This window comes from Streptococcus sp. 27098_8_99 (assembly GCF_041431935.1).
GTDB classification, from domain to species: Bacteria; Bacillota; Bacilli; order Lactobacillales; family Streptococcaceae; genus Streptococcus; species Streptococcus parasanguinis_D.
Window position 1 is genome coordinate 1 of the sequence record NZ_JAPVYQ010000002.1, and the last position, 57,671, is coordinate 57,671.

59 protein-coding genes and 1 other annotated feature (1 of these 60 running past the window's edge) are annotated in these 57,671 nt (G+C 40.6%); of the genes, 7 read left to right on the forward strand and 52 right to left on the reverse strand.

What is annotated here, in order from left to right:
- The 13 genes from O3605_RS01370 to O3605_RS01430 all read right to left on the reverse strand — a co-directional run bounded on the left by O3605_RS01370 (window position 1) and on the right by O3605_RS01430 (window position 10,479).
- Window positions 1–972 carry a YihY/virulence factor BrkB family protein gene (locus O3605_RS01370; RefSeq protein ID WP_371585113.1) on the reverse strand — a complete coding sequence of 324 codons (972 nt, stop codon included), beginning with the start codon at window positions 970–972 and terminating at the stop codon, window positions 1–3.
- Window positions 973–1,055: 83 nt separating this feature from the next.
- A complete protein-coding gene (locus O3605_RS01375) occupies window positions 1,056–1,916 on the reverse strand; it encodes a methionyl aminopeptidase (RefSeq protein WP_003003694.1) in 861 nt (286 codons plus the stop codon).
- A 20-nt stretch (window positions 1,917–1,936) separates the two neighbouring features.
- A complete protein-coding gene (gene spxR, locus O3605_RS01380; RefSeq protein WP_371585114.1) occupies window positions 1,937–3,214 on the reverse strand; it encodes a CBS-HotDog domain-containing transcription factor SpxR in 1,278 nt (425 codons plus the stop codon).
- Window positions 3,207–3,758 (reverse strand): GNAT family N-acetyltransferase, encoded by a 552-nt coding sequence (locus O3605_RS01385; RefSeq protein WP_003003737.1) that lies wholly within the window; start codon window positions 3,756–3,758, stop codon window positions 3,207–3,209. The genes spxR and O3605_RS01385 overlap by 8 nt, the downstream gene beginning before the upstream one ends.
- Window positions 3,759–3,814: 56 nt before the next feature.
- Window positions 3,815–5,074, reverse strand: coding sequence for a UDP-N-acetylglucosamine 1-carboxyvinyltransferase (gene murA / locus O3605_RS01390; protein ID WP_070589247.1), 1,260 nt, complete (start codon window positions 5,072–5,074; stop codon window positions 3,815–3,817).
- A 192-nt stretch (window positions 5,075–5,266) separates the two neighbouring features.
- Window positions 5,267–6,457 carry a methionine adenosyltransferase gene (metK, locus tag O3605_RS01395; RefSeq protein ID WP_371585115.1) on the reverse strand — a complete coding sequence of 397 codons (1,191 nt, stop codon included), beginning with the start codon at window positions 6,455–6,457 and terminating at the stop codon, window positions 5,267–5,269.
- A gap of 399 nt (window positions 6,458–6,856) precedes the next feature.
- Complete coding sequence (locus O3605_RS01400) at window positions 6,857–7,288, reverse strand: hypothetical protein (RefSeq protein WP_371585116.1); 432 nt, start codon at window positions 7,286–7,288, stop codon at window positions 6,857–6,859.
- Between the two features lie 127 nt (window positions 7,289–7,415).
- A complete protein-coding gene (locus tag O3605_RS01405; RefSeq protein ID WP_049490930.1) occupies window positions 7,416–7,883 on the reverse strand; it encodes a deoxycytidylate deaminase in 468 nt (155 codons plus the stop codon).
- Between the two features lie 103 nt (window positions 7,884–7,986).
- Window positions 7,987–8,346 (reverse strand): 50S ribosomal protein L20, encoded by a 360-nt coding sequence (gene rplT / locus O3605_RS01410; protein ID WP_000124834.1) that lies wholly within the window; start codon window positions 8,344–8,346, stop codon window positions 7,987–7,989.
- Window positions 8,347–8,395: 49 nt separating this feature from the next.
- Window positions 8,396–8,596 carry a 50S ribosomal protein L35 gene (rpmI, locus tag O3605_RS01415; RefSeq protein WP_003003453.1) on the reverse strand — a complete coding sequence of 67 codons (201 nt, stop codon included), beginning with the start codon at window positions 8,594–8,596 and terminating at the stop codon, window positions 8,396–8,398.
- Window positions 8,597–8,629: 33 nt separating this feature from the next.
- The gene (gene infC, locus O3605_RS01420) at window positions 8,630–9,160 is read right to left on the reverse strand and encodes a translation initiation factor IF-3 (protein WP_003003721.1); all 531 of its coding nucleotides are present in this window, start codon (window positions 9,158–9,160) and stop codon (window positions 8,630–8,632) included.
- Window positions 9,161–9,176: 16 nt separating this feature from the next.
- Window positions 9,177–9,305 (reverse strand) — a sequence feature (ribosomal protein L20 leader region).
- A gap of 23 nt (window positions 9,306–9,328) precedes the next feature.
- Window positions 9,329–10,009 (reverse strand): (d)CMP kinase, encoded by a 681-nt coding sequence (gene cmk / locus O3605_RS01425; RefSeq protein WP_371585117.1) that lies wholly within the window; start codon window positions 10,007–10,009, stop codon window positions 9,329–9,331.
- Between the two features lie 14 nt (window positions 10,010–10,023).
- Entirely contained in the window at window positions 10,024–10,479 is a 456-nt protein-coding gene (locus O3605_RS01430; RefSeq protein ID WP_223325727.1) for an SAG1386/EF1546 family surface-associated protein, read from the reverse strand.
- A gap of 45 nt (window positions 10,480–10,524) precedes the next feature.
- Here O3605_RS01430 and O3605_RS01435 point away from each other — a divergent pair, with 45 nt between their 5' ends.
- On the forward strand, window positions 10,525–10,725 hold the full coding sequence (locus tag O3605_RS01435) for a ferredoxin (RefSeq protein ID WP_371585118.1): 201 nt from the start codon (window positions 10,525–10,527) through the stop codon (window positions 10,723–10,725).
- A 9-nt stretch (window positions 10,726–10,734) separates the two neighbouring features.
- On the opposite strand, the gene O3605_RS01440 is transcribed toward O3605_RS01435, so the two are convergent.
- From O3605_RS01440 to O3605_RS01515, 16 genes are all read right to left on the reverse strand, one after another.
- On the reverse strand, window positions 10,735–11,211 hold the full coding sequence (locus O3605_RS01440) for an EbsA family protein (RefSeq protein ID WP_070586082.1): 477 nt from the start codon (window positions 11,209–11,211) through the stop codon (window positions 10,735–10,737).
- 94 nt (window positions 11,212–11,305) lie between these two features.
- The gene (locus O3605_RS01445) at window positions 11,306–13,831 is read right to left on the reverse strand and encodes an LTA synthase family protein (RefSeq protein ID WP_371585119.1); all 2,526 of its coding nucleotides are present in this window, start codon (window positions 13,829–13,831) and stop codon (window positions 11,306–11,308) included.
- Window positions 13,831–15,579 (reverse strand): rhamnan synthesis F family protein, encoded by a 1,749-nt coding sequence (locus O3605_RS01450; protein WP_371585120.1) that lies wholly within the window; start codon window positions 15,577–15,579, stop codon window positions 13,831–13,833. Before O3605_RS01450 ends, O3605_RS01445 begins: the two co-directional genes overlap by 1 nt.
- Before the next feature lies 1 nt (window position 15,580).
- Window positions 15,581–16,930 carry a glycosyltransferase gene (locus O3605_RS01455; protein WP_371585121.1) on the reverse strand — a complete coding sequence of 450 codons (1,350 nt, stop codon included), beginning with the start codon at window positions 16,928–16,930 and terminating at the stop codon, window positions 15,581–15,583.
- Between the two features lie 12 nt (window positions 16,931–16,942).
- Window positions 16,943–18,166 carry an ABC transporter ATP-binding protein gene (locus tag O3605_RS01460; RefSeq protein WP_371585122.1) on the reverse strand — a complete coding sequence of 408 codons (1,224 nt, stop codon included), beginning with the start codon at window positions 18,164–18,166 and terminating at the stop codon, window positions 16,943–16,945.
- Window positions 18,166–18,972: an ABC transporter permease gene (locus O3605_RS01465; protein ID WP_003003247.1), complete on the reverse strand. Its 807-nt coding sequence runs from the start codon at window positions 18,970–18,972 to the stop codon at window positions 18,166–18,168. Before O3605_RS01465 ends, O3605_RS01460 begins: the two co-directional genes overlap by 1 nt.
- Window positions 18,972–19,913 carry a glycosyltransferase family 2 protein gene (locus tag O3605_RS01470; RefSeq protein WP_371585123.1) on the reverse strand — a complete coding sequence of 314 codons (942 nt, stop codon included), beginning with the start codon at window positions 19,911–19,913 and terminating at the stop codon, window positions 18,972–18,974. Before O3605_RS01470 ends, O3605_RS01465 begins: the two co-directional genes overlap by 1 nt.
- The gene (gene cps2T / locus O3605_RS01475; RefSeq protein WP_371585124.1) at window positions 19,910–21,058 is read right to left on the reverse strand and encodes a beta 1-4 rhamnosyltransferase Cps2T; all 1,149 of its coding nucleotides are present in this window, start codon (window positions 21,056–21,058) and stop codon (window positions 19,910–19,912) included. Before cps2T ends, O3605_RS01470 begins: the two co-directional genes overlap by 4 nt.
- Window positions 21,059–21,165: 107 nt before the next feature.
- Window positions 21,166–22,017 carry a dTDP-4-dehydrorhamnose reductase gene (gene rfbD, locus O3605_RS01480; RefSeq protein ID WP_371585125.1) on the reverse strand — a complete coding sequence of 284 codons (852 nt, stop codon included), beginning with the start codon at window positions 22,015–22,017 and terminating at the stop codon, window positions 21,166–21,168.
- A 65-nt stretch (window positions 22,018–22,082) separates the two neighbouring features.
- A complete protein-coding gene (locus tag O3605_RS01485; protein WP_371585126.1) occupies window positions 22,083–23,984 on the reverse strand; it encodes a putative glycosyltransferase family protein in 1,902 nt (633 codons plus the stop codon).
- Entirely contained in the window at window positions 23,981–24,910 is a 930-nt protein-coding gene (locus O3605_RS01490) for a glycosyltransferase family 2 protein (protein ID WP_371585127.1), read from the reverse strand. Before O3605_RS01490 ends, O3605_RS01485 begins: the two co-directional genes overlap by 4 nt.
- A gap of 82 nt (window positions 24,911–24,992) precedes the next feature.
- A complete protein-coding gene (locus tag O3605_RS01495; protein WP_371585128.1) occupies window positions 24,993–26,471 on the reverse strand; it encodes a DUF2142 domain-containing protein in 1,479 nt (492 codons plus the stop codon).
- A 9-nt stretch (window positions 26,472–26,480) separates the two neighbouring features.
- A complete protein-coding gene (locus O3605_RS01500) occupies window positions 26,481–27,257 on the reverse strand; it encodes a glycosyltransferase family 2 protein (RefSeq protein ID WP_371585179.1) in 777 nt (258 codons plus the stop codon).
- Window positions 27,253–28,536 carry a lipopolysaccharide biosynthesis protein gene (locus O3605_RS01505; RefSeq protein WP_049490918.1) on the reverse strand — a complete coding sequence of 428 codons (1,284 nt, stop codon included), beginning with the start codon at window positions 28,534–28,536 and terminating at the stop codon, window positions 27,253–27,255. Before O3605_RS01505 ends, O3605_RS01500 begins: the two co-directional genes overlap by 5 nt.
- On the reverse strand, window positions 28,526–28,855 hold the full coding sequence (locus O3605_RS01510; RefSeq protein WP_070673901.1) for a DUF2304 domain-containing protein: 330 nt from the start codon (window positions 28,853–28,855) through the stop codon (window positions 28,526–28,528). Before O3605_RS01510 ends, O3605_RS01505 begins: the two co-directional genes overlap by 11 nt.
- Before the next feature lies 1 nt (window position 28,856).
- Window positions 28,857–29,567 (reverse strand): glycosyltransferase family 2 protein, encoded by a 711-nt coding sequence (locus O3605_RS01515; protein ID WP_049490916.1) that lies wholly within the window; start codon window positions 29,565–29,567, stop codon window positions 28,857–28,859.
- Between the two features lie 127 nt (window positions 29,568–29,694).
- Between O3605_RS01515 and O3605_RS01520 the strand changes: the two genes are divergently transcribed.
- Window positions 29,695–30,675 (forward strand): Gfo/Idh/MocA family protein, encoded by a 981-nt coding sequence (locus tag O3605_RS01520; protein ID WP_371585129.1) that lies wholly within the window; start codon window positions 29,695–29,697, stop codon window positions 30,673–30,675.
- Entirely contained in the window at window positions 30,672–31,757 is a 1,086-nt protein-coding gene (locus tag O3605_RS01525; RefSeq protein WP_371585130.1) for a DEAD/DEAH box helicase, read from the forward strand. Before O3605_RS01520 ends, O3605_RS01525 begins: the two co-directional genes overlap by 4 nt.
- 42 nt (window positions 31,758–31,799) lie before the next feature.
- Here O3605_RS01525 and O3605_RS01530 read toward each other — a convergent pair whose 3' ends face one another.
- The 5 genes from O3605_RS01530 to O3605_RS01550 all read right to left on the reverse strand — a co-directional run bounded on the left by O3605_RS01530 (window position 31,800) and on the right by O3605_RS01550 (window position 36,533).
- Window positions 31,800–33,182, reverse strand: a complete 1,383-nt coding sequence (locus O3605_RS01530) for a polysaccharide deacetylase family protein (RefSeq protein ID WP_070666109.1) — start codon at window positions 33,180–33,182, stop codon at window positions 31,800–31,802.
- Window positions 33,183–33,440: 258 nt separating this feature from the next.
- On the reverse strand, window positions 33,441–33,821 hold the full coding sequence (gene gloA / locus O3605_RS01535; RefSeq protein ID WP_023917784.1) for a lactoylglutathione lyase: 381 nt from the start codon (window positions 33,819–33,821) through the stop codon (window positions 33,441–33,443).
- A 32-nt stretch (window positions 33,822–33,853) separates the two neighbouring features.
- Window positions 33,854–35,212, reverse strand: a complete 1,359-nt coding sequence (locus tag O3605_RS01540) for a sensor histidine kinase (protein ID WP_371585131.1) — start codon at window positions 35,210–35,212, stop codon at window positions 33,854–33,856.
- Window positions 35,196–35,876 (reverse strand): response regulator transcription factor, encoded by a 681-nt coding sequence (locus tag O3605_RS01545; RefSeq protein WP_003003305.1) that lies wholly within the window; start codon window positions 35,874–35,876, stop codon window positions 35,196–35,198. Before O3605_RS01545 ends, O3605_RS01540 begins: the two co-directional genes overlap by 17 nt.
- Before the next feature lie 135 nt (window positions 35,877–36,011).
- Window positions 36,012–36,533: a hypothetical protein gene (locus O3605_RS01550; protein ID WP_371585132.1), complete on the reverse strand. Its 522-nt coding sequence runs from the start codon at window positions 36,531–36,533 to the stop codon at window positions 36,012–36,014.
- A gap of 204 nt (window positions 36,534–36,737) precedes the next feature.
- Here O3605_RS01550 and O3605_RS01555 point away from each other — a divergent pair, with 204 nt between their 5' ends.
- Complete coding sequence (locus O3605_RS01555) at window positions 36,738–37,271, forward strand: biotin transporter BioY (RefSeq protein ID WP_070666117.1); 534 nt, start codon at window positions 36,738–36,740, stop codon at window positions 37,269–37,271.
- A 141-nt stretch (window positions 37,272–37,412) separates the two neighbouring features.
- On the opposite strand, the gene O3605_RS01560 is transcribed toward O3605_RS01555, so the two are convergent.
- Window positions 37,413–38,135 carry an ABC transporter permease gene (locus O3605_RS01560; RefSeq protein WP_371585133.1) on the reverse strand — a complete coding sequence of 241 codons (723 nt, stop codon included), beginning with the start codon at window positions 38,133–38,135 and terminating at the stop codon, window positions 37,413–37,415.
- 1 nt (window position 38,136) lies between these two features.
- The gene (locus tag O3605_RS01565; RefSeq protein ID WP_371585180.1) at window positions 38,137–39,093 is read right to left on the reverse strand and encodes an ABC transporter ATP-binding protein; all 957 of its coding nucleotides are present in this window, start codon (window positions 39,091–39,093) and stop codon (window positions 38,137–38,139) included.
- A gap of 106 nt (window positions 39,094–39,199) precedes the next feature.
- Here O3605_RS01565 and O3605_RS01570 point away from each other — a divergent pair, with 106 nt between their 5' ends.
- On the forward strand, window positions 39,200–39,910 hold the full coding sequence (locus tag O3605_RS01570; RefSeq protein ID WP_371585134.1) for a LytR/AlgR family response regulator transcription factor: 711 nt from the start codon (window positions 39,200–39,202) through the stop codon (window positions 39,908–39,910).
- Window positions 39,910–41,187, forward strand: a complete 1,278-nt coding sequence (locus O3605_RS01575; RefSeq protein ID WP_371585135.1) for a sensor histidine kinase — start codon at window positions 39,910–39,912, stop codon at window positions 41,185–41,187. Before O3605_RS01570 ends, O3605_RS01575 begins: the two co-directional genes overlap by 1 nt.
- Before the next feature lie 644 nt (window positions 41,188–41,831).
- On the opposite strand, the gene O3605_RS01580 is transcribed toward O3605_RS01575, so the two are convergent.
- From O3605_RS01580 to truB, 13 genes are all read right to left on the reverse strand, one after another.
- Window positions 41,832–44,375 (reverse strand): M1 family metallopeptidase, encoded by a 2,544-nt coding sequence (locus O3605_RS01580; protein ID WP_371585136.1) that lies wholly within the window; start codon window positions 44,373–44,375, stop codon window positions 41,832–41,834.
- Window positions 44,376–44,504: 129 nt separating this feature from the next.
- Window positions 44,505–45,158: a phosphate signaling complex protein PhoU gene (gene phoU / locus O3605_RS01585; RefSeq protein WP_021152974.1), complete on the reverse strand. Its 654-nt coding sequence runs from the start codon at window positions 45,156–45,158 to the stop codon at window positions 44,505–44,507.
- A 12-nt stretch (window positions 45,159–45,170) separates the two neighbouring features.
- Window positions 45,171–45,929, reverse strand: a complete 759-nt coding sequence (pstB, locus tag O3605_RS01590; RefSeq protein ID WP_003003393.1) for a phosphate ABC transporter ATP-binding protein PstB — start codon at window positions 45,927–45,929, stop codon at window positions 45,171–45,173.
- Between the two features lie 29 nt (window positions 45,930–45,958).
- Complete coding sequence (pstB, locus tag O3605_RS01595; protein ID WP_003006600.1) at window positions 45,959–46,762, reverse strand: phosphate ABC transporter ATP-binding protein PstB; 804 nt, start codon at window positions 46,760–46,762, stop codon at window positions 45,959–45,961.
- A gap of 10 nt (window positions 46,763–46,772) precedes the next feature.
- Window positions 46,773–47,657 carry a phosphate ABC transporter permease PstA gene (pstA, locus tag O3605_RS01600; RefSeq protein WP_003006597.1) on the reverse strand — a complete coding sequence of 295 codons (885 nt, stop codon included), beginning with the start codon at window positions 47,655–47,657 and terminating at the stop codon, window positions 46,773–46,775.
- A complete protein-coding gene (gene pstC, locus O3605_RS01605) occupies window positions 47,647–48,558 on the reverse strand; it encodes a phosphate ABC transporter permease subunit PstC (RefSeq protein ID WP_371585137.1) in 912 nt (303 codons plus the stop codon). Before pstC ends, pstA begins: the two co-directional genes overlap by 11 nt.
- Window positions 48,559–48,574: 16 nt before the next feature.
- The gene (locus tag O3605_RS01610; RefSeq protein ID WP_049518365.1) at window positions 48,575–49,441 is read right to left on the reverse strand and encodes a phosphate ABC transporter substrate-binding protein PstS family protein; all 867 of its coding nucleotides are present in this window, start codon (window positions 49,439–49,441) and stop codon (window positions 48,575–48,577) included.
- A gap of 107 nt (window positions 49,442–49,548) precedes the next feature.
- Window positions 49,549–50,853 (reverse strand): RsmF rRNA methyltransferase first C-terminal domain-containing protein, encoded by a 1,305-nt coding sequence (locus tag O3605_RS01615; protein ID WP_371585138.1) that lies wholly within the window; start codon window positions 50,851–50,853, stop codon window positions 49,549–49,551.
- A complete protein-coding gene (locus tag O3605_RS01620) occupies window positions 50,854–51,624 on the reverse strand; it encodes an inositol monophosphatase family protein (protein WP_125826259.1) in 771 nt (256 codons plus the stop codon).
- Window positions 51,614–51,892 carry a UPF0223 family protein gene (locus tag O3605_RS01625; RefSeq protein WP_003003480.1) on the reverse strand — a complete coding sequence of 93 codons (279 nt, stop codon included), beginning with the start codon at window positions 51,890–51,892 and terminating at the stop codon, window positions 51,614–51,616. The genes O3605_RS01620 and O3605_RS01625 overlap by 11 nt, the downstream gene beginning before the upstream one ends.
- Before the next feature lie 12 nt (window positions 51,893–51,904).
- Window positions 51,905–52,306, reverse strand: coding sequence for a Spx/MgsR family RNA polymerase-binding regulatory protein (locus tag O3605_RS01630; protein WP_009732658.1), 402 nt, complete (start codon window positions 52,304–52,306; stop codon window positions 51,905–51,907).
- A gap of 309 nt (window positions 52,307–52,615) precedes the next feature.
- Entirely contained in the window at window positions 52,616–53,551 is a 936-nt protein-coding gene (locus O3605_RS01635; RefSeq protein ID WP_125826258.1) for a bifunctional riboflavin kinase/FAD synthetase, read from the reverse strand.
- Between the two features lie 4 nt (window positions 53,552–53,555).
- Window positions 53,556–54,452, reverse strand: coding sequence for a tRNA pseudouridine(55) synthase TruB (truB, locus tag O3605_RS01640; protein WP_195623092.1), 897 nt, complete (start codon window positions 54,450–54,452; stop codon window positions 53,556–53,558).
- A gap of 179 nt (window positions 54,453–54,631) precedes the next feature.
- Here truB and O3605_RS01645 point away from each other — a divergent pair, with 179 nt between their 5' ends.
- Window positions 54,632–55,948, forward strand: a complete 1,317-nt coding sequence (locus tag O3605_RS01645) for an FAD-containing oxidoreductase (RefSeq protein WP_195623093.1) — start codon at window positions 54,632–54,634, stop codon at window positions 55,946–55,948.
- 36 nt (window positions 55,949–55,984) lie between these two features.
- Here the strand turns inward: O3605_RS01645 and O3605_RS01650 are convergent, their stop codons facing one another.
- The 3 genes in view from O3605_RS01650 to O3605_RS01660 are tightly spaced (at most 31 nt apart) and all read right to left on the reverse strand, a layout consistent with a single transcriptional unit that may run on beyond the window.
- On the reverse strand, window positions 55,985–56,785 hold the full coding sequence (locus tag O3605_RS01650; protein WP_195623094.1) for an alpha/beta fold hydrolase: 801 nt from the start codon (window positions 56,783–56,785) through the stop codon (window positions 55,985–55,987).
- 31 nt (window positions 56,786–56,816) lie between these two features.
- Window positions 56,817–57,260 carry a GNAT family N-acetyltransferase gene (locus O3605_RS01655; RefSeq protein WP_118095669.1) on the reverse strand — a complete coding sequence of 148 codons (444 nt, stop codon included), beginning with the start codon at window positions 57,258–57,260 and terminating at the stop codon, window positions 56,817–56,819.
- Between the two features lie 9 nt (window positions 57,261–57,269).
- Window positions 57,270–57,671: the 3' portion of a DUF2130 domain-containing protein gene (locus O3605_RS01660; RefSeq protein ID WP_048789667.1), read on the reverse strand. It continues 873 nt past the right edge of the window; 402 of the gene's 1,275 nt are visible here — the last part of the coding sequence; its start codon lies off the right edge, out of view; it ends in the stop codon at window positions 57,270–57,272.

The window sequence follows — 57,671 nt, forward strand, 5'->3', positions numbered from 1 at the left end:
TTATTCCGTTTTTTCTTTTTTTATCAAGCGTAACCGACGCTTTAATTTTTGTGAAACTTCTCTATGCCGAAAGTCCACTTCTTCTGATTTTAACTTAGAGACAATTTCTCCACTGCGCGTTTGGAACTTGGCTTCTCTGGCAAATTGGATACTGGCGTTTAAAATACAACCAATAATCATGATTTTGGCTACCAAGATGAACCAAAACATGATAACCGCTAGGACGACCGAACCGAAGAAACGAGCATCTAAGAAATGACTCACATAACGATCTACATATTTCCAAAAGATATTCAAGATTGCATACAGGACAGCAACAACGAAGGTCGCCCCTGGAAAAACATATCTAAATTTTGGAATTTTAACATTTGGAAGGGTGTAATAGAGCAAGACCAGACTGACAAAAAGTAAGAGGTAGATGGTCGGCTCTGTCAAATTCAGTAAGCGCACATAAATCGTCCGATCAAATGAAAAGGTCTTATAGAGATAACGAACGATCATTTTCCCAAACATGGAAAGGATCAGCGAGAGTCCAAACAAGCCCTGCAAGGCAAAACTGATCAGAAAGCTAAAGAGTCGCCCCCAGATAATACCACGCTCCTTTTCCACCCCATAACTCTTGTTATAGGCTTTTTGGAGGTAGGCAATGCTCTGAGAGAAGATCCACAAAGCAGAAATAATCGAGAAACTCAGTAAGCCTGTCGAAGGTTTGGTCAAGACACTCGAAATCATCTGTGCCACTATTCGATATAAGGAGGCTGGCAAAACTTTCTGTAAGCTTAAAAGAATCTGAGTGGGACGAATATGAAAGTAGGGTAAAATATTGGCTGCAATCAGCATCAAAGGGAAAATGGAGATCAGTAAATAATAGGCTACAGCAATGCTGGTGATATCAGACTCTGCACTCTGATAAAACCGCACGAAGCCCTTTATAAATGGCTGTTCCAGTACTTTTTGTAGGACCTTTTTCATTCGTCACCTCCCCATTTTACTAAAAAAGAGCAAAGAGCGAAACCAGACACTAGCCTTCAGCTCCATTCTTTCCTCTCTATTTTTTAGTATGTTCCTTCTTCACCTTGACTAGTCAAGATCACTGGACCATCTTTTGTAATCACAAATTGATGCTCGTATTGACAAGAAAGTCCACCGTCGAGGGTCTTATGGGCCCAACCAGTTTCCATATCTGTATCAATCTCCCAAGTACCGGTATTGATCATTGGCTCAATCGTCAAGACCATCCCTTCACGTAAGCGAAGACCGCGTCCAGCACGACCATAATGTGGGACCATTGGTTCTTCATGCATGGTAGGCCCGACACCGTGTCCGACCAAGTCACGCACAACGCCATAGCCCTTGCTTTCCGCATACTCTTGAATCGCTGCGCCAATATCTCCCAAGCGATTACCTACGACCGCTTTCTCAATTCCTTTGTAAAGACATTCTTTGGTCACGTCCATCAAATCTTTGACTTCTTGCGAAACATTTCCCACCGCATAAGCCCAGCAAGAGTCCGCCAAGCCACCACTATAAGACTCAGTGTATTTCTTCACTTGGGCTACATTATCAAAATCTAATTTCGATACATCCAAAACAGATTTATCCAGCGGTTCTGACAAGACCATGTCTACCTTGAGGAGATCACCATCTTTGAGAATGACATGACGTGGAAAAGCATGGGCTACTTCGTCATTCAAACCACAGCAAGTCGCATAAGGATAATCCATGAGACTGCCTTCTACACCGATCTGAAGCGGCAAGACATTGGCTTCTTTACAGCGACGACGGACATATTCTTCTACTTCCCATAGGTCAAGCCCTGGCTTGATCAAGTCACGTAATCCAATATGAATGCTGGCAAGGAAATCTCCTGCACGATCCATGGCTTCAATTTCACGTTGTGATTTTAATGTAATCATTGTCTCCTCATTTCTTTTGTTTAATTAATCTTAATCGTAATGGTTGCTTTCGCGACTAGCTGCAGATCTAAATACAAGCTAAAATCAACCAAGGCCGAACGTCTAGTTCGCCGAACAAGTTGAGGTTCAATGCGGATCACATCATCCACCTGCACAGCCTGTAAAAAATTGATGATCAACTGTTCGACAATCAAGCTACGCCCACTGTGTTGCATCATCTTGCGAACAACCTTCATCAGCACTTCGATCATGACCCCATTGGCCAAAACACCACTTTTCTCCAGCATACTTGGTTCCACTGTGAATTGGTAATGGTCGTTCTCTGTTTGAATCTTTTGGCCAATTTGCTCACTAAAGGTTGGTAGGCTCGAAAACTGCACCTTGCTAATCCGATCCATGACATCCCGACGCGTAATAACACCCAGCAAGGTCTGGTTATTACGAACAACAGGAATCATTTCATAATCTTCAGCGATCATCCGTTGGCTAATCGTCGCAATGCTGGTGGACAAATTGGTGGTAAAAATGGTCCGTGACATCACCTTATCAAGGGTCGTCTGAGGCGCCTTATCTCCAGCATCTCTCATGGTCACGACCCCCACCACCATCTGGTGCTGATTGACAACCGGAAAACGACTAAAGCGATTCTTTCGAACCAAATCTAAATAATCCCGGACCGTATCTGTCTCAGAAAGATAGCCGTACTCATGGAAGGGCCGATAGATCTGCTCGACTGTCAAGATATCCGTCTTGATCTGCATGTTAGACAAGGCCTTATTGATCATGGTCGCGACGGTATAGGTATCATGTGAAGTTCGGATGACTGGGATTTGTACCTGATTGGCCAAATCAATCACATCCTCACTGACCTCAAAGCCACCTGTCACCAAAACTGCATTCTCATGTTTCAATGCCAATCGTTGGATGCTAGTGCGGTCTCCCACGATCAAAAGCCCACCTTCAGACACATAGTTTAGGACGTGCTTTTCCGTCATGGCACCGATGTAAAATTTATTAAATTCTTTTTCGAGACCTTCCTCACCTGCTAATATTTCAGAACCGGTGATTTCTAAAATTTCTCGATAGGTCAAGTGCTCTAGTACAGCTTTTTTCGATTTGACACGGATAGTCCCGCTTCTAGGACGCGTTTCCACAATTCCTTGATTTTCAGCTTCTTTAATGGCACGATAGGCTGTCCCATCACTGACATTCAAAAAATTGGAAATACTGCGGACACTGACCCGTTTTCCAATCGGTAATTTTTCGAGATAGTCTAAAATCTCTTGGTGTTTACTCATAGAAGTCCCCTCTACCTAGGCGGAAATCATAATAATCGCGCATTTTACGCGTATAGCGGTCACTCCCTTTGAATTGACGAAAGAGACGAAAGCCAGCCTTTAAAGCAACCTTTTGACTCCCTGCATTTTCAACATGGGTGACAATCTTAAGCTCCTTCAGTTGAAATTTCTCAAATGATAGATAGACCAACTCTTTGACCGCTTCAGTCATCAAACCCTTTCCCCAAAAATCTTTGCGTAAAAAGTAGCCTAACTCAGCCTCTCCCTTAATTTCATCCAACTTTTCAAACTTGATGGAGCCGATCATCTGATTGGTTTCCTTATCACAGATTGCCCAAACCCCCAAAGGATTTTTCATGAAATAGTTGGCTAGTACATATTGAGTTTCAGCAAGATCGGCTTGAGCAGGAAAGATAAATTGTAGGTTATCAGGATTCGAAGCAATCTTATAAAAATCTTCCGCATCCTCAAAGAGAAAAGGTCGTAAGTACAACCTTTGTGTTTCAATCAGTGAATAGGCAGCTAAGTGCGTCCAAATATTCATTTCAAACTCCAATGTTCATGTATCCAGCCACCACTATCAGATCCCAAGTTCTGTCACTATTCCTCTACCAACTGGATGTCTGCTCCAAGTTGAGTCAATTTATGAATAATATCTGAATACCCGCGAAGGATGTATTCCACATTTGTAATTTCTGTTGTTCCAGAAGCCATAAGACCGGCGATCACTAAAGCCGCACCAGCTCGAAGATCCGTCGCTTTCACACTGGATCCTGTCAATTGATTTGGCCCTTCATAAATAATGTGGTCGTTCAAGGTCGAAATGTTGGCCCCCATTTTAGCCAATTCTGGTACATGGTTGACCCGCTTTTCATAAATCGTATCAACAATGCGCCCACGTCCTGCAGCCGTTAAGAGCAAAGGTGTGATCGGTTGTTGCAAATCAGTCGCAAAACCAGGATAAGGAGACGTTTTGATCTGGATGGCCTTCAGGCCTGTTTGCTTTTCTACAAAGATGCTATCTTCGGAAATGGTCATGCGCACACCCATTTCCTCTAACTTGGCAATATAGCTCTCCAAATGCTCATACAGGACATTATTGATCTGGATACCTTCTCCAATAGCAGCTGCAAGGGCAATATAGGTTCCTGCTTCGATGCGATCTGGAATCACCTGATGTCTCGTTCCATGCAATTGTGGAACACCATCAATGATTATGATATCCGTACCTGCTCCCCGAATATGGGCTCCCATGTTGTTGAGCAAGGTTACCACATCGATAATCTCAGGTTCCCGCGCAGCATTTTCGATCACTGTCCGACCTTCAGCCTTGACCGCTGCCAAAATCGTATTGATCGTTGCACCGACACTAACAGTATCCATGTAGATGTTTGCTCCTTGAAGAGGCTTGCCATCAGTCGCAAGTTTCATACTAGAGCCATCCATGGTCATAGCGGCTCCCATTGCTTCAAAGGCCTTCAAATGCAAATCAATTGGACGTGGTCCAAGGTCACACCCACCAGGAAGCCCAACCGTTGCTTGACCATAGCGTCCTAATAAACTGCCATAGAAATAATAGGAAGCTCGCAGACTGTTGATCTTTCCAAATGGCATGGGCATATTCTTCACCCCACGTGGATCAATGATCAAACTGTCTTCTTTGCGCTCGATCTTAGCCCCCATGATGGTCATGATTTCAATCAGACTCGCCACGTCGGAGATATCCGGTACCCCATCAAGGGTCACGATATCATCCGCCAGAATGGTCGCCGGAATCAGGGCTACTACACTATTTTTTGCACCACTAATGGTCACCTCTCCTTTTAGAGGGCGACCACCATTTATTACAATTTTTTTCATCTTAATAATTTATTAGCTCTTTCAAGTCTTTTTCCTTTTACTATCGTTTTTTGCAACGGAAATAAAAGGGACAACGTATTCAAAATACTGCATCTATTATACCACAGATCGACCTATTTTTCCATCTGTAGGAATTTTCAAAACGAAAAAAAGCTAGGATCAACTTGACCCTAACTTTTCCATTTCAACGAATTATTTTACAGCTTCTTTCAAGGCTTCAACCTTGTCCAAACGTTCCCATGGAAGGTCGATATCTGTCCGTCCCATATGGCCATAAGCCGCTGTTTGACGGTAAATTGGACGTTTGAGGTCAAGCATTTGGATGATTCCTGCTGGGCGAAGGTCAAAGATTTGACGCGCTGCTGCTTCTAATTTGCTTTCAGCGACTGTTCCAGTACCGAAGGTATCAATACGAACAGAGACAGGTTGAGCAACCCCAATGGCATAAGCCAATTGCACTTCTGCTTTCTTAGCAAGACCTGCCACTACGATGTTTTTGGCAATGTAGCGAGCTGCATAAGAAGCAGAACGGTCCACCTTAGTGGCATCTTTACCAGAGAAGGCACCACCACCGTGACGTGAATAACCACCATAAGTATCCACGATGATCTTACGACCTGTCAAACCGGAATCCCCTTGAGGTCCACCGATAACAAAGCGACCAGTTGGGTTGATGAAGAATTTGGTCTCCTCATCTAGATAAGAAGCTGGAATCACTTCCTTGATGACCTTGTTAATCACATCTTCGTGGATTTGTTCATTGCTGACATCTGGATCGTGTTGAGTTGAAATAACCACTGTATCCACGCGCACTGGCTGGTCATTTTCATCGTACTCGACAGTGACCTGTGACTTGGCATCTGGACGAAGATAGCTAATTTCCCCAGACTTACGAAGCTCTGCCAAACGACGAACCAACTTGTGGCTGAGTGAAATCGGTAATGGCATGAGTTCTTCTGTTTCATCCACTGCAAAACCAAACATGAGACCTTGGTCTCCTGCTCCGATCAAATCAAGTGGATCTTGATCTGCATTCCCACGAACTTCCAAGGCTTCATTAACCCCTTGGGCAATATCAGGAGATTGTTCCACCAAAGATGGGTGTACTCCTACAGTTTCAGCTGAGAATCCATATTCCGTATTAGTATAACCAATCTCTGCAATGGTATCACGAACCACACGATTAATATCCACATAAGCAGTCGTTGAAATCTCGCCAAAGACATGCACGGAACCAGTATAAACAGCTGTTTCGGCAGCCACGTGAGCTTCTGGATCTTGCTCTAAAATAGCATCTAAAATAGCATCTGAAATTTGGTCTGCAATCTTATCTGGATGCCCCTCAGATACAGATTCAGACGTGAAAAGTTTACGTTCTGACATAAAAATGTCCCCCCTTAAAAAATATTGTTATAGAGTTACAAAGTACTGATAGATAGACTATCACCTTATCGGGACCATATAACACTTCATTATAACACATTACATATGATATGGAAAATTATTTTTCAGAAAGCCCATTAAATCAGCTTTTTCGGGCCTATGCACTACCTAATTAAATCAACTTAAACAGTTCTCAAAGTTCCTAAAAAGTTCACAAAAAAATACCCCGTAGGGTATCTATCAATTTACGAGTTCAGCAGGCAAGATTTAGTACCCTCACACGGTGCTTTTTTTATCTTCAAAAATGGTAGGCGTCCGCTTACCAATGGGTACTCGAAAACCTACCATCTACTTAAATGATAACAGTTCTTTAAAAATTTTCAACCCTATCTACTTTAATCAGTCTCCATTTTTAAATAATATAGTTCCAATAAATACCAAGACTCCTACCACAAGCGGTGGTATATGATTAATCACCCAATCCGGATCACCCGCAGCAATAAATGAAAAAACATAAATAGCTGCTGCTATATAAAGAGTTGTTTTATTGCCCTTTGCTTTTCCATTCCACAAGAGGATAGTCGCTATAAAAAAGCAAATAATATGGACACCCAAGAAATACAAAAAAGCAATAGCCCATGCTCCTAATGCAAAGACAGCTAATAAAAGTAAAACTAGATAAACAATGGCTAAAAACAGAGCAATAGAAAGTATTACAGAATTTCCAACTCTCTTCTCTGGCTTCATTTCATTGTTAGGAAGAAGACTTTCATCTGAAACAAATTCCTCTTTTTCTTTATCTACTTCAGGATTTTTCTGTTGATCTGTCATAACTCTCACCTAAGCTTTATCTTATTTTTCATGCTCTCTTTAAGACTATTATACAAACTTTCACTACTACTTCCACCATATTCATACGTTTCATTCATGATACTTTTAAAATAGACTGGAAGCTTCCCTAAATAAAATCAGCCTCAGCAATAGCTCTTTTCACTTCTTCAATTGGTAAATTGACCAGTTCTACTTCTTTTTCACGGTAAAGATACTCGGCATATTCATCGATGCGGTATTGATGGATATAAACGACCCGCTTGCAACCAACTTGAAGCAACTGCTTGGTACAATTGAGGCAAGGAAAATGCGTCACATAAGCTGTAAAGCCTTTAGGAATTCCACGTTCTGCTCCTTGCAAAATCGCATTGACTTCCGCATGAATCGTCCGGACACAGTGTCCCTCGACCATAAGACAGCCATCCTCTAGACAATGATCTGTCCCAGAAACGGATCCATTATAGCCTGTTGCAATGACCTTATTATCCTTAACCAGAACAGCACCTACTTTCGCTCGATTACATGTCGCCCGATTCGAAATCAGTAAGGCCTGTGCTGCAAAATATTCATCCCATGCTAGTCGATTGTGTGTCACCTTTATATCCTCCATCTCTCCTCATATCGGTTACGATTATTTTCATTATAGCATGAAATAAGCAAGAAAAAAAGACTGAGAAAATCATCTCAGCCTTATAAAATTATTTACCAAGTTTTGCTTTAGCTGCATCTGCAAGAGCTGTGAAAGCTGCTGCATCGTTAACAGCCAAGTCAGCAAGCATTTTACGGTTAACTTCGATCTCAGCCAATTTCAAACCATGCATCAATTGTGAGTATGAAAGTCCGTTCATACGAGCTGCCGCATTGATACGTGTGATCCACAATTTACGGAAGTCACGTTTCTTTTGACGACGGTCACGGTATGCATAGTAGTAAGAGTTCATTACTTGTTCTTTTGCAGTACGGAACAAGATGTGTTTAGCTCCATAGTAACCTTTAGCTAATTTAAGAATACGTTTACGACGTTTGCGTGATACAACGCCACCTTTAACACGTGCCATTTATATTTCCTCCAATATTTCCTAGAATTCTTTACTTACGAATACGCAATTATTTCAAGCGAGTAAGCATTGCTTTGATACGTTTGAAATCTCCTGCATGCACCATAGATGCTTTACGAAGATGACGACGTTGTTTCTTAGTTTTTCCGTGGAAACGGTGAGAAGTGTAAGCACGGAAACGTTTAAGTCCACCAGAACCTGTACGTTTGAAACGTTTAGCTGATGCGCGGTGTGTTTTTTGTTTTGGCATGATATTTTCTCCTTTTTTTAACTTTCTGACAGATTATTTCTTGTCAGTTGCTGGCGCCAATTGCATGAACATTTGACGTCCATCCATCTTAGCTCGTTGTTCGATGATCGCCACATCTTGTGTCGCTTCAGCGAAGTCGGCTAAAACTTTAGCACCAATCTCTTTGTGGGTAATCATACGACCCTTAAAGCGAATGGATACCTTCACTTTATTTCCTTTTTCAAGGAATTTGCGAGCATTGCGAAGTTTTGTATCGAAATCACCCTTGTCAATCACTGGGCTCAAACGAACTTCTTTCACGGTCACAACGCTTTGTTTTTTGCGTTGTTCTTTTTGCTTCTTCTGATACTCAAATTTGAACTTACCGTAGTCCATAATTTTCGCAACAGGAGGTTTAGCTTGAGGTTGAATGAGAACCAAGTCAACATTAGCGTCGTCCGCAAGTGCTTGCGCTTCGCTAAGTGGTTTGATACCCAATTGCTCACCTTCAAGACCGATTAAGCGAACTTCACGTACACGAATTTCATCATTGATGAATAAGTCTTGCTTTGCTATGGTTTTCACCTCTTTTTTATTATTCGAGAAAAACAAAGAACGGACCTGCAAAACAGGCCCGAACTACATGATGTATTTCATTACTGAAACTTGATCCGTAGGGGCCAGGCAACTTGCGTCACAAGGCGAGAAGTTCTCACTTCTGCTTTTCTCAACTTTTATATGATATCAAGTTTTTTATTCTTTGTCAAGAAGTTTTTTTGCTTTTTCTTCAATAAAGGCAACAACATCTGCAATTCCAACACCCGTTGTGTCAAAATGAATGGCATCTGCTGCAGGTTTCAAAGGAGACACAGCACGGTGGCTGTCCTTATAGTCACGTTCAGCGATTTCTTTTTTTAACAATTCAAGATCCGCTGTGATGCCCTTTTCAACATTTTCCTTGAAGCGACGTTCTGCCCGCTCCTCAACCGAAGCAACCAAAAAAATCTTCAGCTCTGCATGTGGCAAGACAACTGTCCCAATATCGCGACCGTCCATGACGATTCCACCCTTCTCTGCAATCTCTTGCTGAAGAGCCACCAACTTTTCACGGATAGGCGCAAGCGCTGCGACCCACGAAACATTATTGGTCACTTGGTTATCACGAATTGGATGGGTAATATCCACGTCCGCTACAAAGACAAGCTGCTCTCCTTCTTCCGAACGACCAAAACTAATTGGATATTGATCTAAAAGGGCTAAGAGGTCATCTACCTGTTCGGCTGTCAGATTATTTTGTAAAGCTAGGTAAGTCGCTGCACGATACATAGCCCCCGTATCTAGATACGTATAGTCTAGATCCTTGGCAATGATCTTTGCAACCGTAGATTTTCCACTTGAAGCCGGTCCATCAATGGCAATTTGAATTTGTTTCATGCTGTCCTCAACTCCTACTGAATCTTAACGACATCACCAGGATTGGCATACCAAGATCCTGTAGACATATGAGAAGGATTTAACTGTTCCAATTGGGCAATGGAAATACCCGCACGCGCAGCAATCGCTGCTTCCCCTTCACCTGCTTGAACAGTGATCGTACCTTCTTCAGAGTTCTCATCTTTTGAACCATCGTCTTTAGCTGCTTGGTCAGTTTGTGCTGCAGGAGCCGATGTTTTCTGTTCAACCTTAGTCTCACCATTGTAGAAACCAGACATTTGTTTTGATTTATTGCTGCCACCTGTTGAAAGGAAAATCAACAAACAGACCATTGCCACTACTACTACAAAGAAAATAATGGCTAAAATCGTCAACAGACGATCTGCCTTGATTCCATTTAACTTACTCGTTCTTTTCAATGTTTCTTCTCCATCATCGTAAATATCTTCTTCCCATGGTTCTTTTGCCATGACTTCCTCCTTGTTTTTTCTCGTAAAAATCATTACAATAGAAGTATGAAAGTTACGTTAATACCAGATCGTTGCATCGCTTGCGGTCTCTGTCAGACCTATTCTGATTTATTTGATTACCATGACAATGGCATCGTTAAATTTGCTGCTGAAGAGGACGACCTCCTTGAAAAGGAGGTTCCTGTCACAAACGATGTTCTCGAGGCTATTAAAGAATGCCCCACTCGTGCTCTCTTAAAAGATTAAGAGGGCTTTTTATTTGTTTGCATAATACATCTCGTAGTAATCCACATGGATGAAATTGTCCGTCAGGATTACTTCTCCCTTAAAATAAGGATTTAAGGCAAGTGCATTGATAAAGTATTTTTTCGGCCATTTACGCATACAGAATGTCCGACTGCGCGAACCATCATTAAAAATGAGCTTGATCGATTTCTTATTTACTTCGACCTTTTCAATCGAATTAATCTTCACCTTGATTGGAGTAAAAGGATTAGCTGTAATAATCCGCAAGATCCCATCCTCATAGATCGTGAAGTAACGATGGACCCCAATCGCTAGCAAGACCATAAATAAAAAGAACGAAAACAAAACTAGCGTTGGCACACTAGAGCTCTCATACATCAAGGCCAGTCCAATAAAGACCGGAATCACTGCAATGGACCAATAAGTCACAAGAATGGATAAGTCCGGTTGCCAATGATAATGGACCTTTCCGAATATCTTAATCATGAGCATACCCCCATCTAATAGTTTAGCATAAAAAACAAAAAAAAGGGAGCCAGACAGCCAAAATCACAAAGATTTTTACCTGCTTGCTCTCCTTTTAATTGGATTTATCAGTTGGAACTTTAAAGAAGTCTTTAGAAAGGTAACCTTTCCCACTAATCAAGTCGTATTCAACCATTTTCAAATCCTCTGCAATTTCTTGTGCTTCTCCTTCCAAGGCCTTTTTATCGACACTTGCTTTTTTCAGTACTTCTGTCAACAAAGCATAGTAAGGCGAAACTTTTGAATTGGTCTGTTCAAAGACCATAGCAGAGAAATCACTTGAATTGACCAAAGGATAGTTCAATTTCGGTGCATCAAAATTACTCCAAATGAAGTAGTCTGTCTGATACTGACTCTCCGGATTATTCTTAAAGGCGGACTCAGGATAAAGACCTGGCAAATGATCCCCATAAAATACCACTGTAATCTTCTTATCGATTTTAGAAAGACTTTCCAGAAAGGATTGGGTGGCAGTGTCAGTTTGTGAAAGTAAACGACTGTAGAAAGTCAGTTTTGAATTTTCTTCATCACTAAAACCTTTACCTTTGGCATCCAAGGTTTCTGGATTTGCTTCTAACCATGGAGTATGATTTTGCATGGTCATCACAGAAAAGAATTGTCCTGTTTTGTCGTTTAAATTATCCAAAACAATATTATAGGTGGATTCATCACTCGGACTAATTCCTTCTTTTCTAACAGTTATCCCCTTAGTATTAATCGTGATAAAGTCGCTAAAATTCAGCCTTGAATATACAATGTCCCTAGAATAATTTGCTCCACCAGCTAAATGAATAGCTATTTTATTTTTGCTAGAATAAGTATTACTTATAGAAGGAACATCATGAATTTTAGGGAATACCTCTGTATACAATACCGAAACAGTTGGTGATATATTATAGAATGGCAAACTTGTTAAAGTTTGAAACTCCATATTTGCTGTTCCACCACCATAGCCATCTGAATGCATTTGACCACTCGTGTGGGTTTTCATAATGTTTTCAATATTTGGAATCGGGTTTTCCGTGAGCTCAACACCTTCAACCTTTCTAGGATCAGAAAAACTTTCGCTCAGAATATAGATAACCGTTTGATCATTTAAGTAGTTACTTCTATCCCTATTAATCTCATTCGATAAGTTAGTATATTTTTGAGCTATTTTCTCGAGACGTTCTTTGGAATAACCATCTGGTTTTGGAATAACTTCCGTCGTCAATTGATTCATCCAAACGTAAGATAACCCTTTATAACGGGCATTGGTCGTATTACCTAACCAATTAATATCTTGATAATTATTTAACGTGCTAATGATTGGAACATTGGCCTTGATCTTTCCGTTTTCTTTATCACTGAATATCCCATTGACACTCTTAAAACATAGGAGCATCAATGCAATAGCTCCGATTTGTATTTTCCATGAAGAAATAATTCTTCCTTTAAAGAGGTACTTTTTCCCGACAATTAGTAGACAAACCAGGAAGACCACCAATAAAAAGATGTAAAATATTTGCACTTTGTCCATAAAGCTCAAAAGCGTCATTGGTTTGGTCAACCAAGTTAAATCACTTGGTAAAACTGGTTCATTCCTCATACCAAACTTGATGGAATTTGCAACTACAAAAGCAATGGAAACAATGGAAATGAGACAGGTAGCAATCCAATATTGATTGATACAAATGTAAACAAAGATAAGGATCGTTGTCAGAATGAGAATTTGAAATAAGATGGCATCTGGAATCGTGTAATGAACGCCTAAGAAGGGTTCTGTTCGACCTAAACTGAATTGGATAAAATAATTCAATACAATTGCAATAGTGGTACTAGAGAAGAACACTAAAGAAAAACTTGGTTTGTTCTTGACGAAATCTCGTTGTCCCTTTGTATATAAGAAGCCAAGCAAGGAAATCAATGGAAATAGAATGTATAAGAATTCATTTGTTAACCAAAATTGCTGAGCTGAGTATTTGCCAATTTCAAAGGCCTTATACAAAAAATTATCTGTCCGATAAATGAGGGTCGAAAAATTTTTGTCTGTTACGATAAAGGTGATCAAGAGTTGCGACAAGACCAGATACTGATAGTTCTCGCCAATCTCTTCTCCTCCTTTTTTCCGACTCGGTAGCTTATCATAATGCTGTCTTAATAGAACCAAACCACCTGTCAGAGCAAACAGAAGGAAAATGACTAGGAAGGAGTCCGTTCTAAAGAATGGATGCTTATCAAAATTCCAAACCTTGTATTTCGGATTATTCAAATAAATTGTGATTTCCGTCAAATAAGAAAGTGTATTGTAGACCAAATAACTGACAATCAGCTTTAAAGGAAACCATTTTTTAAAATTGAACTGGGATAATATTGGAATTAATAGCAAGAAACTAATTCCAAATAGAATTCCTAAAAAATTAACATATTGTAGGACAGTTCCTGTTGCTTTGTTATGAACTGCAAGATTATTCTGAGCTAGGTAAAAATTAAAAAAAGAAAATAGAACGAAAGTAACCCCATAATACCACTGAGTTCTTGAGACTTTCGATAATGCTGAGAGGATAAATTCTTTAAAATTAAACTCTTTTTTCCGTTTCATTATTTCACTTTCTTTATCATTCTTTTTAATATATATTTCACAGCTCTTGCAGGACCGATTACGATATATTTCAAGGCTCCTTTGATCCCCCCAATTTGATTAAAGTCCACAAAGGTATGGGGTTGGAGATCTTCACGATTGTTCAATTGCTTATTATCAATAAATGGTGTCAGAACATGTGGGTTTTGAGAGATCCTAAAGTCATATTTTTGGTCCCAAGCAATGTAGATCAATAAACGTTCGATCGCATGCAATATCGAATTTTGAGGTAGAGGTTCAGCTGGAACATCTGCTGCTGTCAAATTCAAATCAAAAAGTGGTTTCAAAGCATTATATTTAAACCAAACAAAGGTCCCATAACTCATAACAAAGGTATTGAGATTTTTGAAGTCAATCGTCTTGGTCGCTCCCATCCGTTCCCAGAGCTTGTTCATCTCTGGTGAAATAAGAGCCTCATTCCAGGCAACCACGATTCGATTGTAACGGAAGAAAGTTGGAATATCTGCGATAGTGATTCCGACTTTTGGATTGACTTCCATGTTGGCAAGGATTTGATCCGCTGGCTTCACTAGCATCTCAATCAATTCTTTGCGCCAAGATTCACCTGCCCAAAAATCTGCTTCTTTTGATTTTTTGGTATGGAAATGACCTACATAATCATAACGGCAGAGTTGCTCTTTTAGGAGCAACATTGGCAACACATCTCGTCCAATGTTTCCAGTCACCACAACCGTGGCATCTTGTGCTCGATGAGAAAGAATTTTCTCAATAGCCTGCTTCTTCTCTTCTACATCTGTCGTGATCCATAAGTCATAAGCAAAATGAAAGGCTTGGAAAGCATCTAGAAATTCTTCCAGGAGGTCCACATAAAAGACATGAAGATGAACCGCAACTTTTTTACCAAACTCTCCAGCTAATTCCTGGTTTTTCAAGTACTTACGAGACAAGAGATAAGGATAGTCTGGACGATCAATCATAGACATGTGGTTAAGAATCAAATCTAATGGATAGTTCGATACACGCTCCAACTCATCAAAAATATAAGGCATAATTCCTTCATTGTTTGCAATGGTTTTGACTTTGATGAAAGGAACCTTATGATTGAGAATCGCTGTAGGATTGTAGTAAGAAAAGTCTGGATAGAGCATCCCAGTTGTGTCTTCATGAATGGTATCAAAGACCGTCTTATAGCGAAAACCAGCATCCAAGAAATTCGTTGTGACCTTGGTCTCGTAGTTATCAATCACATCTTGAACATTGGTGAAGTCTTGAACACCCTGCCAAAATTCTAGGAAGGCGCTTGATGTCAACACCTGTTTTTTAAAACTGAGATAATAACTCTGAATATGCTCGTTAAAATCCTTGTCTTTTCGGTAATTGGTCATTCCCCAGAAATCCACTTCATCATCATGTTCAAACTGCTGATAAATGGGTTCTAGATCCCAAAGCGGTCCAAAGCAGGTATCATTCATAAGGGTAACCGAATCAAAATGAGCCAGTTGGTCAAAGCCGACTGTCTTCATTCCATCCCGCCAAGCCGCAAAGTCAAAGCCACTATTTTGGCGCTCTAGAATATCGTCTACCAGATGTTGTGCTACTAAATTAGACTTCACATCTTCTGGTAGTTGACTATTGGAGATAAAGACCACCCGCGAATACAAGGGGCGAATCTTTTCTAATTGATAGAGTACATGCCCACTAATAAAATTAAACTTATTGTAGTGAACATATAAAAGTAAACGTTGCATATTATTTCCTTATTCTAAAGAATTTCAAGATCTTTGTTGGAATGGTCCAACGGCGAGAATGGATGACTGTATTATATGCTTCTTTCGTAGCTTGTAACTCTGCCTCAAGATTTTTCAAACTATTTTGACAATCTAACATTTCGGCAGCAAAAACTTTTCCAATATAATCCGGTGCAGAGGGATTATCTATAGAAATCATTTTATAGCTCAGTTGATACACACCTTCTTCTTCAACTTCATAAATCAATTGAGGATCTAGTTCACAAAAAAGAAACAAACTATCTGTAACGATACCATTACTATAAACTGGCGAGCAAACCTTTCCGTTAGAATCTCTCAATTCAACATCAGAGTAATAACTTGGACTTTCAGACAGATCAACTCGGATAACAGAAGTTCCCTTCGGAATTTCGATTGCCAGACTATCTTCTTTTTGAAGAAGTTTGGTCATGGTACGATCTTCCGAATAAGTATTTTCTTCGTCACCAAAATAAATTGTAACAGACTCCATTCCGATGTGTGAAAGAGAATCCATTGGTTTGGAAAGACGAATCTCATAAGTATTATTACGATCTAAAAGGATCTTCGTCATCTCTTTAAAATCAGCATTTGGATACTTATCAAGATAGTCCAGTTGTGTTTGTAGTAACTTATGAAAACGACGTTCTAATCTTTTAAAATCAGTAGGACGAGAATCCGATCCTTGATTAATGGTATAAGCAACTGTCGCTTCATCCAGATAGGCTAAAGAAGTCCGTTGAAAGAGTTCCAATTGGAGGTTGAAAGTATCATCTGATGTCGTTAAATCTAACTCTTGATTGACTTCTAACATCAGATCTCTTTCAACTAACCATGTAGAGGCCATGGTAAAACCTCTTGTTGCTAGCATCTTTTCATAAGTATCTGCTAATGGGATCGTATGATTAGCAAAGCCTGCCTTAGAAACGAGAGTTCCGTTTTCATCATAAATATCAAAATCCGTATTAGACCATTTGCAATCAGGCTTACTTTCTAATAAATCAACCTGTTTCTGAAGTTTTAAAGGGTCAACCCAAAAATCATCTCCGTCACAGCGAGCAATGTATTGCCCCTGTGCTTCCTTACAGATAGCTACCCAGGTTTTGGCGATTCCTTGATTCTCATTCTGATAAAAGGCACGGATCAGATCAGGGTAGTTGGCTTGATAATCCTGAATGATAGAACGAGATCCATCGCTTGAAGCATCATCGACCAAGATAATCTCATAAGCAAACTCTGTTTGTTGGGCTAAGAAGCTATCAATCGTCTTCTTTAGCCAGGGCTCTTTATTAAAAACCGTACAAATAATCGAAACAAAAGGCGTCGTTTCCATATTTCCCTCAGTCTAGTCAGTCATTGACCATGTTCCATTGCGTTGGATTAAGCCACTTGCCGAATCCATTGCTGATTTATCATCCAAAGCGATATCATCTCGATTGATAAAGATCAGAGGGGTCTGGGTGGCATCTGAAAAAGCCAACATCTGCCCTTCCTCATCCCTTACTGTCACTTCCAATTTCATTTTTAAGTCATTTACAGTTGGCAATGAACAAGTATAATGAACCGTTTTGTGTCCAGCTCCACTCATCAGTTGATTCATAGAATTATCATTGTAGATCCAAATGTTCCGATCAATATCCGTTAAAGACAGAGCGATATAGGTCTGGATATCTTCACGAACATCAAAATCAATCTGGAACTGAATAGGATCTTGAGGACGTAATTTGTTTGAGCTTAACAACTGAAGCTGAAAATTTTCAACCAAGACATTTTCTTCCTGGTTTGAATTACCTGCTCCATTAGCTTCTCCTCCCTGTTGCAAAGGAGCTGTATTATCAAAACTGTACTGATTGGCAACATTTTCTGGACTTCCTAAAGCCTTCACCAAACCATTCTCAATCAAAACAGCCTTGTTACAATATTTCTTGACAGCTCCCATATCATGGGTAACCAGGATCGTGGTTTTCCCTGATTTCTTTCGTTCTTGGAAGTAATCGTTACACTTGCGTTGGAAGGCTTCATCTCCTACTGCTAGGACCTCATCCAAAATCAAGATATCCCCTTGGGCCTTAATGGCAACCGAAAAGGCTAGACGAACCTGCATGCCTGATGAGTAGTTCTTGAGCTTTTGGTTCATGAATTCATGCAACTCAGCAAAGTCTACGATATCATCATACATGGCATCAATTTCAGCTGTCGAGAAGCCCAGCATAGCCCCGTTCATATAGACATTTTCACGACCAGTCAGCTCTGGGTTAAAGCCCACTCCAAGCTCGATAAAGGACACCAGTTTCCCATCGATGGTGACGGTACCTTTTTCTGGCACATAGATTTCAGAAATAATTTTCAAGAGAGTCGATTTTCCAGAACCATTTCGACCTAGGATCCCGAAAAAATCACCTTTTTCTACTTCAAAAGAAATATCCTTAAGCACATGTTGTTCTTTGTATCCTTTGATTCCTTTGAAGCGATTGACCAAGGCAGTACGAAGACTATTGGTTGCCTCTGTTGGCAACTTAAAGTACTTGCTGACATGGTCTACTTTTACTGCAATTTGTTTATCTGTCATTAGAGAATCTCCGCAAATTTCTTAGCATGTTTGTTAAAGTAAGCAAAGCCAGCGACAAAAATAAGAATTGGTAAAACATAAGGAATCAAAACCAAGAACTTATTTTCCACCAAAAGCCAGACAGGGGTGTTGGCTTTATCAATCAAGAAGTAACGCATGTCTTGAATAATTTGAGCCAAAGGATTCATCATTACCAACTTAGCAGCCCATGGATTACGGTCTGCAATAAAGGTAATCGGATAGATAATTGGCGTCGCATACAAGCCTGCTTGCAGGAGTACTTCCCAAACTTGACCTAGGTCACGGAAACGGACAAAAAATGTCGCTAAGATCAATGCACATCCTGTCGCCATCAAGAACAACTCAAAGAATAGCGGAATGACCATCAAAGCTGTCCAAGAGAATGTCACTCCATTAAAGAATGAAAAAATCAAGACCACTACAAGGTTAATAACAAAGTTGATGGCTGCTCCTGAAATTGCAGACAAGACAATGATGTGTTTGGAGAAATTCAATTTCCGCAACAAGTCGCCTCGACTAACGATCGACACCATCCCCATAGATGTGGCTTCTGAGAAGAAGCCCCAGATTACATTGGCCAACAAGAGGGCAACTGGGAAATGGGGAACATCTCCACCCAAACGTAAGAATCGGATGAAGACAATATACATGATCGTAAAGGTCATCAAGGGCTTTAAAATCGACCAAAGATAACCAATTGCTGATCCTTGGTAGCGTAATTTAAAGTCTGTTTTAATTAATTCTCGTAATAAAATTCGATTTTTCTGACTAAAAACGTCAAACATTATTTTTTACCTCGATATGCAAACTTTGTCAGAATCAAGCTGGTAAACACAAAGGTGTGAAAAGCCCGGTTCTTCCGGTAACCGTACTGACGAATCCGTCTCAAACGTTCTTTTAGTGGAACATCCATAATGGTGACAAAGTTTTCAATGATTTCTTTAGTTTGGGAACTGACAGGCAGATCCAATAGATTTTTTGCTTGTTCTTGACTGGACTCAATGAGATTCCAATATTTAGCAAACAGAATATGAGGGCGAACCCAGTTTTTGACCCGTTTTCTAAGGGTACGAGCTCCCAGAACATTGCTACTGTGTTGCCGGTACAGTTCTGTTGGCTGATCGATATAGATGAGCTTTCCAAAGGCAGTGACCAACAAGGCCAAATACCAATCATGCATGAGGAGATCATGTTTTTCTTGACCTGTCCATAACTCTGCCAACGCGTGGTTAATCATGGCTACACCGCCAGTTACCGTATTTTCTGTCAGCTCTTGAATCAATTCCGTATTGGCATGATCAGACTGGGTGCGAATCATACTCTCATGCTGCACGTTCAAGTTTTCATCGACCACTTTTAAATCTGTGTAGACCAGCAAAGGCACTTCTTGAGGGTGCTTCTTGGCTTCTGCTACTTGAAGAGCAATTTTTTCAGGAAGCCAGACATCATCTTGGTCACTGAAGCAATAAAGATCTGCTTTCTCATATTTCAAGAGGGCATGGAAGCTCTTGATAACACCGAGATTTTCGATAGCTCCTTGGTTGATAAAGCGAATGCGCTCATCCTGGGCCACCAACTCTTGAATAATCTCTACCGTACCATCTGTCGACCCATCATCTCGGATCAAGAGTTGCCAGTTTTGATAAGTCTGGTCTTGGATACTTTTGACCTGCTCTTTTAGATACTGTTCACCATTATAGGTGGACAACAAGATATTTACTTTCATGATAAGAATAATTCCTCGTACTCACCTACAATTTTTTCCCAGGTAAAGTTTTGCTCCATATTGGCCTTGGCTCGTTGACCCCATTCAGATACATCTTCTAAAGAATCAACCTGATCAATCAAATGCGCCAAATTCCCAGTTTCTTTAGTCCAATATTGAGCCGAATCCTTTGCAACCGTTTGGTTAAAGGAGACTCCTAAAACTAAATTCAGATCCGTCTGAGCGAGAGCCTCTAGGAGACCAGGATTGGTTCCACCCACTTCATGACCATGGATATAGGCAAAGGCTTCTTTACGGATATACTTCAAGAGATCTTGATCATAGACCGTTCCTACAAACTTAACACGAGGATCCTGATTAAATCCAGTTCGAGCTCGGAGCTCCTCAAAATAAGAATTGCCTTCCTGGTTACAAATGATCACCAAATCCCGCTTTGTGGAAGAGGTCATAAATTCACGAATGGCGGTCTCATAATTATTTTCTGGGACAAAACGACCCAAAATTAGGTAATAGTTTTTCTCCTGAGTCTGCCACTTGTGATAGAATTCTCGGACATTATTATCCTGACTGTTTAGGCTGGTCGGAGACAAGTCCGTTCCATAGGCGATATAGGTCGTCTTAGACCAAGGGTAAGCTTCCTTGATATAGGACTCAATACCAGGGTTGTCTGAAATTACCAAGTCCGCATGACGCGTCATGATCTTTTCAGAATACTTAAGATAGGCTTGGATCGGCTTGGCCCACTTGGCCCTCTTCCACTCCAGTCCATCTGGGTTGATATAGAATCGTCCCCCCAATTTATGGATCTTACGCGCAAAAGGCGCTACAAAGGCTCCGATTGTATTGCCCAAGACGTAAAAAATCGGCTGTTCAATTCCTTGTTTCTTAATAAGCTTCAAGGCGTAGTTGATGGCCATCATATCATAGGCGATGACACGCGCAGGCCCAAGTTTCGGTGCTTTAATGGTAAAACAATCGACACCCTTGTAGTCAAAATGGTAATAAGCTTGATCATTAGAAAGGCAGGCAACATGGTACTGGATATCTGAAGACACTTGATGCGAAACCAATTGGTCCACAAAAGTCTCAAAACCGCCATATTGAGCTGGAAGCCCACGACTTCCGATAATAAAAACATGTTGCATAGAGTTCCCTTTCAAATCATTCACAGTCTATTCAATTATACCATTTTCTAGGCTTTTTGCCTAATCCAAACAGAAAAGCGACCCTCCAGGGTCGCTTCAAATTTCTCTTATTTCACTTCTTGTTTGTAAAACTCTTTCAAGGCATCTTTCCAAGTTGGAATAACGAATCCTGTAGCCTTAGCCTTAGACAAGCTCATTGTAGAGTTCAGTGGGCGTTTCGCTTTAGCTGGGAATTGGCTAGAATCCACTGGCTTCACTTCAACATCCGTATCTTTGAGGATTTCAACTGCAAAGTCATACCAAGTTGTATCTTCTTCAGCATCATTTGACAAGTGGTAATAACCATATTCCTTACGGTTTTCAGCCAAATAAGTCATAAACTCTGCAAGGGTACGGGTCCAGGTTGGACGACCATGTTGGTCATTAACGACCGTCAAAGTCTTATGAGTCTTGGCAAGGTTTTGCATTGTGAAGACAAAGTTCTTACCGTAGTTCCCGAAGACCCAAGCTGTACGGATGATATAGAAATTGGAAACATGTTTTTCAACCAATTCTTCCCCCATACGTTTGGTACGACCGTACTCTGTTTGAGGATCTGGTTGATCGTCTACTTCCCATTCTTGTCCCACTGGTTTTTTCCCATCAAAAACGTAGTCTGTTGAGATATAAACTAAGGTTGCACCATGTTTTTCAGACGCTTTTGCTACATTTTCTGTACCAGTCACGTTGATGGCATAGTCCAACTCTTTTCCTTCATCTTCTGCAGCATCAACAGCTGTGTAGGCAGCACAGTGATATACCAAGGTTGGTTTTACTTCCGCAAATACCTCGTCTACTTTCTCTGCATTTGTGATGTCCATCTCAGCCACATCAACAGCCACATATTCTTCATTTCGTTCATCCAACAAATGGCGAAGTTCTGTTCCAAGTTGACCATTTGCACCTGTAATTAAAATCATGTTAAATTCCTTTCAAATGCTTTTTCCCTATCATTATAGCAAAAAAAGCAGAAGTTTTCTGCTTTTTAAGATGAGAATTGCTCCTTATTTTTTGAATACTTCTGCTTAAAAATAAAGAATACCAGTATCCAAGAGATCCATTCTATCATGAAACCAAGATTCTGTATAAATGTCTTGTGATAAGAAACTTTGACATGGCCAGAATTTCGAATAGATAAATAAATTTTTCCGTTATTTAAAACCTTTTCTGAGACAGTTGGTTTCCGATCTTTTTTATTTTCTTTTAATTCTGATTCGGTAAAAGCACGCTGTTTCAACACAGGTTGAGAACCTTCTGCACCCTTAGAATATTCTGCGCGATATCCTTTGTACCATATCATTGGTATAGAAATAGTTGTTTCCTTTTTATCATCAGGAACCTCTATATCGAATTCTAAAAGATTGTATCTCTTTTTAATAGTTGATATTTTTACATCCTTAGCTGTTTGAAATTCTGTAAATTGTGGTAAGCGTATATCTTGGTTATTGATATCAAGATTATAATATTCATCACCTACAGGATCAATATATTTGGATTTGTCACCTTTATATACTGATTTAAGTAATTTTTCATTCTTTTTATTATCCTCACGCATCTGTTTATAGTTTTTTGAAGAGCTATCAAATTGAGGGACCACATGATTGAAATAGAAAGTTAAACTCAAGAGGCATAAGACAATAGAGAAAAATCCATTTCTATTTGTAACAGCAAGAAAGAATAGGAACAAGAGGGGAATGAAAAACAATAGGCGCCCTGAATACTGCATACTCCCTAAAAAAGTGTATTTCAATACGGAATTCCAAGGCAGAAGACTCGTTGCAGAGAAATATAAGATCCAACAAGTCCAAAATATGGTTTTACTTAAACTCCCTAGACGGCGATAAAATAAGATCACCATCATACTCGCATAGAATAGACCATCTCGTACGAATTGATGAATCGGCCACTCTAATGGTGTGAAAGGTTTATAAAAACCATATCGATCTGCTTGAAATGGAAAAGGCACTAAAAAAGTATCTTTCACATTGACAGGAAAATTTCTCGCTGTCCATGTGAAGAAAAATTTTTGTGATGAAACCTGTTCCAGATATTGAAAAATGTATCCTGCCGACAAACATAAGGCAAACAAGATAGAAAATACAAAAGAGAAAATCTTTTCCAGTGTAATCCTTTTATAATTTAAACATAAAAATACCGCAGAAAAAATTGCTAATATGATCGTTGATAAAATATGGGTTTGAATTAAAAGTGCTACCACAATCCCTAAATAGAGAGGGTTCTTTTTGTTTAAGTAGAGCACTCGATAAATAGAATAAATAAGAATTGGGACAAGTGGCACTACCATGGTCATTCCAAAACCAAATAAGGTGTAATAACAAGGAATGGTCAAGGCCACTACTATACCAGTCAGCTTATTTTTTACTATTTTTGAAACAACAATATAACTTGCTAGGCTTGTACCAAGAGTGATCAAAAATGCAAATATAGAATAAGCAAGATTTCCATCGTTGGTCATCATATAAACGATGGCTGACGGATAAAACTGCCAATTTCCATAAAACATAGGAGAAGCATATCCCGTACCGAATGCAAATAAAAAATTCAGATTGGGGAGTAAATCCCAATGCTCAATGGACTCTGCTAAGCCAACAATGCGGGATAAATGAAAGACATAGTCATATGAGCGGCTTTGAAAATTGATCAGATTGAAAGATACAAATGTAAAAATGAGCGCATAGGAAGTTAGTAATAGGTAGACCAACTTATTGCTGATTTGGTTGAAAACATCTATAAGCCGGTCAATATGACTGCGTATCCCTTTTACCATATCCAACTGATTAATTTTATCGAGGAGCCGATCCACTCCTTCGTAAAATCTGTCTATCTTTTGCTTAGCAGCAAGACTCATACTTAGGATATTCTTCATTCTTCACTTTTCTCTTTAATCACATAGATTGGACGTTTCTTGGTTTCCATGAAGATCTTGCCAATATATTTCCCTAAAATCCCAATGGTTAGCAATTGGAACCCTCCTAGGAAAAGAATCACTGTCATAAGGGATGGCCACCCTGAAGTAGGATCCCCAAAGACCAAGGTGCGGATTACAATCAAAATCATCATGATAAAAGCCAAAATCCAAGATAACAGTCCACCAATAAAGGCAATGTTTAATGGGGCATCCGAGAAATTGACAATCCCTTCAATCGAGTACTTAAAGAGGGACCAAAAATTCCAAGACGTCTCTCCTGCCACGCGCTCTACATTTTTATATTCGAGGTATTCTGTCTCAAATCCTACCCAAGCAAAAATCCCTTTTGAGAAACGATTGTACTCCGATAACTCCATGATAGCATCCACCATGGGACGCCGCATCAAACGGAAATCCCGCGCCCCGTCAACCATTTCCACTTGGCTAATATGATTGATCAATTTATAAAACATCCGCGCAAAGAAAGAGCGGATCGGCGGTTCCCCATCACGGGTTACGCGTCTCGTTCCGACACAGTCTAAATCCGGCTGTTCCTCCAACTTCTGCTTCATTTCGATCAATAATTCCGGAGGATCCTGCAGATCCACATCCATGACCGTCACATATTCACCACTAGCACGCTCAAGTCCAGCATACAGCGCCGCCTCTTTCCCGAAATTTCGAGAAAAAGAAAGGTAGTGCACATTTGAATCTGTAACATGTAGCTTTCGAAGAACGGATAGCGTACCATCTGAAGAGCCATCATTTATAAAAATATATTCAAACTTTTCTCCCATCTTCATCCGAACACGTTCCATCTCTCGATAAAACAATGGAATGGATTCTTCTTCGTTAAAACATGGGACTACAACTGATATGGTCATCTCTTACTCCTTGAATTATTCACTTTCTATTGTAACAAAAAACTAGGGTTTCCCCTAGTAATAACTTATTTTAGCCTTTTAATTAAACTGCAGCATATAAAACAGAGATGGTTTGTAGTAATGTTAGAGATAAAATAATGAGACTGCTTTGTACTACAAAATGATCAGAGAACTTTTGTTCATCTGGAACTCTTTGCTTAAATAAACTACAAATAACTGGTAGACAAAGAGCAACAACACCCAAATAATATCGGCCTTGAACTCCTAAAACTTCAAAATTTCCAACTGGTGTCCAGGTCAGATACAAGGTCAAAGAAATTAAACCAACAATTGCAAGAGAAACCAAACTTGCTCCTACTACTGATACTTTAGGAAGTTTGATTTTCCCAATATTTGAAAAAGTAATCAAAGTATAAAGAGCATAAATTGGAATAAGGACTTCTGACATCGACAAATCTAACCAACCAAAGGTGTAGAGTTGATTCAAATGACTGACTGATAATAGCATCTCCTTCAAAATCACTGGAAGATACCAATGAGGTTTCGAAATGATACTAATCACCTGAGACTTCACATCCGCTCCATCTAGTTTAAAGTTCTCAATTCGAACTTGCTGGGTAAGAACATACCAAAAAATCGTAAAGACAAAGACTGCAGCAATCAAAGCAAGAGAAATGAGATAGTAGTTTTTACATTGCGTTTTCTTTTTCGGTATAAATAGCAATAATCCTACAAGCAAGACATAAGGAAGCTTCATTGTTACAAGGATCACGCAAAGGAAAGCATAAAGCAATAAATCCTTAATTTTAACCACTTTTTCATCATCCGTTACATAGTTCAAAAATAATCCAATAATGATGTAGGTTAAACCTAAGGCTACACTATCTTGATTATAAGAAGCAGCTAGAACCAGATTCATTGGAAACATCGCTACCATTGTCATCAACTGCTTAGCTTTCCCACTTAATTTAATGGCAATGAGAGCTAAAATACAGTAAGCAATGACATTAAAAATTCGACCAAGATAATAGGAGACTCCTACACTCAAGTTCAAAAATTTTCCAATCCCAAATCCAAGAGCCTGAGGGATATAACCAATAAACCAATATGAGTTGGTTGCCCTGTAATCCGTTTCTTTCCCAAACTTCACTTGTTTGGTCGTCTGCCCTTCTTCAAATAAAGAAGATTTGGTAAATGGTTTTTTGAAATTCTTATAAACATCAAAGTAATCTTCCGTAATATGGATGTTTTTATTTCCCATATTGACGTTGCCTTCCACAATATGAATGGTTCTTGAAAGGTGAACTTGTTCATCTGGCGTATTCAAAACGGGTGTAATGAAAGCAAAGGACAGACCACCAATGAGCATCGCAAGGAAGGTTCCAACATTCTTCTTCGGTAAAAGAAAAATGAAAAAAGCCAATACAACAAATAACGCTACACCGATTTTAGGAAAATCTACTAAGCGCTTTGTATAAATCACTGTAATACAAAAGGCCAAAACTGCGAAAGCTACTAAATACTTTTTATTTCGCTCATAACTATCAACAAAATATCTCATCAGTTTCTCCTACTTATTCGAATTTTGACTCTTCACATATTGTCTCATCAGCAACTTGGCAATCCATTTGGGCCAGAAGAGCTCATACATGTATAGATCTTCCTTACTACGCGTATTGTCTGCAATGGTTTTTGATGTTTCAGACCCTCCATGAATACGGTGGCACATGAGTTTGTCAGATACATAAGCAAAACGACCTTTATACTCGCTGATCTTATACCATGCGTACCAATCCAAACTCACTCTCATCCCTTCATCAAAATAGAAATTCTTCAAATTTTCACGATTATAGGTGACAGCTGGACAACAAATCGGATTCCCAAAAGCCATCACACGGTTTCGCCAAAAGTGACTAGCAGGAAAAAGATTCATGGTTTTTAACATCAAGGTTTTGATCTTCAGATTTGTATTCGCAGGAATTTTATGGCCATCTTTTTCTTCAAAATAATCAGAATACCCAATCAACACATCTTGATTTTTTTCCATCTTAGCCAAAACTTTCTCAGCATAGTCCGGCTCATAATAATCATCCTGATGGGCGATGGTAGCATACTTCGTCTCTGCAAAAGACATGGCATTGTTCCAATCCTTACCAATCCCACCACCTTGCTTGGTGTAAAATGGAATAGCATAACGCTGACAAAGTTCCTTGATCGAATCCAGTGGTGTTGAACTGTAACAGATAATCTGTGATTGGAGAGTTTGATTCTTCAAGGATTGAATACAAGCTTCCAAGTATTCGCTCTCACCATAAGCACAAATCACCCACGTATGTTGTTGATTAATGAGCATAGTCCTTCCTTTCTATTTTTCTTGCAATAAAATAAGCAAGTAAACTTCCACTAAAATAAACAGACATCACGATGAAAAAGCTTAAAGACGCACCTAGAAGTCCCATTTTTTGTACCAAATCATTATTTGTCAATTTGGAAGCTATAAACATGAATAAATACACAGGCAATAGATACGTTTGTTTTCGAATAACCGTCATGATATCCCCAAAAACAATCCCAATAGAATACAGAATTCCAGAAAAAACAAGGATGGCTAGGGTAGTACTATGCTGGTTTAAAGGTAAACCAAAAACAAGACTTAATATCGGCGTCCCGATCAAATAAGCTAGCACAGTTAATACCAAGCCGACACCCAAAACAATGACAAACATCTTCGCAATGATGGCATCAAATTTTTTCAATTCTTTATTCTTCCATAAGATCGCTAATTGCGTTGTTAAGGGTCTAAGAATTAAAATAAAGAGACTCATAAAAAACACAGGCATAAACAAAATATTAAAGTCCCGTTGTGTCCCTGCAATAAAGTGTCCCAGTCTAATTTCAGAGTCAATCGCGATTCTAGGCTCATTGAAAATATAAGCTAGTAAAAATCCACTAATGAAGAGAGGAATACAATTCTTTAAAATAGTGATCGCATCAAATAGGTCTCTTTTGAGATTTTTTACTGAGAAATCAATTGTTTCAAATTCTTTTGATTTTACATAATCATAACAAAATACAAAGATAAAGTTTAAAACAACTAAGTAAAGCAATGATTGTGTTAATGACTTTGTAATAAGCAAAAATGCCAACAAAAGAATCGTGCTGAAAGAATACCGAATGGTCATTGATTTGCCAGCGATATCTAATCGTTCGTGACGTTGAAACAATCCTTGGAAAAGATCTGAAATTGCCTCACACATACGAAATAGAACGTACAAGCCAATAATCGCAATTTTTGAACTCTCATGTAGATCAATTCCTGAAACAAAAAGGTAAGGAAAAAAGATCGCCATCATGAGTAGGAGAGAGAGACATCTGGCAATACTGTAACTGGTAAAGGAGTGTCTAAAGAGAACATCTGTCCCTTGGTAGCTTCGAACTTGAAACATGCCTACTACTACTAGAATCGCAGCAATCCCATAGGCAAGACTAAAAGAATCTGCTTCCATTGGCGAGGTCATGCGTGTAACGATCAATGTAAATAGTACAGATGATCCAGCAAATGCCAAATTCCCTAACAGATTCCAAAAATACACCTTCTCCGTTGAAACAGGTTGATTATTCTTCATGCTCTTTTACCTGTAATGCAATCTTCTGAGACAATTGTCGAATTTGAACGGATTGTTTTGAGGTAATCCGAGTTAAAGAGAAGTTTAAATAGACAAGTAAACAGAATCCTAAGAAAAAGATTAGATTGCTTGGAACTTGAATTCCTAACATTTTTGATACCTGTCCAATCAAATTAGGAAACCAAATGACTGGCAACGAGACGATACAAAGAATAAGCCAAGAGATGACATTTCTCATTTCAACAAGCTTCTTTGCAACTAGGCGTAGAATATAAAGCATAAAAACAATTACAATAATGGTCAACCAAATATTTAGCATTTTATTTCTTATATCCTCCACCAATTCTAGCCAATAACATTGCCATAGTCACTTTAATCATATAGTAAACAGATTTGCTTAATGTGATAGATGATTCCCCGTGCTCTCGCTCGTTCATTAATACAGGTACTTCTGCTACGGAATAGCCTGAGGTTAAGAGGGACACAATCGTCTCTGGTTCTGGATAATCACTTGGATATTGTTTAGCAAATTCTTCTATCACTTTTCGATCTGCTACCCGCAATCCTGATGTTGGATCTGTTACCTTTTGACCAGTTAAAATCTTAATTAATTTTTCAAAAAATGAAATTCCAATCCGTCGCGCGAAGGAGGATTGGAAACCTTGATTTTCAATGAAACGAGAGCCAATCACCATGTTCACATTTTTCTCTTGAAGGACTTGAAGCATCTTTCTGATAAATTCAGGATTATGCTGACCATCCCCATCCACTTGAACAGCATATTGATAGCCATTTTTAACTGCATATTGATAACCAGTTTGGACAGCACCACCAATACCTAAATTAATCGGTAAATCGATAACATTAAAGTTATTATTGCGACAAATTTCAAGTGTATGATCTGTAGAACAATCATTGATAATGACATAATCAAATTCAGGTGTATGTTCTTCAATCATCTTGATTGTTTTTTCAATATTTCCACTCTCATTATAAGCAGGAATAATGATCAATAATTCTGAATTTCTCAATCCTATTGTTTTCCCTTCTAAGCATATCACTTCATTATACAATAATCAGTGCATATTTTCTACTTTATACTGTCCCCTCCCCCTTTTCATGGTATAATAGAGTGAATTGATTACGGGAGGACATCTTATGCTAAGGCTTGGAATTATTGGAACGAGTTGGATTTCACAGGAATTTATAAATGCTGCTCACCAAACGGGTCACTATCACTTGCAGGCTGTGTATTCGAGAAAAATGAAGACGGCTCAAGATTTTTGTGAGGCTTATGGGGTGATCTCTTGCTACACAGACTTGGTCGATTTCTTAGACAGTGAACTGGACGTGGTCTACATTGCCAGCCCTAATTCTCTTCACTTCGCTCAGGCCAAGCTTGCTATTTTAGCAAAGAAGCATGTCATCATTGAAAAACCGGCTGTGACGAAGCCTTCTGAATGGAAGGAACTGGTGAAGCTTGCTAAGGAGCACCAGGTCTATCTCTTTGAAGCTGCTAGAAATTACCAAGAAACAGCCTTTCAAGTGGTTAAAGACTTCCTCTCTAATCAGGAAATACTCGGCGCTAACTTTACCTTTGCCAAATATTCTTCCAAGTTGCCTGCTCTTCTAGCAGGTGAGATACCCAATATTTTCTCAGATGTCTATGCAGGTGGGGCCTTGATGGATCTGGGTGTCTACTGCCTCTACCTGGCCATCGGCTTCTTTGGAGCTCCAATCTCCAGTCACTACACCGCTCAGCAATTACCCAATTTGGTTGATCTCTATGGTCAGGGTGTTTTGATCTATCCAGAGTTTCAGCTTGCCATTCAGGCGGGGAAAAATATCACCAGCCATCTACCTGCTGAAATCTATACTAAGACTGGAACATTAACTCTAAATGCTGTAGCAGCTATCAACCAGGCCCAATTTGTCAGCCATTCTGGTGAAGTCATCGATCTTCCTCTCACGCCTTGTAGTCATGTCATGCAAGAAGAGGCGGAAGCCTTTGCCCATGCCATGTCTGGTCACAAGGAGGCTGCTTATCTCGAATGGTTACAAACGGCTGCGCAGGTCCATGAAACCCTCTACCAGATGCGTCAAAGTGCTGGAATACAATTTAAGGATGAAAAAGAATGAAAGAACAATTTCCACAAAGCTGGAAAGATCAGCTAGAAACACTCGGATTTGATACATTCACTGAAATTCAAGAACAAATCTTCACCCCTATCTATGAAGGAGAAAATGTCCTTGGGATCAGTCCTACCGGTACTGGTAAGACACTTGCCTACCTCTTTCCAAGCTTGCTCAAACTCAAACCGAAGAAAGCCCAACAACTCTTGATTCTAGCTCCTAATACAGAGTTAGCAGGACAAATTTTTGATGTCACCAAGCAATGGGCAGAGCCTCTTGGGCTCCAGACCCAACTCTTCCTGTCAGGATCCAGTCAAAAACGGCAAATCGAACGCCTCAAAAAAGGACCCGAAATCCTGGTTGGGACGCCTGGTCGGATCTTTGAACTGATCAAGCTGAAAAAGATCAAAATGATGAATGTGGAAACCATCATTTTAGATGAATTTGACCAACTACTGAGTGATTCTCAGTACCACTTCGTCGACAAGATCAGCCACTATGCTCCCCGCGACCACCAACATATCTACATGAGCGCCACAGCCAAGGTCGATCCAGATCAGCTAGAAGAAAATACCCTTCGCATTACGGTTGATGGAGTTTCTTTGGACAATATTCAACATTTTTATATGCAAGTGGATCGGCGTGACAAGGTCGAATTGCTCCGCAAACTCGCCTACGTCGAAGATTTTCGTGGTCTGGCTTTTTTCAACAGCCTATCTGATCTAGGTAGTGCGGAAGAAAAACTACAATACCGGGGTGTTGAGGCCGTGTCACTCGCCAGCGATGTCAATGTCAAATACCGCAAGGTCATTTTGGAACGCTTCAAAGACCATCAGCTAACCCTCTTACTGGCCACCGATTTGGTCGCTCGTGGAATCGATATTGAACATCTTGAATGTGTGATTAACTACGATATCCCCCGTGATGTGGAGACCTATACCCACCGTGCTGGTCGAACAGGTCGAATGGGGCGTGATGGCTATGTGATCACCTTTATCACCCAGCCAGAAGAACTCAAATCCTTGAAAAAATACGCTTCTGTCCGTGAACTTGTTTTAAAAAATTCCGAACTATTTTTAAATGAATAAGAAAATCCTCTGCTAGTAAATTTACTGCAGAGGATTTTTTAGTTAATTTCCATTGTAATAAATGCGATGACTTTCAAGTTGATAATCCAACAATTCATCTACCGTTACAAAGGTATAGCCTTGTGATTTAAGGTAGTCAAGGACGGTCGGAAGAGCATCAATCGTGGTTTGATGGATATCATGCATGAGGATAATCGAACCCGGTTTGACTTCTTTTTTCACTTCATTGAGAATAGCCGTCGTATTATGAGTTTTCCAATCCAGGCTATCCACATCCCACATGATGAAAGACTGGTCTACACTGTATTGGATGGCGTTATTGATGGCTCCATACGGAGGGCGCGTGATCTTAGTTTGAACGCCTGTCGCTTTTTGAATAGCTTCTTGAGTATCCAAGATCTCTTTTTTAGCATTATCCAAGCTCAATTTTGGCAATTGAGGGTGATCCCAGGTATGGTTCCCGATTTGATGACCTTCTTTGCGGACTTGCTTAGCAATATCAGGATTCGCACTGACATTTTTTCCGACCATAAAGAAGGTAGCTTTTGCATTGTATTTCTTCAAGATAGCCAGTGCCTGAGGAGTCGTCGTTGGATCCGGTCCATCATCAAAGGTCAAGGCAATCATCTTACGATGGCGTTCTTCAATATAGGATTGGTAAGAAGCTAGATCATCAGGAAGCAAGCGCTCTGTATCAATCACGTCATAGAATTTAGATAAGGGAACAGTAAAGGTATCGTCGCCTTTAACCTTGCTTGGAAATGGAATGGTGAAATTCCCTTTTTCATATTGGAATTCCCATTGGCTCAAGTCCAACTCTGAGAAGTGGGCAACCATTTGATCAATGCTTTCCTCATCTAGCTGACGAAAGGATAGATTCCCTCGTAATTCCTCCAAAAAGATCTGCTTGGCTCCATCTGGATCCGCAAAAACCTGGCTGAGGGTCAGAGGGTTACTCTCATCATCCAAGTAAAAGAGGGGCAACTTCACCGTCTCATCTTTAATGAATTTTCCTTTTTTGTACTGGTATTCAGCCCGTTTGATTTGGATTGGGTGATAGCCAACAAAAGGCGCTTCTGCTTCTTCACTATGGTAGAAGGTCAGATGCTTAGGCTCTTTGGTTTTTTCATCGGTTCCTAGACGCTGAAGGTCTTCTTGGATCTTCTCTTTAATAATCTCAACAGGCTGTCCATCCTTAGTAGGATAAAAAGCGGTCACATAAGAAGTTCCTAAAATTCCTTCCTGAACCTGGGCATCTTTTCCTTTTTCAGAGCTTTTCTCTAATTGGGTGACCTTGGCAAACTGATCCTGATAGGCTTTTTGTTCACGAAGCCTTTGAATCTTTTGATACCCGATATACAAAAGACTCAGAAAAAGGAGATTTATAATGATTAATAAAATAGTTTTCGTGTGTTTGAATCTCATAACTTTATTATAGCAAATTTCTCTCGAAAAAACATTCCTTTTTTGTAAATGGTTTCATAAAAAAGAGAGAGTGGGACAGAAATCGGTAATTCGTTAGAATTCGATTTCGTCGTCCCACCTCCGCACAGTTGAGTAGGGCTGTAAAAGCTGATGCAATCAGCGTAGTAGAGCCCACTCAACCACTGCGTCTTGCTCGACAATCCAAAAATAATTGAGAGGCTAGGACTTTTGTCCCAGCCCCCTTATTTTTAGTCCCTCTTATTTTTCGCGAATGACTTCTACCTTATAACCATCTGGATCTACAACAAAATAGTAATTCGGCTGTGTTCCTGGAAGACCTTTTGGTTCTGTCACTTCATAGCCTTTAGCCTTGTGTTCAGCATTCAAACCTTCTAGATCAGGAGTACTCAATGCGACGTGAGCATAGCCGTCTCCGATCACATAGGGACCATGATCGTAATTGTAAGTCAATTCTAACTCATAGTCATCTCCAGGCAGGCCTAAGTACACGATAGTAAACTTGTAGTCTGGGAAATCTTTCCGACGTTTTTCTTCAAAACCAAATGCATCTTGGTAAAAAGCGATTGATTTTTCTAAGTTTTCCACACGAAGGCAAGTGTGCAACATTTTTGAACTCATAGGTTTTCCTCTTTTCTTTTTTTAAAAAATTATCAACGATTTTTTTTACGACTTTCCGTCTTAATGGATAATTTCACTTCAAAGATGGTCCCTTTTGGTTTATTATCTTTGACTTGGATGGTTCCTTTGAAGGCTTCTACGATCTGCTTAGCGAGGGATAATCCCAAACCAAATCCACCTTTTTGACGGGTTCTGGCCTTGTCCACGCGGTAAAAACGATCAAATATCCGTTTCTTATCCTCATCTCGAATCCCTGGACCATTATCCAGCACCCTCAAAAGTAGATTTTTGTCCTTCAATTGAACTTCAAACTGGATCTCGCCATCTTCATCGGTATATTTCAAGGCATTATCATAGAGAATGGTCATCAATTGCTTGAGGAGCGTTCTATCAGAACAAATGACTTTGTCCACCTGATTGTCTCCTCGGAAGATTTTGTCATTTTCTTCCGCAATGATCTCAAAATTCGAGAAGGTCTGATCGAAAAAGCTTGGTTCGATGTCTTCCATCTCTGGCTTCAAGCCATCATCTCTTCGGGCGATATTGAGAAGGTTGGTGGTCAAGAGCTTCATATTTCGAACTTCATCTAAGCTAGATGCAATGCTCTCGCTCGATTCCATAATGGTCGCTTCAGGCTTTCTAAAAAGCGTTTCGAGGCGATTTTGTAAGACTGCTAGAGGCGTCCGCAACTCATGAGAAGCATTTTCTACAAAAGACTTTTGCTTTTGCATACTCTCAAGCAGCGGCTTAACGCTGAGACGGGCAAGGAAGAGACTCGCAAACAAGGAGATTCCCCAGAAGCAAATCATGACAAGAGCGATCTGGCTTTCATGTTCCTCACTGGTCTGCTCTAGCTGACTAATATTGGTCATGATGACCGCATACTTGATATTACTTTCATCTTCATCATCAGATAGACTCAACTCTGCCATATAGGCCCGATAACTTTCTTTTTTCCCATAGCTATTGGTAATTTGAAGCTGAGAAACCTTATTGAGAAGTTTTCGGCCAAACGTCACTGTTTTAAAGTTTAGAAACCCGTTACCAGTTGTCAAGTTTTCGTATTTTTTATTGAGCAAAACAACAGTGGTATTCGATGTGACATCTCCTTTAGGTTCTGATTTGTCATGGTCAGGTAACATCATCCCATGATCGTTATCATCATCTTTATTAGTTGATTGTCGCTGATCTCGATAAGCAATAGCTACAAGTGAGTATGGATCCTGACTGAGAGTCCTGAGGTTCTCATCGACGGTTGTATAGAGACTCGAGCGCATGACCTGAATAATAATTAAGGTCATGGCTGAGAATATCAAGGTGAAGAGACCAAAATATCGGATGAAGTAAGAAAAGTCATCTTCTCCGACTGTTTTCTTAATCCTTGTTAGCATCTTTTAAGATATACCCCACACTGCGTAATGTTTGCAAGCTCTCAACAAAATCAGTACCTTTTAATTTCTTACGAATTTTTGAAACATAGACTTCAACCACTGAGATAGTTGTGTCACTGTCAAAGCCCCAGAGACGATCGAAGATCTGTGTTTTTGGAAGGATGACATTTTGGTTTTGAAGGAAGTAGACCAAGAGATCAAATTCCTTCCCAAGAAGTTCTACTTCCTTATCGTCCACGTAAGTCGAATTGGTAGATAAGTTGACCTTCAAATTGCCATAATTGAGGGTGTTTTCATTGACCTTACCTGACCGCTTCAAGAGAGCTTGAATCCGCATCTTAAGCTCTTCAAGATAGAAAGGCTTGGTCAGATAATCGTCTGCACCTAGCTCAAAGCCGTGCCCTTTGTCATCCAGACTTTCTTTAGCTGTCATGATCAAAACAGGGGTTGTCACGCCTTTTTCACGCAATTCTTTCAAAACATGGAATCCGTCTTTTTCAGGAAGCATGAGGTCCAGCAGAATCAAATCATAGATCCCGCTTTCTGCTTCGTAAAGACCTTCTTCTCCGTCAAAGACCTGCATAACGTCCGCAAAATCATCTAAAAAATCAAATACTGAATTTGATAAACCAAGGTCATCTTCGACCAATAGAATTTTAATCATCGTCGTATCCTCTTCTCTTTCCTGAGTGAGTCTTTCTAATCTATTCTTAATCATTATAACACGACTTGCCTTCATTTCCTATAGTTTAGAACCTGGTTTGATGATCAAATTCAGTCTATCTGAGGAAGGCTTATTCTATGAGTTTGTCGTGTTTTCTTTGTTATTTTGACTATCACTCGTCTTGTTTTTATTTTTTGAATTCTTCTTATTGGACTTCTTAGAAGAACCGTGGTTTTCATCTTGTCCGCCAGATTGGTTCATGCCATTTTCTGGACCATTTCCTTGAGGGCCACCATTGCCTTCCTGTGGCATTTGACCAGGTCCACCTCCTTGCGGACCACCTTGAGGACCACCGCCTTGAGGACCGCCGTCCTGTGGGCCACCATTTTGCTGGTTTCCTTGTGAAGCATGGCCATTTTGACCATTTTGTTGCTGATTGGTTTCTTGGTTTTGACCCGTTTGGACCGGTTGAGAAAATTGTTGGTTATTAGAAGATTGTGAGGCGATAACACCGACCCCAAAGCCACTTCCAGCACCGACCAACAATCCACCAACTGCTGCCATACCGATCCACCACTTAGGGCTTCGTTTGAGGACAACCATTTTTTCTTTGGATTCTTGCGTTTCGACTACTTGTTTTGTTTCTTTTTGATTCATCTTTTTACCTTTTATCTTTTTTACAAGTACTTGTCTTTTAAATTTTAAAGGGAGCTCGATCCTTTAAGTAAGGCGATTATACTTTAGAAGTCTTAAACAGGCCTAAATTTTTACTTAAAACAACCTAAAACGACTGGGACTATTGACAGGATGAAACCGATATTGTAGAATAGTTACCATAAAACAAAATAGAGGTTAACTGTTATGAAGAAAATCTTTCCTTTAGTGCTCATCTCCATTGGAGTAGCTATGATCTCCGTCCTATCTCAATTTACCCTTCCATTTGGTCCAATTCCTTTAACCCTGCAAACGCTCATGATCGGGATTATCGGGACCATCTATAAACCCAGTCATGCTTTTGTCACAGTCTGCCTCTACCTACTTCTTGGTTTCTTAGGTTTCCCAGTATTGGCAGGTGGTGCTAGCGGTGCTTCGCATTTCCTTGGTCCTACTGCTGGTTTCCTCCTCTTCTTCCCATTCCGAGCGTGGATCACGTCTCTATTTACAAATGCTAAATCCAGCGTGCTGACCATTTTCCTTGCTAATTTGTTCAGTAGTGCTCTCCTCTTTGTAGCTGGAGCTATCGGCTTTATGCTGGTCACGCATACCGATATCCAAAAAGCATTTGCTTTGGTCGTTGCTCCCTTTATCCTTGCCGACCTCATCAAACTGATTATCATCACGATCACCAGCAAAGCTATTTTTGCCAGCCTCAAACACCACTGGTATTTCAAATAAGATACAAAGGGTACGAATATACTAAAATAAGCAACATCTGGACACAGTTGTTGCTTTTTGTTGTAGGAATATCTCTTCAATTGAACTACTTTTAAATGGATTACTGTTTCGTAGAAGAACCTTCTATCTACCCTCCTTCCTTTATTTTTCCTTATAAAGAACTCTCAAGATCAGTAACTGTGTTAGCAAAATCCAAATAATCAGAATAGTGAAGTCAAACAATGAGATGCGGTCATGGCCATAGACACTAGCTCGTAGAAGGTTGACAGAAGGGACAAAAGGAAAAATATGGTAGAGATGGTTTATCCAATCTGGAAGACGACTTGCTGGGTACATAATTGGCGAAAACATCAAACCGACCATAAGAATTAACTGAGACATCAACGTGACAATATTGGGAGAAAAAGTATAAGCAATGGCAAATCCAAGACTGATCATTGTAAGACAGATCAGAAATAGGATGAAAACAGCCAGAACAGATATATTTAGGCGGACAGAAAAACGAAAATAGCCCAGTATAACAGAAATGAACACTCCAGGTAAAATAGCAATCATCCACATCCAAAGATCTGCTAAGGAAATAAGAATTCGAGGTATTGGAAGGGCTCGTACATAGTCTACATGTCCTTCTGACTTCGCATTTGCTATAACAGGTGATGAGATCGTACAGCCAATAGAAATAATTCCTATCAGAACTGAACCAGAAGAGAGATAGTAGGTAGCTGTCGTATCAATCTCACCTATCACTAGTGGATAACCAAAAAGAAGTGAAATGGATAACAGAACCTGAGCTAGCGTAAAGAGTAAAAATAGATCTTTTTGACGAAGATAGTTCCAACGAAGTAAGTAAAAAAATTGAGTCATATCAGTTTGTCAACTCCTCTCTATAAAGATCTGAAATGGATATGTTTTTCTGAGTAAGTGACAGATTAAAAATATTCTGTCTATCCAATTCCTGTGTGAATTTTGGTAGCAGTCTCGTTAACTCCTTCTCTTCTATTTCAATCTGGCAGATCGAACCATTGATAATGGTGTAATCTTGAAATAGAGCTAAGCTATCTTTATTCCTAAACTCAAAAGATATTTGATACTGTTTTTGATAGGTTATTTGCTGAACTGGTCCTGATTTGATTAACTTCCCATGGTTAAATAAGGCATAGTTGTCAGCGTATTTTTCAACTTCTAAGAGATTATGCGTCACGATAATAATGGTATGACCTTTATGCGCTAGCTTCTGTAATAATTGCCATTGTTTTTCACGACGTATTGGATCAACATCGTTCGTCGGCTCATCAAGAAGAATGATGGTCGGAGACCCGATTAAAGCCATTGCAAAAGAGGTCAGACGCTTTAAACCACCTGAAAGGTCCTTTCCTTGTTTTTCCCGATACTCCTTAATTTCCAACTCGGTTAAGAGCTGATCCATTTCTTTTTGCAAATCCAAGGTGTTTAACCCTCTCATTCTTCCAAGCATTTCTAAGTTTTGTTCCACCGTCAATTTCTCAAGTGGGGCATACTGTTGAGACATATAGCTCATCATTGAGCGAGCTTGTTTACGATTTTGAACAAAAGAAATATCTCCATAGCAAACGTCTCCTTGATCAGGTTTGGTAAAACCAATCATTTGATTTAAGAGGGTGGACTTACCAGCGCCATTGTGTCCTAAAAAAGCTGTAATTTTAGCAGCTTCTATTTCTAAGGAAATATGATTATTAGCAAAATGTTGCTTATCGAATGATTTTGTCAAATCTCTAATAGTCAGTGTCGCAAATGTCTTCATCTCATCACTCAAGACTGAGAAGATTTTCCCAGCTTCCTTCATTTTTGATAAGATTATTGTATAATAAACATATGACTTTCCAAGGTTTACGTCATGATTTACCATTTTAGTGTCATAATTAGCCAACTCAATTTGATAAGGGGGACTTATGTTAAACGTCGTTATTTGTGATGACTCAACTAGAGATGCTAGTCAGTTAGAACAGTATTTACTTTCTTACGACAAGGTTCCTGTAGAAACAAAACTATATACCAATCCACAAAAGATGTTAGAGCAGTTAACAAGGGATACTCATTGTGTCTTTTTGGATATTGATATGCCACAAATTACTGGTATTGACCTTGCTCGTGAAATTCGGCAGTTCAATCCTTTTATCCCTATTATTTTTGTGACTAGCTATCGTGATTACATGGAACAAGTATTTGAAGTACAGACTTTTGATTACTTAGTAAAACCAATTGAACCTCAAAGGCTAAATAAGGTAGTAGACAGAGTTTTACGTTATTTAGATTTAGGACGAACCATCTTTAACTTCTCATTTGGAAAACAAAGTTACTCTATTCCTTTAAGTGACATTACCTATTTTGAGAAAGATAAACGTTCCGTTTTTATTTACACACTAGCAGATACCTATAAGTCCTTACTGAAAACCCAAGACATTCTAGATAAACTACCTGATTATTTTATTCAAATACATGCTTCTTATATTGTAAATCCCAAATATATCAAGGATTTTGATGCGAAAACCGTAACTATTTTGCTAAATGGAACCGAGGAGCATTCACTTCCAATTAGTCGTAAGTTCCAGTCTTCTTTTAAAGAAAAATACTATAACTACCTCAGTGAAAGGAATTTCTAATGCTAATAGGATTGCGGATCATTAGTATCTTGTTTGACTTATTTCTAGCAAGTGTCTTATTTTATAGGCCAATATCCAAAAGTAAACATTCAAAAGAGACACTTTTAGTCCTTTGTTGTTTCTTTCTTTTTCATGTGGCTCTTGTGTTTCTATTTTTAGAAAGTCGCGTCTTTTTAGTCAGCAATCTCCTTCTTAGTATTTTAGAATCCTCTCTTGTAGGACTCTATTTTGGCTACTCCTTTCGTGATTCTTCCTTTTGGATATTCTTACAAACAAGCCTGACATTATTAGCCGGAGCTGTCCTCAATCAAGCTATCCAACTATTTCTTCCACTGTCAACAGTATCGAAAAATTTAGAACTGATTAGTGGTTACCTTGCCATCAGTTTTCTTTTTTCAACTGTGATCACTCTTGTTCTTCGACAGCTATTTCGAACACATCAAAAGTTAAGCATGGCAACATCTAGAAGAAATTGGCTTTATCAATTTATCGTGCCGATTTTATCGATTATTTTTGCCTTCACTGTATCTGCTATTCAAGGGCAAGTATTTGGACCAGATTATCTTTCTGTCATTTCACTCTTGTCTCTTATTGTATTGTCGTTTTCCTCGCTGTATTTTACCTTGCATCTTTCTCAACAACAGCACGCTGATTATCAAAATAAATTAGATAAAGAACAACTTCAATTCCAATTAAGAGAAACACAACAGTCTCAAGAAGAATTCCAACGATTGCAAAGTCTTCGGCATGACTTAAAAAATAAACATTTAACCCTCTTGGCACTTCTAGAAGAAAATCCTGATGAGGCTAGAGAGTACCTTCAATCGTTAACCGATAGTATTTCAGGAAAACAAACCTTTTACTCCAAAAATCCAACGGTTAATTATTTACTGAATCAAAAACTGCACGATGTGGAAGATGAAATTGAATTGGATATTAACTGCTTTATCCCACAAGAACTATCTATTCAGCCAGATGTTCTAGCTGTTATTTTAGGAAATTGTTTGGATAATAGTATTTCAGCCTGTCTTCGATTGACTGATAAATCAGAGAGAACATTGTCTCTGAATATACGTTATTTTCAACAAAATCTATTTATTTCGATCAACAATACCTTTAATGAACAAGAAAAAGAGACTCGTAAAACACGTCAAAGAGATGGTTGGGGCTTACGAAACGTTGATGCTCTAGTACAAGAATACCAAGGAACTATCAAGCGATTCAAAGAAAATGGCCGCTATCGAACGGAGATTCTCTTACCAAGTCCAATAAACTAATGATCCTTCTCCTTCAAGGCCTTATTCAGGTAATTTATAAAAAAGAGGCTAGGCAAAATCTGTCCAGACTTTGATGTTTGATAGAAGTAACAGTGAGACGCAGTGGTTGATTGCTTAAACCGCTACTTTGAGGTGGAGGATAGAACTTGTGAAGCAAGTTCCCCAAGTCTTTGTTCGCTTATTTAGCTCCAATGATAAGGAGAACAATATTTCCTTGATCTGCAACCTCCAACACTCTCCCAGACTGTTGGAACTATACGCAGGTGGAAAAATTGAAAAGAGAGGACTTCTTTCCCACTCCATTAGGATGTAGTTAAACTATCATTAACCAACCTAAATGATGCCCCAAAAATTAAAATAATATATTTTTTAAGTCTCAATCAAATATACACTGAAACTTTCCGCCGTGAGAAAAGTGCCTGAAACACAATTGTTTCAGGCACTCGGGAGTTTTGAGAGTAAAACAGTTCGGGGAACTGTTTTAGCCTGAGCCCAAAAATTGAAAAGTGAAGGGGCTCAAAACTAAGTCATGGAACTTCAAAGAAGTTCGCTGACGTCCGTGCTCACCTAAGGAAAGTTTCAAAGATGACGTTGTCTACATTCTAAGATGCTACAGAATGAATTTTGTAGCATCTTTTTTAAATCTATTTTGTTGCAAGGATAGCGGCTTCTACTGCTGCTTTTTCACGTTGGATTAAATCCACACGCGCTGCGATTTCCTTGATACCCATGCTGATGTTTCGGCTAATAGCCATATCAGACAATTGTGGTTCAAAGAAAGCTTTGAATTCTGCTAAGCGCTCTGCTGTTTTGAAGGTATTGGCTGGGTAAATGACAAACTTGTCAAAGCTCATGTCTCCGCCAAGAGCTGCTTTGACCCATTCCCAATTTTCACGCGCCCAAGTCCAGGCAGATTCTTGGGTGAACTCATGGTGTAAGAAGGTGAAATACCAACTCATTGCTAAGTCTTGTGGTTTCACAACATCCTTGTTCTTCCACTCTGTCAAAATCTTTTCAACTGTGTCTGCATCGGTTGTATAAGCCAGAGCTGTCGACAATTGACGCTTGAAGTTGCCATCTGTCGCTTGAGCATAAGTGTTAAAGTACAAATCAGTCAATTCTTTGCTTTCGTGGTGTTTGATTTGGTTAATCAAGATTTGCAAACGAATAGCGGCTGGAAGCTTGCTGATATCCTCTGCATGGGCTGCATAGATTTCACTTGCTTTGGCGCTTGCTTTGGCATCGTCTCCCTTGATCATATTTGAAATAACAAATTGACGAACCATTTCATCTTCATCCGCTTCTCCAGCTTTTGGTTCAAAACCAAGGCGTTCAAAGTTGAATTGGTTGAAGGTTACGAGCAACTTCTTATAAGCTGCTTCTACTTCCGTCCCTTCATCCACAAAGAGGCTGAGCCCTTGAAGGATTGATGAAACTGCAGATACAACCAAATAAGACGTTTCTTGGGTCAATTTCTCGATGACTGGCAAGAGACTTGCATAAGAGATGACACCACTTTCTGCCAAGAGACGGCGTTCTTGAAGGATTTGTTGCTTGCTCAAGTTATCCAAGGAAGCCATGTTGTCTACAATCGCATCCAAGAGCTCTCCTTGGTAATCGGTAATGTAGTGGGCTGTATTTTCCGTATTGAAACGAAGCGGTTCACTATTTTCAGCAGCAAGGGCAGCATAACCTGGGATTTCAAGGGTTTCTGTTTCAAGTGTATCTGGAATACCAGACCAGTTGCTGTTCAATGGCACAACCCATTGACGGCCTTGATCTTCATGTTCCCCAATGAAGAATTGTTTTTGGCTGATCTTCAAGGTATCATTTTCTACCACTGCTGTAAGGACTGGATAACCAGGCTGTTCCAACCAAGAATCCATGAAGACTGCTACATCACGGCCAGATGCATCACCTAGGGCATTCCAAAGGTCACGACCGATGGTATTGCCGTATTGGTGTTTTTCAAAGTAAGCTTTGAGTCCTTTACGGAAAGCATCATCCCCTAACCAGCGGCGAAGCATATGCATGAGACGGCTACCCTTCGCATAGACGATGGCTGGGTCAAAAAGAGTATTGATTTCATCAGGGTGTTTGACTTCCACATGGACAGATTGAACCCCATCAGTTGCATCGCGTTTCAAGGCTAATGGAACACCTGTTGTTTGGAAGTCTTCGAAGATATTCCAGCTTGGTTCGATGGCATTGACAGATACATATTCCATCATGTTGGCAAAACTTTCGTTCAACCAGAGATCATCCCACCACTTCATGGTTACCAAGTTACCAAACCATTGGTGAGCCAATTCGTGAGCAACCACAAGAGCGACTTGTTGACGACTAACTGCAGTTGAGTTTTCATCTACAAGGAGATAGACTTCACGGTAAGTCACCAAGCCCCAGTTTTCCATGGCTCCAGCTGAGAAGTCAGGAAGCGCTACGTGAAGGGATTGAGGAATTGGATACTTGACGCCATAATAGTCTTCATAAAATTCGATGACACGTACAGCTACATCAAGAGAAAATTCTAAGTTTTTCAAAGGATGTGCCTTGGTTGAATAGATACCTACGAGAGTGCCATTTTTTGTTTTGGCTGTGATCCCTTGAAGATCTCCAGCAGCAAAGGCAAGGAGGTAAGAAGACATCCGTGGAGTCGTATCAAACTTCCAAATTCCTGTTTCTTTGCGGTTTTCCACATCGATTTCAGGCATATTTGAAAGGGCGATTTCACCTTCTTCTTGGTCAAATTTCAAAGAAAGATCGAAAGTTGCTTTGGCTTCAGGCTCGTCCACACTTGGAAAAGCTTCACGCGCAAAATGGCTCTCAAACTGGGTAGAGAGGACTTCCTTCTTCACGCCATCAATGCTGTAGTAAGATGGGTAAATCCCTGTCATATTGTCTGTGATCTTACCAGAATAGGTCAGAGTAACTGTCACTTGACCTGTTCCTTCCAATTCAACATAGACTGCTTCATTGTCATCATCAACCGTAAATGGACGGGCTTGACCTGCTACTTCTACTGTTTCGATGGTCAAATCCTTTTGGTGAAGCGAGATCTTGTCCGCCTTGGCTTGACCTGTGATCACCACACGACCGCTAAAGGTCTTGGTTTTACGATTTAAATCCAAAAACACTTCGTAATGTTCTGGAACGAATGTTTCTACAAAATGTGCAACTGCTTGCATAATTTCCTCCTTTAAATGTTTCTTGCTTTCCAATGAAAAGCCCTAATAAAACTATTTTATCACAAAGTCAAGATAAAAGAAAAGACAAGCATGACAATGCCTGTCTGATATCGAAAAGACTCTATGATCTTACATTTCGATAATTTTACCTGTTTCGAAGTAAACCACCCATTCACAGATGTTTTTTGCATAATCTCCGATACGTTCCAAGAAGTTGATCACTTGGAAATAATCCCTCCCGGTCACGATGGACTCAGGATTTTTCCGAATTTCTTCTGTTGCTAATTCTTGGATGCTATCGAAGTAATGGTTGATGACTTCGTCTCGTGTCGCAACTTCATAGGCCAAATCCACATCGCCTTTGAGGTAAACATCTAATGTCGCTTCGACAAAATCTTTGACTTCACGGCCCATCTTGCTGATCTCTTCCTCAACAGATTGGATGCGGACTTCCCCTTTCATGCGAATCGTTGCCTTGGCAATTGATACTGCGTGGTCACCCATCCGCTCTAAGTCGGAGACCGCTTTTAAGACAGTCATCACGATACGAAGGTCTTGTGAAACGGGCTGTTGAAGGGCAATAATCTCAAAGGATTTGCGCTCTAACTTCACTTCGTAGTCGTTGATCTCCGCGTCATCTTCGATAACTTGGCGGGCCAATTCACGGTCATGGGTCACGAAAGCGCGGACCGTACGGTTGATCTGACTCAACACTTCATTTCCCATTGCATAAAACTGGTTATGCAACTTCTCTAAATCTTCTTCAAATTGAACTCGTAACATTTTATTTTCTTCCTATCCAAATTTACCAGAGACATAGTCTTCTGTTTCTTTCTTAGCTGGGTTCAAGAACATTTCATTGGTGTCATTGTACTCGATCAAATCCCCATCCAAGAAAAAGGCTGTTTTATCGGAAATCCGACTCGCTTGTTGCATGGAGCGTGTCACCAAGAGCATGGTGTAGCGGTCTTTTAGTCCATACAAGGTTTCTTCAATTTTACCAGCTGAAATCGGGTCCAGCGCTGAAGTTGGCTCATCCAAAAGAATAATCTTTGGACTGGTCGCAAGAACCCGCGCCACACAGACCCGCTGTTGCTGACCACCGGAAAGTCCGATCGCCGAATCATGCAGGCGATCCTTGACTTCATCCCAGATGGACGCGCGTTTCAAAGAGGTTTCAACTGCTTCATCCAAGACAGCCTTGTCCTTGACACCATTAATCATCAATCCATAGGTCACATTATCATAAATGGACATTGGGAAAGGATTGGGCTGTTGGAAGACCATTCCGATTTCCTTACGCAATTCGACCGTATCGGTCCGTGGTCCATAGATATTATGTCCATTGTAGAGGATGGTTCCTGTGGTAGTGACCTCATGGTTGAGGTCCCCCATGCGGTTAATGGCTTTTAAAAGGGTAGATTTCCCTGATCCTGAAGGACCAATCAAGGCTGTAATCTCCTTTGGAGCAAAGTCCAAGGAGACGCTATTAAGAGCCTTCTTTTTATTGTAATAAACCGACAAGTCCTTGACTTGCAAAATTGGTTCTGTCATTCTATTTTCCTTTTTGTTGTCATTTTACTTTATCCAAAGTGACCAGATACATAATCGTTGGTCGATTGCAATTTCGCATTTTGGAAAATATTCGAAGTCTTATCGTACTCAATGAGGTTTCCAAGATAGAAGAAACCGGTATAATCGCTAGCACGCGCTGCTTGTTGCATGCTGTGGGTCACGATGACAATGGTATAATCCTTCTTCAACTCAAGCATGGTTTCTTCTAATTGAGCTGTCGCGATCGGATCAAGCGCTGAAGCAGGCTCATCCATGAGTAAGATATCTGGCTTCACAGAGATGGCCCGCGCGATACAAAGTCGTTGCTGTTGGCCGCCTGAAAGTGTCAAGGCTGATTTATGAAGGTCATCCTTGACCTGATCCCATAGAGCTGCCTGTTTCAAAGAAGTTTCGACCAATTCGTCCAAGATCTTCTTGTCTTTCACCCCAGCGCGTTCATGCGGGAAGGTGATGTTTTTATAAATCGATTTGGCAAAAGGATTGGGCCGTTGGAAAACCATCCCAATGTGCTTGCGCATTTCATAAACATTGATATCTGGACGATTGACATCGATTCCTTCATACCAAATTTCACCCGTTACACGCGCAATATCTATGGTATCGTTCATCCGGTTCAAACTACGAAGGTAGGTTGATTTTCCAGATCCTGAAGGACCGATCAAGGCTGTAATCTTATTCTTTTCAAACTGCATGTCAACGCCTTTAATGGACTCGTTCGTTCCATAATAGACATGCAAATCTTTGGTCGATAGGACCACCTTTTCTTCAGGAAAAGTAATGATGTGTCTCTCATCCCAATTGTATTTTGACATTTCTTCTCCTTTAAGCAGATGTTAGTTTTTTATGGAGATAACTTCCGAGTTTGCGTGCTCCAAAGTTAAAGATCAAGATAAAGATCAAAAGAACTGCGGCAGAACCGGCTGAGACTTCGATCGAGTCTGGAATGGTTCCTTCACTATTGACCTTCCAGATATGAACAGCCAAGGTTTCAGCCTGACGGAAGATCGAAATCGGACTGGTTACACTAAAGATATTCCAGTTTGACCAATCAAGGGCTGGAGCCGATTGACCTGCAGTATAGATCAAGGCTGCAGCTTCCCCAAAGATCCGTCCTGAAGCTAAGACAACCCCAGTGATAATACTTGGAAGAGCTTCTGGTACCACGACATGGATCACAGTTTCCCAGCGAGACAAGCCCAGAGCTAGACCTGCTTCGCGCTGTGTATGGTGGACGTGCTGCAAGCTATCTTCGATATTGCGGGTCATCTGTGGCAGGTTAAAGACAGTCAATGCCAAGGCCCCTGAAATGATCGAGAATCCGTATTTGAACTGGACAACGAAAACCAAGTAACCAAAGAGACCTACAACGACAGATGGCAAAGAAGACAAGATCTCAATACAGGTACGAACCAAATTGGTCAAGCGACCTTTTTTAGCGTACTCAGAGAGGTAAATCCCAGCTCCAAGAGAAAGTGGGAAGGAAATCACCAAGGTAATGACCAAGAGGAAGAAGGAATTATACAATTGAATTCCGATCCCTCCTCCTGCTTGGTAAGAAGAAGATTTCCCAGTCAAGAAGTGCCAAGATACATGGGGCAAGCCACGGACCAAGATATAAAGGATCAATGAGGCAAGAATCGCAACGATGATCCCTGAAATAGCATACAGCACTCCTGTGGCAATTTTATCCATTCGTTTAGCGTGCATAGTTCTTCTTACCTCTTTCTTTCGTAATCAGTTTAATCACACTGTTAAAGGCAAGACTCATGAGAAGCAATACCAAGGCGAGTGACCAAAGAACATTGTTATTGACCGTACCCATGACGGTATTTCCGATTCCCATGGTCAAAATAGAGGTGAGGGTGGAAGCTGGTGTTGTGAGTGAGGTTGGTACCACTGCCGAGTTTCCGACCACCATCTGGATAGCCAAGGCTTCCCCGAAGGCACGCGCCATACCAAAGACAACCGCTGTAAAGATTCCAGAGCGGGCTGCCTTGAGCGTGACATGCCAAATCGTTTGCCAGCGTGTCGCACCCATGGCCATACTAGCTTCCCGGTAATGACGGGGAACAGCTCGGAGGCTATCGGTCGTCATAAAGGTGACAGTTGGCAGGATCATAACAAAGAGGACAAAGACCCCTGAGAGAATCCCAAAACCAGTCCCACCAAAGAGACTACGCGTAAATGGGACGACCACTTGAAGGCCAATAAATCCGTAAACAACTGAAGGAATTCCCACTAAGAGCTCAATCGCTGGTTGCAAGAAACGAGCTCCTTTAGGAGAGACTTCTGTCATGAAAACAGCTGCACCAATGGCAAACGGCGTTGCCAAGAGGGCAGAAAGCAAGGTTACAATAAAGGAACCTAGAATCATTGGTAGGGCTCCGAATTCCTTTGCAGCAGGATTCCAAGAGCTCCCAAATAGAAAACTAAAGATATTGACTTTATTGACAAAGAAAGTCGATAAACCTTTTTGGGACACGAAAATCAAAATCATGGCAACGACGACAACAATCAAACTCATGCATAGAAAAGTAATGGTTCTGCCAAATTTTTCTAGGCGGGAGTTTTTTGATTTCGTCAGCATTTTTTTTGCTACTTCGTTCATTTTTTACCTAATTCTTTTATTTTTTTGTCACATTCCCTTTTAAATCACGGGTAACTTTCATGTCATTGATCGGGATATAACCCATCTTGCCAACAACTTTTTGCTGAACCTCATCGGTCATCATGTAGTCAATGAATTTTTTAGACAACTCATTAGGTTTTCCCTTAGTATACATGTGTTCGTAAGACCAGATTGGCCAGTTATTGTTGACGACATTGGCTTTAGTTGGTTGATAGCCATTAAGCTTCATGGTTTTAACACTGCTATCCAAGTAGGTAAAGGCTAGATAAGAGATGGCTCCTGGCGTCTGAGAAACGATGTTTTTCACCATTCCATTAGAGTCTTGCTCTTGAGCCTGCTTGGGTTGTTTGCCATCCATAATAATGGCATCAAAGACAGCACGGCTACCAGAACCAACCGCTCGGTTCACAATCGTGATTTCAAGATCTGGACCTCCCAATTGCTTCCAGTTGGTATATTCACCCGTAAAGATCTTTCGCAATTGCTCTGTTGTCAAATTATCTACTGAGATATTTTTATTGGCAATGATGGCTGTCCCTGCTACGGCTACCTGGTGATCGACCAGACTAGAAGCATCAATCCCAGATTTTTCCTCTGCAAAAAGGTCACTATTTCCGATATCAACAGCGCCTGATTGAACTTGTGAAAGTCCTGTACCAGAACCTCCTCCTTGTACATTCACAATCTTACCAGGATGTTCTTCAATGTAGCGATCTACTACTCCTTCAACCAAGGGTTGTAAGGCAGTCGATCCGACAGCAGTGATGGATTCTCCGCGATTGATCCAAGACGCACAAGCAGATAAACTTCCTGCTAATGCGATCGTCGCTAGTCCTAGGATCAGCTTTTTAGACTTTTTCAAATCATGTCTCCTTGATATTTCACTATTTCACTTATGATTTTGACAAGTTTTTTTCAAAAAAACCTGTACTTCCACTATATCATAGAACGGGTTCTTTGCCCAGCATTTTACCTAAAACGAAGCCCCTTTGGATAGAAATTTTTCAGGGTCTGTCCGGTCACTTTGGCAAAGCCCAAACCATTGCCTTCAACCAGGACCTGGTACCATCCATTTGGATGCGTTTCCTTTAATTGAACCGTCTCTCCCGCCACATAATGAACAAAGTCTTCAGGCGTGATCGAAACGGTCTCTTTGACCTCACTCGGTTTTAGAGCAAGGCCAAGGGCAAAACTAGGTTCAAATCGATTTTTCTTGAAGGTGCCTAGATGCAAGCCATTTCGGGCGATTTTTACTTTTCGCAAATCTGGTAAACCAAGTGAAACCAAGTAGAGTTCGTCCCCAAAGGTTTCGAGGACACCTTCTAGAGTGATCTTCAAGTGTTTCTTAGCAAACTCCTGCCACCATTTCTTTTGTTCTGCAGATAATTGGTCCTTTTTGGAAGGGATTTTGGCAGGTCGATTCTCTCCTAGATAACGGAACTTAGCAACAAATTGTCCCTCCCCTTTAAAGAGATGAGGATACATGCGCGCCGTTTCTGGATAGTCAATGCCTTCTGCCATACCATTGATCTTCTCGATCGTTTCCAGCTCCAGATTATAGTTTTCCACAAGCCAGGATACGATCTCTTCATTTTCCTCAGGAGCCCAGGTGCAGGTTGAATACACCAAGGAACCACCTGGAACCAACATCTTGAGGGCATCCTCTAGAATCTCTCTTTGAAGGAGACTGCACTCTCGAGGGTAATCGACAGACCAATAGTCCATGGCATCTGGTTGCTTGCGGAACATCCCCTCACCTGAACAAGGGGCGTCTAGTACAATCAGATCAAAAAAGCCTGAGAAAACTTTGGCCAGACGATCGGCAGACTCATTGGTTACCAGCACATTTCGCGCACCAAAGCGTTCGACATTCTCTACAAGAATTTTCGAGCGCCCCTTATGGATTTCATTGGAGACCAAGAGTCCTTGATTGTCCAAATAAGACAAGAGTTGCGTCGTCTTACCACCAGGTGCTGCGGCTAGGTCTAGGACCTTCATCCCAGGTTTCGGCTGGGCGACTTGGGCCACTATCTGAGCTGCTGGCTCTTGCGAATAGACCAAGCCCGTTGCGTGCTCGATGGATTTCCCTGAGACCTTTCCATAATGTCCCCAAGGGGTATTGGGAATCGGATCATCAAATGCTTTTTGAGCTTCTTTCAAAGGATTAGTCCGAAAGGCCGATACTGCTTCTTGTTCAAAGGTCGCAAAAAAAGCAGCAGCATCCTCACCTAGAAGATGCTGGTATTTTTCTTTAAAACCATTGGGAAAATTCATTTAACTTCTCCCTTTCTTAAGATAGGTTTGAATTTCTGTTAACTTCACTTTTGGAACCATCATAATGGGTTCCACTGACTGGTAATTAGGTTTATCTCCATTTAGATTTAAAACGGTATAGCCCAACTGTTCCCCCATGATCGCAGCTGCGGCATAATCCCAAGGCCAGATGTAGCTAAAATAAGCTAGAATCCCACCTGAGAGAATTTTTGAAAAACTAATACCGGCACTTCCGTAGACCCGAATGCCCAGGGAATCCATACCAAGATCTGCCATGCCCCAGTCATTTTTCTCAAGCATACCGACATTTGAAGCAATCAAAAAGTTTTCCAGAGGTTGGTCCACAAAGGGTGTCAGTTCAACCTCATTGCGATAAACAGGGAATTCTCCACCCCCGTAAAAAAGGTGATCCCGCATCACATCGTAGATCAGGCCAAACTGACCAATTCCGTCTTCAAAATAGGCCACCATCACCGCAAAATCTTCCTTTTGGGTCACAAAATTATTGGTCCCATCAATTGGATCAATCACCCAAACAGATCCTTCTGAAATCGGTGAACGAAGGCCATCTTCCTCCGCAAAAATCCGATCTTCTGGGTAGCGATGTGTGATTTTATCGACCAAATCCTTTTGAACCTGTTGGTCCATCTGGGTTACTAAATCTGTCGGCCCTGTCTTCTTTGAGATCATCAAGTCATCATGGAGATGAAGACGCAAGTAGTCTCCAGCCTCTAAAACGATTTGTTTGGCAAACTCTAATTTATTCTTCAAGAGAAAACCATCCTTCCTCTTTTTGCTTTGCAGCCTGGGTCGCACGATAGAGAGAATAACCGCTCACTTCTTCGAACTCCCGTCCAAGACGCTTTTCTTCTCCGATACTAGGCACGACCTTCTTAAAAGCGCGGTAGGCTTCCATGTATTCTTTGGCCTCTACCTTACTTTCATAGGCTTCTTCAACTTTATTGAAAAAAGAAAGCACTGAAGCAAGCTCTTCAGTGCTCCACGATAAGTCCAGTGGGTAACTATAATTTTTTTGCATTCGACATACTTCTTAGTTTATTTCTGCTCTTAGAGTGGCAGAGCGTAACTCTTGTTTGCGATAACTCCGTGGCAAGAAGGCCCGAATTTCGTCTTCGTTAAAGCCAATCTGCATGCGTTTGTTATCTAAAATAATCGGTCTCCGCAAGAGACTTGGATTTTCCTCAATCAGATGGATCAAGGCTGAGATGGATAAATCTTCAACATCAACATCCAATTTTTGAAAAATTTTTGAACGAGTTGAAATAATGTCGTCTGTTCCGTTTTCGGTCAAGGCCAATATACTTGTCAACTCCTGTTTGCTCAAAGGACTTGTCATAATATTGTGTTCTTTAAATGGAACATCGTGCTTTTTTAACCAAGCCCGAGCTTTTCGACATGATGTACAACTCGGCGATAAAAATAATGTAATCATGTGGTTCACTTCTTTTTTTATATATAACTATCTGACTCTATTATACAAAAAAAATAGGTGCTTGAAAAGCGCTTTTTTGATTTCTCGACGATTTTTCTGAATTTCAGTGGAAAAAAGAAATCCCTTTCATTTTTCCCAAGAAGAGGCCCGAAAAAAGAGAGTGGGACAGAAATCGGTAATTCGTTAGAATTCGATTTCGTCGTCCCACCTCCGCACAGTTGAGTAGGGCTGTGAAAGCTGATGAAATCAGCGTAGTAGAGCCCACTCAACCACTGCGTTTTGCTCGACAATCCAAAAACAATTGAGAGGCTAGGACTTTTGTCCCAGCCTCTTGGTCCAGTTTCGTGAAACTGCTTCATCTTCTTCTAGTTGCGCCACTAGTTGATCGATCCCATCGAATTTGACCATTTCTCGAATCTTATCTAACCAATGAATGGTCAGGGTATGACCGTAGATATCTCCTGTAAAATCAAAGAGATTGACTTCGAAACGAAGCTCTTTCCCATCAAAGGTGACATTTTTCCCGACAGAAGCCATCCCACGGTAGGTCTGCCCTTTAAAATCGACATTGACTACATAAACGCCATCTGATGGGAGATAGGTCCGATCAATCGGTGCTAGATTAGCGGTAGGATAGCCAATGGTACGGCCACGTGCATCTCCGTGCACGACGATTCCCCGACTGGATAAAGGGTGACCAAGTAGACGGGCAGCTTCTTTGACGCGTCCTTCTAGGATAGCTTGACGAATGCGGGTTGAACTAATCTTTTCCCCCTGATCCAATACAGGAGAAATGACTTCCACTTGACCATCAAAATAAGCAGCTAAGTCAGAGGCCGTTTTCTTATCAGAGCCAAAACTATAATCAAATCCAGCAATTAAAACTCGGGCTCTCAAGGCTTTGACAAATTGATCGACAAATTCTTTGGCGGTTTTAGAAGCAAAATCGGTCGTAAAATCAATGAGGAAGAGCTCATCCACACCTAGTTCGTTTAATTTTTGGAACCGATCCTCAGGACTCTGCAAATGAAGCAGTAATTCTGGTTGGTAGCGAACAAAGGCTAACTTAGGAGATTCAGGAAAGGTTAACAAAGCGACCTTCAAGCCTTTTTCATCCGCGATCTGACGCGCCTTTTTAAAGAGTTCTTGATGCCCCAGATGCAGGCCATCAAAGTAGCCCAGAACCAAAACTGTCTCATTCTCCAAATGGATCTGGTTAGCAGTAGTTATCGTACGAATATTCATGAATTTATTGTAACACACTTTCTGTTAGAAAGACTTTTCGAGGTTTGTAAAGTTCTTCTCTTTTTTCTAAAATGGCTACCAATTTTCCTTGGTAAAAAGCAGCTAACTCTTTGGAGTCACTCTCAACTGGAATAAAGCGTCCCACTTGGACTTCGCCAACCTCTTCTACTGTCAGCTCTACTTTTTCCAGATCCCCGGTGCCAATCTCAAGTGGGTGAAGGAAGCTCAAATCTCCTTGTGCTACTTTTTCAGCCACTTCTTCTAAGGTCAGGGCATCTTCCAGTGACAAACCGGCAGCACTGGTCCGTGTCAGATGAGACATATGGGCTGCGTAGCCCAGTTTTTGACCCAAATCCACCGACAAGGTCCGGATATAGGTGCCCTTGCTGCATTTAACCCGGAAACGAAAACGGGCTAGAATTTCTTCATAGCTAATCTCACTGGTGCGCGTAAAGTCATAAATGGTTACCTGCCGGACAGGCCGTTCCACTTCTTCTCCTGCCCGCGCATATTCATAGAGCTTACGTCCATTGACTTTGACCGCTGAATACATAGGTGGTACTTGCTCGATTTCTCCCACCATTTGGGCAATCATGCGATCGACCTCTGCTGCATCTAAAGAGGCTTCCACTGGAGTCCGCTCTACGACTTCCCCACTGGCATCCTCCGTCGTGGTAGAAAATCCCAGAGTGATTTCTCCCTCGTAGACCTTGCCTTCATCTTGCATAAATTCCACCATCCGAGTCGCCTTTCCAACTGCAATCGGAAGCACTCCCACCACATCTGGATCCAGCGTTCCCCCATGGCCGATCTTCTTAGTTCCTAAGATTTTTCGCAGTTTAAAGACCACATCATGTGAGGTCATGCCTGCTTCTTTTTTTACATTGATAATTCCGTCCATCTGATTTGCTCTTTCTAACTCTTGTGTGACCATCCGGGCCACCGACCCTTTATTATACCATGAAACAAGACTTCTTGTCCCTCTTTCCCCCTTCCCATGAACCCCAAAAAATCCCGTAGCAGATTTCAGACTTTTTAAAATGGGTTTGATACAATAGAAAGCGAAAGAAGGTGTAACATATGTTAATGTATGATGTTATTGTGATTGGATTTGGTAAAGCTGGTAAAACACTCGCAGCGAAATTATCAAGCCAAGGAAAAAAAGTTGCTCTGATTGAAAAGAGCAAGTCTATGTATGGTGGTACTTGTATCAATATCGCTTGTATTCCAACCAAGACCTTGATTGTTGCAGCAGAAAAAGGCTTGGATTTTGAACAAGCCATGAATGAGAAAAATGCTGTCACCACTCGTCTCAACGGAAAGAACTATGCAACTATTGCTGGAACCGGTGTAGACATCATCGATGCGACAGCTCGTTTCGTTTCTAACAAGGTCATCGAAATTCAAGCTGGAGATGAGAAGGAAGAATTGACAGCTGAAACCATTATTATTAATACTGGTGCTGTGCCAACTATTCTTCCAATCCCAGGTTTGGCTGAAAGTAAATTTGCCGTGGATTCAACCGGTATTCAACGTTTGGAAAACCTACCTAAACGCCTGGGTGTCCTTGGCGGTGGACCAATTGGATTGGAATTTGCTCATCTCTATAATACCTTGGGCAGCCAAGTAACGGTGCTGGATGCTTCTGAAACATTCTTGCCACGAATCGAGCCAAGCATTGCAGCTCTTGCAAAAAGCTACCTTGAAGAAGACGGTATTCAATTCTTGCAAGGCGTTCATACCCAAGAAATCAAAGATGGTGACCATAGCTTAACGGTTGTCACGGATAAGGGAGACTTCGAGTTTGATATCCTTCTCTACGCAACAGGACGGAAGCCAAACACAGCTGGACTTGGTCTTGAAAATACAGACATTCAAGTCACTGATCGTGGAGCGATCCAAGTCAACCGTCATTTGGAAACCAGCGTCCCTGGTGTCTTTGCAGTTGGGGATGTCAATGGTGGTCCTCAATTCACCTACATGTCACTCGATGACTTCCGCATTGTCTTCAACTACCTTACAGGCGATGGTAGCTACAATCTCGAAACTCGTAGAAATTATGCGACAACACTCTTTATTGCTCCTCCACTTGCCCAAGTCGGCTTGACCGAGCAAGAAGCACGCGACAAAGGGCTTCCAGTTGCTGTTAAAGAATTGCCAGTTGCTGCCATGCCTCGCGGACATGTCAATGCAGACCTCCGAGGTGCTTTCAAAGCCGTGGTCAACCCAGAAACCAAAGAAATTCTCGGAGCGACCCTCTTTGGGGAAGCTGCAGGCGAACTCATCAACCTGATCACCATGGCCATGGACAACAAGATCCCTTATACTTACATCGCAAAACAAATCTTTACCCACCCAACCATGGCAGAAAACCTAAACGATCTCTTTGCGATTTAACTAACATAAAAAAGCTGGAAAATATTCCAGCGTTTTTTAGTTTAAGAATTCACAGACGGCCTCTTGAAATGCTTTATTTTCTTCATAAAGAGCATGCCCAGAATGCTTAAGAATAAGGAGCTGACAGCTCGAAATCGCTTTTGCTAGTTCCTTAGATCCGTCCACACCAATCACATCATCTTCAAGCGCACCAAGAACCAAAGTCGGACATTGAATTTCTTTTAAGACCTCAAGGCTATCATGAGTAAGGCAAGACTGAGACTGAATGGCAATTCGTTTCTCATCTTTGATTCGTCCCAAGCAACCCATAATATTATAAAGCAACCGCCACTTTTGATAACTCTTTTGCGTATAGGAATGCTTTGCAATATCCAGCATGAGATGCTTAAAATTTCCAGATTGACTAAGTTTTTGCCAATGCTCAATTCGTTCTCTAGCAAGTTGACTAGGTTTTGCAGTGGTCACGGCTAAAATGAGCTTTTGAACCTTTTCAGGGAAATCCGCCACCAACCATTGGGCAATCATTCCACCTTGTGAAATCCCCATAACATAAGCGGTATCTAGGTTTAGTGTCTCCATTGCTTCTGCTACATCTGCTGCCATATCCCGCGTCGTATAGCCCTGTCTCAACTCATTGATTCGAGAAAAAACATAGATCTTATATCGCTTAGCAAGTAGACGATACGAGAGAGAAAAGAGTTGTGCCTTTCCTTTAACGGTCTGTAACCCATCCCCCAAGCCTGGTATGATCACTAATGGCTGTTTACCTTTACCAAATGTTACATAGTCCTTGCTCTTTTCGTTAAAATATAAGGTTTTCACTTTTGTTGAAGACATTACTTCGTTCCCTCTACTATTTTTTCATGATTTATTTAGGTTGAGTTTTTAAATGCAAGGCAAAGCCAGCAGTCACTTTTTCAAATCCAACTGCCTGATAAAACTGATGTGCAGCATTTCGTTCAGCGGTTAATCCACTATTTAGAGCCAGTGCCTCAACTCCTTCTTTTACCGCTTGTTTTTTCAATTCATCGATTAGCCTACTAGCAATTCCTTGTCGTCTTGTTTCTTTTGCAACTGACAAAGCTAAAATACGATAGTAAGATCCATCTGCTTCAAAAAAGAAGAGCTTTGCATAACCTAAGAAACCTAAAATTTCTCCGTTTCTTTCAGCTAAAAGACAGCCATAATGCGGCTGAGAAAGAATCATTTCTAAACGTCGAGACAGCTTAGAAGCGGTCGTTGGATAGCCCAAGTCTTCGTATAGAGACAGTAGGGCTTCAGCATCTTTCATGGTTGCTTTTCGTATCTGCATAGGATTCTCCTATTCTTCCTTCAAGGCATCAAACTTAGCCTTCATGGTTGGATTTTTCCGTGTCAATTTTTTAACGGAAACATCATCCAACTTGTTGTTAGCAAGACGAAGTTGATTTTCTGATGTAGTCAAGAACTTCTTAACTTCTTCCATCCGTTTAATAGCCTTGTCAATTTCATCGATGGCCTTACCGAAGTTGACGGAAGCTGAGTTGTAGTTCTTAGCAAAGGCAACTTTGAAAGCATCCAGGTCTTCTTCAAAGTGGGTGATGTCGATATTTTGTTCACGAACAAGCGCCAATTCCTGCTTGTATTTGAGGGAATTGAGGGCCGCATTACGCAGGAGCCCAATGATCTGGATAAAGAACTGAGGACGCACCACATACATCTTCTCATACTCGTGGCTAACATC

Bases quoted from the DNA above. Each gene is read 5' to 3' on its own strand.
- gloA (WP_023917784.1), bottom strand. From the start codon at position 33,821: ATGAGTTCAAAAATGTTGCACACTTGCCTTCGTGTGGAAAACTTAGAA.
- O3605_RS01385 (WP_003003737.1), bottom strand. From the start codon at position 3,758: ATGAATATTTGGACGCACTTAGCTGCCTATTCACTGATTGAAACACAA.
- O3605_RS01370 (WP_371585113.1), bottom strand. From the start codon at position 972: ATGAAAAAGGTCCTACAAAAAGTACTGGAACAGCCATTTATAAAGGGC.
- O3605_RS01555 (WP_070666117.1), top strand. From the start codon at position 36,738: ATGAAGAAAATCTTTCCTTTAGTGCTCATCTCCATTGGAGTAGCTATG.
- O3605_RS01575 (WP_371585135.1), top strand. From the start codon at position 39,910: ATGCTAATAGGATTGCGGATCATTAGTATCTTGTTTGACTTATTTCTA.
- O3605_RS01440 (WP_070586082.1), bottom strand. From the start codon at position 11,211: ATGATTAAGATATTCGGAAAGGTCCATTATCATTGGCAACCGGACTTA.
- O3605_RS01650 (WP_195623094.1), bottom strand. From the start codon at position 56,785: ATGTCTTCAACAAAAGTGAAAACCTTATATTTTAACGAAAAGAGCAAG.
- O3605_RS01430 (WP_223325727.1), bottom strand. From the start codon at position 10,479: ATGGCAAAAGAACCATGGGAAGAAGATATTTACGATGATGGAGAAGAA.
- O3605_RS01645 (WP_195623093.1), top strand. From the start codon at position 54,632: ATGTTAATGTATGATGTTATTGTGATTGGATTTGGTAAAGCTGGTAAA.
- cps2T (WP_371585124.1), bottom strand. From the start codon at position 21,058: ATGCAACATGTTTTTATTATCGGAAGTCGTGGGCTTCCAGCTCAATAT.
- O3605_RS01445 (WP_371585119.1), bottom strand. From the start codon at position 13,831: ATGAAACGGAAAAAAGAGTTTAATTTTAAAGAATTTATCCTCTCAGCA.
- murA (WP_070589247.1), bottom strand. From the start codon at position 5,074: ATGAAAAAAATTGTAATAAATGGTGGTCGCCCTCTAAAAGGAGAGGTG.
- pstB (WP_003003393.1), bottom strand. From the start codon at position 45,929: ATGACAGAACCAATTTTGCAAGTCAAGGACTTGTCGGTTTATTACAAT.
- rplT (WP_000124834.1), bottom strand. From the start codon at position 8,346: ATGGCACGTGTTAAAGGTGGCGTTGTATCACGCAAACGTCGTAAACGT.
- O3605_RS01560 (WP_371585133.1), bottom strand. From the start codon at position 38,135: ATGACTCAATTTTTTTACTTACTTCGTTGGAACTATCTTCGTCAAAAA.
- O3605_RS01510 (WP_070673901.1), bottom strand. From the start codon at position 28,855: ATGCTAAATATTTGGTTGACCATTATTGTAATTGTTTTTATGCTTTAT.
- O3605_RS01490 (WP_371585127.1), bottom strand. From the start codon at position 24,910: ATGACCATATCAGTTGTAGTCCCATGTTTTAACGAAGAAGAATCCATT.
- O3605_RS01615 (WP_371585138.1), bottom strand. From the start codon at position 50,853: ATGAATTTTCCCAATGGTTTTAAAGAAAAATACCAGCATCTTCTAGGT.
- O3605_RS01455 (WP_371585121.1), bottom strand. From the start codon at position 16,930: ATGGAAACGACGCCTTTTGTTTCGATTATTTGTACGGTTTTTAATAAA.
- O3605_RS01545 (WP_003003305.1), bottom strand. From the start codon at position 35,876: ATGATTAAAATTCTATTGGTCGAAGATGACCTTGGTTTATCAAATTCA.
- O3605_RS01570 (WP_371585134.1), top strand. From the start codon at position 39,200: ATGTTAAACGTCGTTATTTGTGATGACTCAACTAGAGATGCTAGTCAG.
- O3605_RS01655 (WP_118095669.1), bottom strand. From the start codon at position 57,260: ATGCAGATACGAAAAGCAACCATGAAAGATGCTGAAGCCCTACTGTCT.
- O3605_RS01580 (WP_371585136.1), bottom strand. From the start codon at position 44,375: ATGCAAGCAGTTGCACATTTTGTAGAAACATTCGTTCCAGAACATTAC.
- O3605_RS01505 (WP_049490918.1), bottom strand. From the start codon at position 28,536: ATGAAGAATAATCAACCTGTTTCAACGGAGAAGGTGTATTTTTGGAAT.
- truB (WP_195623092.1), bottom strand. From the start codon at position 54,452: ATGGACGGAATTATCAATGTAAAAAAAGAAGCAGGCATGACCTCACAT.
- O3605_RS01470 (WP_371585123.1), bottom strand. From the start codon at position 19,913: ATGAAAGTAAATATCTTGTTGTCCACCTATAATGGTGAACAGTATCTA.
- pstA (WP_003006597.1), bottom strand. From the start codon at position 47,657: ATGCACGCTAAACGAATGGATAAAATTGCCACAGGAGTGCTGTATGCT.
- O3605_RS01520 (WP_371585129.1), top strand. From the start codon at position 29,695: ATGCTAAGGCTTGGAATTATTGGAACGAGTTGGATTTCACAGGAATTT.
- O3605_RS01465 (WP_003003247.1), bottom strand. From the start codon at position 18,972: ATGTTTGACGTTTTTAGTCAGAAAAATCGAATTTTATTACGAGAATTA.
- O3605_RS01630 (WP_009732658.1), bottom strand. From the start codon at position 52,306: ATGATTACATTATTTTTATCGCCGAGTTGTACATCATGTCGAAAAGCT.
- O3605_RS01635 (WP_125826258.1), bottom strand. From the start codon at position 53,551: ATGAATATTCGTACGATAACTACTGCTAACCAGATCCATTTGGAGAAT.
- pstC (WP_371585137.1), bottom strand. From the start codon at position 48,558: ATGAACGAAGTAGCAAAAAAAATGCTGACGAAATCAAAAAACTCCCGC.
- O3605_RS01485 (WP_371585126.1), bottom strand. From the start codon at position 23,984: ATGAAGAATATCCTAAGTATGAGTCTTGCTGCTAAGCAAAAGATAGAC.
- O3605_RS01450 (WP_371585120.1), bottom strand. From the start codon at position 15,579: ATGCAACGTTTACTTTTATATGTTCACTACAATAAGTTTAATTTTATT.
- O3605_RS01625 (WP_003003480.1), bottom strand. From the start codon at position 51,892: ATGCAAAAAAATTATAGTTACCCACTGGACTTATCGTGGAGCACTGAA.
- O3605_RS01435 (WP_371585118.1), top strand. From the start codon at position 10,525: ATGAAAGTTACGTTAATACCAGATCGTTGCATCGCTTGCGGTCTCTGT.
- O3605_RS01460 (WP_371585122.1), bottom strand. From the start codon at position 18,166: ATGACAGATAAACAAATTGCAGTAAAAGTAGACCATGTCAGCAAGTAC.
- phoU (WP_021152974.1), bottom strand. From the start codon at position 45,158: ATGTTACGAGTTCAATTTGAAGAAGATTTAGAGAAGTTGCATAACCAG.
- rpmI (WP_003003453.1), bottom strand. From the start codon at position 8,596: ATGCCAAAACAAAAAACACACCGCGCATCAGCTAAACGTTTCAAACGT.
- O3605_RS01540 (WP_371585131.1), bottom strand. From the start codon at position 35,212: ATGCTAACAAGGATTAAGAAAACAGTCGGAGAAGATGACTTTTCTTAC.
- O3605_RS01375 (WP_003003694.1), bottom strand. From the start codon at position 1,916: ATGATTACATTAAAATCACAACGTGAAATTGAAGCCATGGATCGTGCA.
- O3605_RS01550 (WP_371585132.1), bottom strand. From the start codon at position 36,533: ATGAATCAAAAAGAAACAAAACAAGTAGTCGAAACGCAAGAATCCAAA.
- O3605_RS01400 (WP_371585116.1), bottom strand. From the start codon at position 7,288: ATGACAGATCAACAGAAAAATCCTGAAGTAGATAAAGAAAAAGAGGAA.
- O3605_RS01530 (WP_070666109.1), bottom strand. From the start codon at position 33,182: ATGAGATTCAAACACACGAAAACTATTTTATTAATCATTATAAATCTC.
- O3605_RS01495 (WP_371585128.1), bottom strand. From the start codon at position 26,471: ATGAGATATTTTGTTGATAGTTATGAGCGAAATAAAAAGTATTTAGTA.
- O3605_RS01565 (WP_371585180.1), bottom strand. From the start codon at position 39,093: ATGAAGGAAGCTGGGAAAATCTTCTCAGTCTTGAGTGATGAGATGAAG.
- rfbD (WP_371585125.1), bottom strand. From the start codon at position 22,017: ATGATTTTAATTACAGGTGCAAATGGTCAACTTGGAACAGAACTTCGC.
- metK (WP_371585115.1), bottom strand. From the start codon at position 6,457: ATGTCAGAACGTAAACTTTTCACGTCTGAATCTGTATCTGAGGGGCAT.
- cmk (WP_371585117.1), bottom strand. From the start codon at position 10,009: ATGAAACAAATTCAAATTGCCATTGATGGACCGGCTTCAAGTGGAAAA.
- O3605_RS01525 (WP_371585130.1), top strand. From the start codon at position 30,672: ATGAAAGAACAATTTCCACAAAGCTGGAAAGATCAGCTAGAAACACTC.
- pstB (WP_003006600.1), bottom strand. From the start codon at position 46,762: ATGTCAAAATACAATTGGGATGAGAGACACATCATTACTTTTCCTGAA.
- spxR (WP_371585114.1), bottom strand. From the start codon at position 3,214: ATGAGTAAACACCAAGAGATTTTAGACTATCTCGAAAAATTACCGATT.